Raw genomic sequence first — 56,013 nt, 5'->3', positions numbered from 1 at the left:
CACCGAAGCTGCTGCCGGGAGAGCTTGCAGCGGCGATTGAACGCTGGCGGATAGGCGCGATCATGATCAGTAGCGGCGAGGGCCTGGCAAACATGCTGGCGTTGCTAGACCGGCCGGAAACCTCTAACTTACAGTCTGTAACGCTGCTGCTGCCTTCTGCCCGTATTGCGGCGGCGGCGCGCGCCGCCGGCTTCCGTCATATCGTTGTGGCGGAAAACGCATCCGACGAAGCTATGCTGCACGCCCTTGAACAATGGTGCCCGAGTACCGGAGAAAAACTGTGAGCGACCAACAAGACCCCATAGATGACGCCGTGACTGATAAAGACGCCATGACTGACAAACAGGGGGCCGAAGAAGCGGTAGGGGCCGGGAAATCGCCGGGAGGAGGCTCCGCTGCGGTAGCCTGGCTGGCGCTCATACTGGTGCTCGCTATTGCCGCCGGTGGCGGATGGCTGGTATGGGAGGCGCAGCAACGGGAGGCGGCGGTGGTGCAGCGATTGGCGGCACTGGAGACCCGTGTTGAACCCGCTACCGACCAGGGCAGTGAATGGCGCTCTGCCATCGTGCAACTGGGCCGCGAATTTACCGGCACCCTGGAGCGCCGTCTGGAGAAGGTGCTACCCACCCTCGAGCAACAGGCAAGCCGGCTGCAGCAGCTGGAGTCCGGGATGCGGGAACAGCTTCAGCAACTGGAATCCCAGGTGCAGGAACAGCGGCAGGCACTGGCCAGGATCAGTGGCGGCGACAGCGATAGCTGGCTGCTGGCTGAAGTGGAATACCTACTGCGCCTTGCAAACCAGCGCCTGATAATGACGGGCGATACCGACTCCGCGCAGGCGTTGCTGAAAAGTGCCGACAATATTCTGCGGCAGCTGGACGACGCAACGTTGTACCCGGTGCGACGAGCCCTGGCGGTCGACCTGGCGGCATTGCGCGCAGTGCCCGATGTAGATACGGAAGGCTTGTATTTGCGCCTCTCTGCGCTTAGTGACCAGGTGGCCGACCTGGTGCTCTTTGAGTTGCCCGCCCGGGCAGAGCCGGAGGAGGATGTCGAGGATGAGTCCTGGCAGGCGCGGCTGCGACAGGGCTACGAAGAGGCTCTGCATAAGCTGTCCCGGTATGTGGTGGTACGCCGCCGCGAAGTGCCGGTAGAGGCCCTGGTTGATCCACAGTGGGAGGGCTTGCTGCGGCAAAACACGGTGATGTTGCTGGAACAGGCCCAGGTGGCATTACTGTCCGGTAACCAGCGACTCTACCGCGAGAGCCTGCAACGGGCGCGCCGCTGGGTGGACGAATTTTTTGTTGCCGACGAGAGGTCGGCCACTGCTATTGCCCGGGAACTTGATGCGCTGGTCAAGCAGGAGATAGAAGTCCCGTTTCCGGATGTTTCTCATTCCCTCGAGGTTCTTGAGCAGGCCGTTAGCCGTCGCTTGCAGCGGGTCGGGGACGAATAGGCCATGCGCAAACTACTGGTTCTCGTGTTATTGGCCCTGCTCCTGGGAGTAGGGGTGGTCGCCCTGGTTGAGACCAGCCCGGGCTACGTTCTCATTTCATATGGCGCCTACACTGTGGAGACCAGCCTGTGGGTTGGAATATTCCTGTTGGTCCTGCTGACCGTTGTACTCTATGGCAGTGTCGCCCTGCTTCGCAAACTGCTCGCCAGCCAGAGATCACTGGCGGGGTGGCTCGGTAGCCGCAAAGCTCGGCAAGCGGCACAGCTGACCAACCGCGGCCTGATTAGTTTCATTGAGGGTAACTGGGCGCGCGCCCGCCAACAGTTGCTGCGTGCTGCCCAGGGGAGCGAGGCGCCGCTGCTCAATTACCTGATGGCGGCCAGGGCCAGTTTCCAGCTGGGCGAGCCGGAGCGGATGCGGGAGTATCTCAGTGCCGCGGAACGCTCCGATGCCGAGGCCGATATTGCAGTGGACCTTACCCAGGCCGAACTCAAACTCAAGGCCCGGCAGTTTGAACAGGCGGTTGCCACCCTGGAGCGCGCCCGGAGCAACGCCGGCAAGCACCCGTATGTGCTTAAACTGCTGCGCAATGCCTATTTCGGCCTTTCTGACTGGCCGCAATTGCGGCAGCTTTTGCCCGAGTTGCGCAAGTACCGGGTAGTGCCCGATGCGGAACTGGAAGAGCTGGAGCGGACCGTACACACCCATCTTTTGCACGCGACTGCCGACCATGGCGGTGACGGCGATGCGCCTAAGCGTCTGCATCATTATTGGCAGGGCTTGTCCGCGGCGCAGCGTCGCGATCCCGCGCTGTTGCACACCTACACAGGGCTGCTGATTCACGAGGGTGACCACGAGGGTGCGGCTACGGTTATTCGCAAAGCGCTCAAGCAAGGCTGGGACAGTGACCTGGCGCGGCTGTTTGGATACGTGGAATTACCCGACCCTCGCCGCCAGCTGGCCCAGGGCGAAGCCTGGCTGGCAGAGCATCCGCAGGATCCCGAGTTACTGTTGTGCCTGGGGCGCCTCGCCTGTCGGCAACAGCTGTGGGGCAAGGCCCGGGAGTATTTCGAGAGTAGCAACAGGCAGCGGCGCAGCCCGGAAACCTTTGCCGAGCTGGGACGCCTGCTCACTGCCATGGGTGAGGACAAGGCCGCTGCCGCCGCTTTCCGCAAAGGCCTGTTGCTGCGGGAAAAGAGCCTGCCCCGGTTGCCCTTGCCGGAGCCTGCGCAACGCTGATTCCGAACCGGGCTGCTGTTCGTTTTCAGTCGCCGCCCGGGAGTTCTATGCCGAGCTCGCTCCACAGCATATCAATCCGTGCCTTGACATCATCGCTCATGGCGATGGGCCGGCCCCATTCGCGAGTGGATTCCCCCGGCCACTTATTGGTGGCATCAAAGCCCACCTTGGACCCCAGTCCCGCTGTAGGTGAGGCGAAATCCAGGTAGTCGATGGGCGTGTTGTCGATGAATACGCTATCCCGCTGCGGGTCCATGCGGGTGGTCATGGCCCAGATCACGTCTTTCCAGTCACGGGCGTTGACATCATCATCAGTGACAATCACAAACTTGGTGTACATGAACTGGCGCAGGAAGGACCACACGCCCAGCATGACCCGCTTGGCGTGGCCGGGGTATTCCTTGCGCATCGTAACGACCGCCAGCCGATAGGAGCAACCTTCTGGTGGCAAATAGAAATCAACAATCTCCGGAAATTGCTTGCGTAGAATCGGTACGAACACCTCATTCAGCGCCAGCCCCAGAATGGCGGGCTCATCCGGCGGCCGACCGGTATAGGTGCTGTGATAAATCGGGTTTTCCCGGTGGGTGATGGCTTCCACCGTGAACACCGGGAAGCGTTCCACTTCATTGTAATAGCCGGTGTGGTCGCCGAAGGGGCCTTCATCGGCCATTTCACCGGGCTCCAGGTAGCCTTCCAGAATATATTCCGCCGTGGCCGGCACCTGTAATCCATGGTCACGACAGCCCTGCGTATGGCATTCCGTCAGTTCGGTCTTGCTGCCACGCAACAGGGCGGCAAAGGCATATTCGGACAGGCTGTCGGGAACCGGGGTCACGGCGCCAAGGGTGGTTGCCGGGTCCGCGCCCAGGGCTACCGCCACCGGATAGCGCTTGCCCGGGTTCTGGATTTGCCAGTCGCGGTAATCCAGGGCACCGCCACGATGGGACAGCCAGCGCATGATCAGCTTGTTGCGCCCGATCAGCTGCATCCGGTAAATGCCCAGGTTGTGTCGGGATTTGTTGGGGCCGCGGGTGATCACCAGTGGCCAGGTCACCAGGGGGCCGGCGTCGCCGGGCCAGCAGGTCTGGATGGGCAGCTGGTACAGGTCTACGTCTTCACCCTCATGGGCGTGATACTGGCAGGGCGGGTTGCGTACCACTTTTGGCCCCATGTTCATCACCTGTTTGAGCAGGGGCGCCTTGTCCCAGGCGTCGCGCAGGCCCTTGGGCGGATCCGGCTGGCGTAGATAAGCCAGAATCTCACCGACTTCGCGCAGCGCGCTGATGGTCTCAACCCCCATTGCCAGGGCAACCCGCGTCTGGGTGCCGAAGAGGTTGGCGAGCACGGGTACCTTGTAGCCTTTGGCGTTTTCAAACAGCAGTGCAGGACCGCCGCCACGGAGGGTGCGGTCGGCAATTTCGGTCATTTCGAGGTTCGGGTCAACTTCCCGGGTGATACGCAGCAGTTCGCCGCGACGTTCCAGTTCGGTGATGAAAGCGCGAAGATCGGTATATTTCACTGTTTGCCCGCTGTCCGTTTAAAGGTCGGGGGACAGTATAACGTGTCGCGGGCCAGCGCAATGCGCTGCCCGCAACGGTGCGGCAGATCTTATTTACGTTTCATGGACATGAAGAATTCATCGTTGCTCTTGGTGTCCCTGAGCTTGTCGAGCAGGAATTCAATAGCGGGAGAATCGTCCATGCTGTGCAGCAGTTTGCGCAGAATCCACATGCGCTGCAGTTCCTCTTCGCCGGTAAGCAGTTCTTCGCGACGGGTCCCGGACCGCCTGATGTTGATGGCGGGGTAAACCCGCCTCTCGGCGATCTTGCGGTCCAGGTGCAGTTCCATGTTACCGGTGCCCTTGAACTCTTCGTAGATGACTTCATCCATCTTCGAGCCGGTATCAACCAGGGCGGTGGCGATAATGGACAGGCTGCCGCCTTCCTCGATGTTGCGTGCGGCACCGAAGAAACGCTTTGGGCGCTCCAGGGCGTGAGCATCAACACCACCGGTAAGTACCTTGCCGGAGCTGGGCACTACAGTGTTGTAGGCGCGGGCAAGACGGGTAATGGAGTCCAGCAGGATGATCACATCGCGCTTGTGCTCGACCAGGCGCTTGGCTTTTTCGATCACCATATCGGCAACCTGTACATGCCGCGAAGGTGGTTCGTCGAAGGTGGAGGCCACCACTTCGGCACCGCGAATACCTACCGAGCGCTGCATTTCGGTGACTTCTTCCGGGCGCTCATCAATCAGCAGGACGATGATGTAGCATTCCGGGTTGTTGCTGATGATCGCCTGGGCGATGCTCTGCATCATGATGGTCTTGCCGGCCTTGGGCGGCGCCACCAGCAGGCCTCGCTGGCCCTTGCCGATGGGAGCCACCAGATCAATAACGCGGCCGGTAAGGTCCTCGGTACTGCCATTACCCTTTTCCAGGGTCAGACGCTCGTCCGGGAACAGCGGGGTCAGGTTTTCAAAAAGAATTTTGTGCTTGGCGTTCTCGGGCTTGTTGAAATTGATCTCGCTGACCTTGAGCAGGGCGAAGTAGCGCTCGCTGTCCTTGGGGGGGCGGATCTTGCCGGAAATGGAATCGCCGGTGCGCAGGTTGAAGCGGCGAATCTGGCTGGGGGAGACGTAAATGTCGTCCGGGCCGGCGAGATAAGAGCTATCTGCGGAGCGCAGGAAGCCAAAGCCGTCCTGCAGTATTTCCAGAACACCGTCACCGTAAATATCCTCGCCACTTTTGGCGTGGCGCTTCAGGATCGCGAAAATAATGTCCTGTTTGCGGGATCGGGCCATGTTTTCCAGGCCGATCTCTTTGGCGATGTCGATGAGTTCCTGGGTGGACTTGGTCTTGAGGTCAGTTAGATTCATAGAGGGTGCTGAGTTGTTGTTCGAGGAAGAAAAACGAATGCAAACGCACGTAGCTGCCGGGAGTACCGATCAGTTATGATAAGAATGCAGCGTTAAATCGTTGAGTAGCAGAGTTATTATTGCGGCGCGGGACCGGGCAACGAGAGTGAATGTAGCACGCTGTGCAGGGGCCGTCTAGCGCTTTGTTGCGCTTTCAATGCGCACTGTGGCGTGTTGGCGGAGACCGTTGCGGGCTCCGCCGGTAACGGCGTCAGACCACTTCCTTGATAAAATCGACCAGCTGGGTTTTGGACAGGGCGCCGACCTTGGTGGCTTCGGCGCTGCCATTCTTGAACAGGATCAGGGTGGGAATACCGCGAATACCGAACTTGGGCGGAATGTCCGGGTTGGCGTCGACATCGACTTTACAGATCTTGAGCCGGCCACTGTATTCGGTGGCTATTTCATCCAGTACCGGGGCGATCATTTTGCAGGGGCCACACCACTCGGCCCAGAAATCGACGAGTACGGGAATATCGGAATTCAGAACTTCGGTATCAAAGCTGGCATCGTTTACGTGTACGATTTGTTCGCTCATTGTAGTCTCCAGTCGGTTGGGGGATGGATGGCCTCGCAGGCTGCCCCAAGTATAGAAGGCGCAATGATACCATTCACTGTTGCGGGCACAACCAGCGCCCGGGAGTTTTTGCCGATGTATGCGTACCCCACCGGTCGCCCGTTTCCATGACAGCCGCAACCGACGCAGTGCCGGGACAATGGTGCGTCTATCTGCTGCAGTGCGCCGACGGTAGCCTTTATACCGGTGTTACGGTGAACCTGCAGCGCCGGCTGGCGCAGCATAACGGTATTGTAGCTGGGGGGCCGCGCTATACCCGGGGGCGCAGGCCGGTGCAGCTGCTCTGGTGTGAGGAGGCATACGATCGGAGCGCAGCCCAGCGCCGGGAGGTGGCGGTCAAGCGCCTGCCCCGCCTGGCGAAGCTGGCGCTGCTCAGTTGAGTTGTTCCAGCGCCTGCTGCAACTCCAGCCAGCGCTCTTCAAGCTGCTCGGCGCGAATTTTCAGTTCGCCTTCTGATTTTAACAGCCGGGCCAGTTCCGGCTTGCCGTCATCAGCATACAGTGCCGGATCGGCAAGCTGTTCCTGCAGTGCCGCCATGCTTGCTTCGGCCGCAGCCATGGCCTTTTCTGTCGTGGTGATCTCGCGTTGCAGGGGGCGCTTTTTTTCACGCTCTGCTGCGGCCTGCTGGCGCTTCTCCTTGCGACTGGCCTCGGGCGCCGCTTCCGCTGGCGCGCTGCCTTGTTCCGGCTTGTCACTGCTTCGGTAGCTGCTCAGGATCCATTTTTCATAGGCGCGCAAATCGTCGTCATATTCTTCGACCACGCCGTCGTGCACCAGCAACAGTTCATCGGCTGTATTGCGCAGCAGGTGGCGGTCGTGACTGACCAGAATCAGTGCCCCCTGATAGCCCTGCAGCGCCACCTCCATGGCATTGCGCATGTCCAGGTCAAGGTGGTTGGTGGGCTCGTCCAGAACCAGCAGGTTGGGCCGCTGCCAGACCACCAGTGCAAGCGCCAGCCGGGCTTTTTCACCACCGGAGAATGGGGCTATGGCGCTGGTCGCGAAGTCCCCACGAAAATTGAAGCCTCCGAGAAAATTCATGATCTCCTGTTCCCGGGCATCCGGGCTCAGCCGCTGGATGTGCAGGGCCGCGCTGGCTGTCAGGTCCAGTGACTCCAGTTGCTGCTGGTCAAAATAGCCTATGCGGCAGTGCTCACCGGCCTGGCGCCTGCCATTGATCAGCGGCAGTTCACCAATGAGGCTTTTCAGCAGCGTGGATTTGCCTGCGCCGTTCTTGCCCAGCAAAGCGATGCGGGAACCCGGGCGCAGCATCAGGTCCACCCCGGACAGCACCGGTTGATCACCATAGCCGAGATCGGCCTCATCCAGTCGCAGCAGGGGGTCACTGCTCCTGCCGGCGGGCGGGAACACGAAATTGAAGGGTGAGTCCACGTGTGCGGGAGCCAGTTGCTGCATCCGCTCCAGCTCCTTGATCCGGCTCTGGGCCTGGCGAGCCTTGGTGGCCTGGTAGCGAAAGCGGCGCACGAAGTCTTCAATGTGAGCTATACGGACCTGTTGCTTCTCATAGCTAGCCTGCTGGTTGGCCAGCATCTCGGCGCGCATGCGCTCATAGTCGGAGTAATTGCCTTTCCAGGACTGCAGCTGGCCACCTTCTATGCTGAGAATACGTTCACAGGTGGCGTCGATGAAATCCCGGTCGTGGGAGATCATCAGCAAAGTGCCGGGGTAAGCCTGTAACCACTGTTCCAGCCACAGCGTGGCATCCAGGTCCAGGTGGTTGGTGGGTTCGTCCAGCAGCAGCATGTCCGAAGGTGTCATCAGTGCACGCGCCAGGTTCAGGCGAATCCGCCAGCCACCGGAAAAATCACTGACCGGGCGCTCGGCGGCGTTTGCCGGAAAGCCCAGCCCCTGCAGCAAGCGGTGTACCCGGCGCTCGGCACTGTAACCATCGGCTTCTTCCATGGCGCTGTGCAGGCTGGCGGCGCGCTGGAAATCCCCATCGGCTTCGGCCGCGGCAAGATCCTGCACCAGCGTGGCGAGTTCGGCGTCGCCCTGGAGAATGTAATTGGCGGCGGATTCCCGGGTAGCGGCAACCTCCTGCGCCATGTGAGCGAGGCGCAGCTTGCTCATGCCTTCAATACTGCCGGTATCGGGTTGCAGCTGCCTCAGCAGCATTGCGAACAGGCTGGATTTGCCACTGCCATTGGCACCGATCAGCGCCAGTTTCTGGCTGGGCTGCAAGGTGACGTTCGCGCCTTCGAGTAGCAACTTGCTGCCGCGGCGGAGTTCGATATCGCGTAATATGATCATCAGGGCGCGCATTCTACGCGCAGCTTCCATCGGTAACCAGCCGGAGACATGATGAATAATGCGCTATGGGCGTTTTCCCTGCACCGATACCAACAACCCGGTGTCGCCGAGGCTTGCCTCGAGGCGCAGGACTATTACGCGGCAGATGTAAACCTGTTGTTATACGCTGCCTGGCTTCAGGCGCAAGGGCAACGGCGCGATGCTGCGGAATGGAGCGCCCTTGGCCGGGCCCTGGCGCCCTGGCGGCAACGGGTCGTGGTGCCACTGCGGCAGCTGCGCCGTGACTGGCGTGGCCTGCCGGAGGCGCAATCATTGCGGGAGCGACTGAAGGTACTTGAGCTGGAAGCGGAGCGGGAACAGCAGGCGCAGATCTGGCGCTGGCATGGCCGGAATACTGCCTCGCCCGCAACCCCGGGTAGTCTGTTGCAGGCACTGGATGGCTTGCTGGATGCGGGAGGCGCGCCCCCCGCGCGAAGCCGGCAGGCCCTGGTGCAGCGCCTGCACGAGGTATTTCTGGCACCCTGACGGACGGTGATTCGGGATGGGGCTGGCGTAGTGCTATACTCGGGTAGTATGATTTCGCTTCTTTTGACGGGTAATGGAAAATATTTATGAAAAAATACGCACTCCCGCTCGCTTTGTTCGCCACGGTGACTCTGCAGGCCTGTAATCAGCAAGCCCCCGAAGACACGACAGAAGTGGTGCTGGAAGATTCAACCCAGCGCCTGAGTTATGGCATTGCGTTTGGTCTGGGCCAGCGTATGGCTGAAGACGGCGTACCCCTGGACGTGCCGGCATTCACCGCCGGTCTCGAGGATGCGCTTGAAGGTGCCGAGCCGCGCCTGACCGAGGAAGAGATCCAGGCCGAGATGCAGGCGTATCAGGAAAAGGCAGTTGCCGAACAGGAAGCACTGCTTGCCGCGGCCGGTGAAGTGAATGCCCAGGCAGCAGAGGCATTCCTGGCTGAAAATGCCGAGCGTGAGGAAGTGACGGTCACTGAATCAGGGCTGCAGTACGAAGTGGTTACCGCGGGCGAAGGCGCCAGCCCCGGCCCCGATGATACCGTGGAGGTGCATTATCGCGGCACACTGATCGATGGTACCGAGTTTGATTCGTCCTATGCGCGCGGTGAACCGGTAACCTTTGGTGTTGGCCAGGTCATTGCCGGCTGGACAGAAGCTTTGCAGCTGATGTCACCAGGCGCCAAGTGGAATCTTTATATTCCCTCGGACCTCGCATACGGCCCGGCCGGTGCGGGTAACCTGATAGGCCCGAATGCCGCCCTGATATTCGAAGTGGAGCTGCTCTCCATTCCGAGCCAGGAAGAAGACAGCGAGACTGAAGCGGAGAGCTGATCCAGGCCCGACTTAACCCGGCGTCGTTTGCAAGCGACGCCGGTGCTTGCCATGCAGGCTGGCGATAAGCTGGTCTTCCATCACGAAACGCGATTCCAGTATTTCCCCCAGCGCTGACAAGTCCCGTCTCAGGGTTTCGGGGTAGTGATCGCCGTTACCGTATTTTTCCTCGTAAGCCATGATAACTTCCGTTGTGTCGGCGATATCCGGCATTAATTCGGTACTCAGCGCCGTGTTGTCGTCACCGAAAATCTCAGCTTCCAACAGTAGTGCGGAAAATACCTCAAAATGGCCGGCTGAGACGTAATCCACCAGCAGCTCGCACAAGGCTCGCTGGCGGCGCGCCAAATGGCTATTCTCCGGGCTGTCGTCGGTGGCGACCGCGAGCGAGGTATAACGTGCAAGCAGGCTGCGGCGTTCCCGCAACCAGTCGGTTAGCATGCGCTCTACGGCTCGGAAGTGGTCGGCGGGGTCTTGTTTGCTTTGGCGCATCAGGCGGGTAACTCCAGTGAAAAATGATGGCGGCTGCTACTGGCGGCGCAGGGTTTGCCACAGTGCGGCCAGGAAAATGGCGATGAACAGGAGCAAAGTCTGCTCCGGGATCGAGAAACCCAGCAGGGTCCAGTGAGTTTCGGCACAGTTGCCATCGCCCATCAAAACCATGCTCAGGGTGTCCCGGAAAGGTAGCGTTTCGAGCATGTATTCGAGACTGGGCCCGCAGGCCGGCACCTGTTCCGGCGGCAGATGCTGGAGCCAGACATGGCGTGCCGCCACCGCGCCGCCCCCCGCCGCCACAGCTACACAGAGTGCGCCGTAAACACGTCGACCCCAAGCGCGGGGATTATGCAGGGCCGCGAGCAGGGCGATTACGCCACCGGTCACGACAAAGACGCGCTGGGTCATGCACAAGGGACAGGGGTTAAGGCCCACAATATGCTCCAGGTAAGCGGCAAACAGCATTGCCAGCAGAGCAACCAGGGCAAGGCCAAAAAAAACCAGGCGAGATGACAATGTGTGCAACAAGATACTATTCCTCGGTATGCGGAAAAGGCTGACCATTAACCGGCAGCCCTACGTTAGGCCCTTTGGCAGTGGCCCGCAAGCAGGTGCTACTGCCATGGGTCAGAGTTTCTGGTACTGGGCATAAAATTGCGCCAGGTAGTCTTCAAAACCAAGTTCATCGGCTGCTTCGACGGCTTGCTGAGCCGCCAGTGAGCTGGCGGTTTCCGCCGCAAAGCGTTGCGCTACTTCCGGGGGCAATGGTCGCTCGCGAAAATACTGCGCCCAACGTTCGCTGTAGCCCATAGCCAGGCGGAAGAACGGCACATCGCGCTCGCGCATTTCCCTCAGTACCCGGGCCGACGGTGTACGCTCGGGATCTGCCACCCGACTGCACTGTTCTTCCAGTGCGGCGCTGTAGAGCGTATTGTCATGGCAGTTATCAAGCAGTTCAGCGACCCCGCTCATCCCGCTCAGCAGGTCGTCAGCCAGCGCCGACAGCGGTCGACTGCCGCCATTGGCGAACAGCTCCAGGCCGGGCTCGCGGCCGCGGTTGACCACCGCATTGAGGTTCGCCGCCTGCCGTGACTGTTCGTCGCTGTCACAGGGGGGGCTTTCCTCCAGCAGGCAATACAGCAGGAATGTATCGAGAAAATGAATCTGCTGCGCATCCAGCCCCACCGGTGTGAAGGGGTTAATGTCCAGACAGCGGACCTCGATATATTCAATGCCGGCGCGGTGCAGCGCTTTTAGCGGTGCCTCACCCGGGCGAGTCACCCGTTTCGGGCGAATGGTGCTGTAAAATTCATTTTCTATTTGCAGCAGACTGTCATTGAGCTGCTGGTAATTACCATCCCGGCCGCTGGCAATGCCCTGGTAGTCCGGGTGTGGGTCCATGATGGCATCGCGCAGGGCCGAGATATAATTGTCCAGCGAGTTGTAGCAGACCTTCAAGCCTCGCTGGGCCGAGCTGTTATAGCCGAGGTCGCCCATGCGCAGAGCCGTGGCGTGGGGCATGTGAAGTGTTTTGCCCTGTTCGTCAAACGGTTGCAGGCCATGTTGGTCGCGGCCTCGTAAAAAGCTGGCGCATACCGCCGGCGAGGCGCCAAACAGGTAGATCAACAGCCAGGAATGGCGGTGAAAGTTGCGGATCAGGCCCAGGTAACGATTGCTGATGTAATCCTGTAAAGGCTCTGGCTTGCCGGCATCGTCCCAGGCGCGCTGCCAGTATTCCGCGGGCATTGAAAAGTTGTAGTGAATGCCGGCAATGGTCTGCATCAGGCGGCCATAGCGGTGACCCAGCCCATAGCGGTAGACGGTTTTCATGCGCGCGACGTTGGAATTGCCGTATTCCGCTACCGGAATACTGTCGTCGCCATTGACCACGCAGGGCATACTGGCGGCCCACAGCAGTTCATCCTCAAGCTGGGCGTAAACGAAGCTGTGCACATCCGCCAGGGTATCGAGGCTGTGCTCGATACTGGTGTCGACCGGGGTAATGAATTCCAGGAGTGCCTCGGAGTAATCCGTGGTGATAGAAGGGTGTGTCAGCGCCGAACCGAGGCTTGCCGGGTGCGGAGTTTGCGCCAATCTGCCCTCTGGTGTAATACGCAGGCTTTCCTTCTCAATTCCCCGCTGTATAGTATTGATAAGCTGTCGATACCCCGGGCTGGTCAGGGTTTGCAATTGGGCTTGCAGGTAAGGGGTCAAGCGGAACTCCTTGTAGTGGTCGCGGCAGTACCGGGAAACAGCTCCTGGTCGCAGCGGGGGCCAAGTTTATCTGCCTATTGTTAACGAGTACAGACTACAGTTAATTGTCAGGTCACTCCTCAGCGAGGCTATATTATCAGCATGATTTTTGCGCGCGCGTGTTCACTGTCTGGCCACTTCGGCTCGTGGGCCAGGCTATTGTTGCTTTATAGCTGCTGCCTGCTATCAGCGTCGGCTGCGGCTGCGGCCGAGCCGGCTGCAGAGTGCAGGAAAGTGGCTGCGCAGCCGCTATCCGAGAGCTTCCGTTTTCAACCGTCTCCAGCGCACTCGCAACTGCTGGAACATATTCCCGAGGATGCCCGCATTCGCAGTATCCGCCAGCAGCGCTTTGGGGTCTTTGATACGGCAGACCCGCGCGAAGATAAGGCACTGTACCGGTGGGCCAACGATGTACACAGTATTACCCGGGAGTGGGTGATAGCAGATCACTTGCTGATTGAGGAGGGTGAGACCTACAACCCGGCACGTCTCAGGGAGTCCGAGCGGATCCTGCGGCGGCTTAGTTTCATTTACGATGCATCAGTGCGCCCGTGGCGCGTATGCGGTGATGAAGTGGATATTGAGGTCATTACCCGGGATATCTGGACCTTTACACCAATGCTGTCGGTGGGTCGAAAAGGGGGCGAGAACTCCTTCGCAATCGGTTTTCGGGATGCCAATTTCCTGGGCACCGGCAAGCAGATTATTGTCCAGCACGATAGCGATGAAGAGCGCTCCGGTAATACCATTCGCTACGCTGATCCGGCGCTGGGGGGCTCGCGGTGGACCATGCGTGCTTCTCTGGCCGACAACGATGACGGCTATGAACACGGATTGCGCTTCGTGCGGCCCTTTTTCTCCATTTATGAGCGCTGGTCCGCGGGACTTGACCTGAATCGCACCAGGCTGGAGGAGGCACTCTGGTTCCGGGGCGATGAAGTGGCGGAGTTTGAACACCAGATTGAACGTGTGTCCGTATTTGGCGGTATCGCGCCCGCCATTCGGGAAGACCGACGCGTTGGTCGCTGGTTGTTTGGCTATACCTTTGAGAGTAACGGTTTCGGGTTCAGTGATTCTGCTATCCCACCCGCTGAACTGCCTGTAGATCGCGACTACAGTTACCCGTTTTTTGGTTACGAATCGATTGAGGATGAGTTTGTCGAACTGCATAACTTCAATTACCTGGGCCGTACTGAAGACGTTTATGTAGGCGAGCGCTATGACTGGACCCTGGGCTGGTCCGGCAAGAACCTGGGTGCCACCCGCGACCAGCTTGTTGTTCGGGGCAGTTATGCCAATACCCTGCTGGTCGATGACGACCGGTTGTGGCAATGGAACACGGCGGTTGAGGGCTTCTGGACGGTTGCCGACAGCCGCTTCGAGAACTTCTGGTGGACGACCGAAACCCGCTATTTGCATAAGCAGTCGCGGCAGTGGGCGGCATATGGCAGTTTACGGGTGGACTACACCGATGGCCTCACTGATGATCGGCAGCTCACCCTGGGCGGTGCCAGCGGTCTGCGCGGTTACGATCTCAATTACCAGGTGGGTGATCGCTCGGCCGTGTTCAACCTGGAGCAGCGTTATTATTCGGACTGGCACCCTTTCCGCCTGGTGCAGATCGGCCTGGCGGCTTTTGTGGATGTGGGCCGCGCCTGGTTTGAAGACGCGAGTAACGGCCCCAATGGTGGCGTGCTGGCCAATGCCGGTGTCGGTATTCGGCTCAACTCCAGTCGCGCCGAGAAGAGCAGCGTCATACACATTGATTTCGCCTTTCCCTTCGTGAAAGACGATGACGTAAGCTCCAGCCAGGTTCTGTTAACCGTCAAGAGTCGTTTTTAGGCATGCGGCTGAGATGCCGTTCCAGCAGTTTGCAGGTAAAATTCTCCTGTACATCTCCCTCCTGCCCCGTCGCCAACATGATGCGCGACATGATCAGGCAAAACCGCATGGCCGCAAACAGCAGATAATACTCGTAGTGCTCAGCGGTTCGGCCTGTGGCCTGCTGCCACTGCTCGACAGTATCCTCGTAAGAGGGCAGGCCGGGTAGTCGCGGCAGCTCCAGCCCTTCCGCAAACACCGAATCAATGTAATTGAACCAGGCCAGGTCCTGTACCGGGTTACCCAGGGTCGCCATTTCCCAGTCGAGTACGGCCGCTACGCTATCCAGTGTGGGGGTGAAAATCATGTTGCCTATCCGCGAATCCCCCCAGCACAACGCCACGGGTTCTTCATCAGGCTGGTTCGCCTGCAGCCAGTCCAGCGCGGCCTGTGCAATTGCATGGCCCTCACCCTCCATGGCCCAGCCGAGGTAATCCTGCCGTAGGCCAGCTGTGCCTGCAGCGGTGTGAGTTCACCCGTGTCCAGGTGGGGCAGTCCCAGGGCATGGTGGTCCAGCTGATGGAAACTGGCCATGGTTGTGACAGCGGCGCGCCAGAGCGCGGCCCGCTGGTCCTCGCTGGTCTCCTGCAGCATCCAGCCGTCCATGTTGTAAGGGGGCATGTCAGCCGGGATGCGTCCGGCAATATGGCCCATGATGTAAAACTGGACGCCGAGCAGGCTGGTATCCGTTTCAAGCCCGAGCAAGGGAGGGACTGGAATGGCGCTGTGTTGCTTCAGGGCCTCCATAACCCGGTATTGTGGTGCCAGGTCATAGCTGGGAAACACCGGTCTTGCGATATCCGGTTGCAGGCGACCCACGCAGGCTTCTTCCCGGGCAATACCCTGCTCCTGCCAGTGCAGGGTAAACAATAATGTCACATTGGACATCCCCGAGCCCTCGGGGACGGTCAGGCCAGAGAGTGATACCGGATACCCTCGCCGCTTCTGGAACCAGCGTTCCAGTGTCTTGCGGGTTCCTTCGAGATCTTCAACCAGCGGGGTGGGGCGTGCATTATCCACGGGTAGCTCCTGTTATTTTTGGTGGTAGCTCACAAGCATTGCCAGGCCAGTGTAAGGTAGCGCAACCGGCCTGACTACCATCCGTTAGTCGATTCCCCGACGTAGGTGTTGGGTTGCTATTCACACTTGCGGTGGCCGGGCCTTTATAATGCTGGCCGTTAACCGCGCGCTAATCCTGGTTGCAGACGTAGTCACCGGGGACCGCTTTTGCCCTGTGTCGGAGTCATATATGAAAAAAGTTCTTTCGCTGCTGGCCGTACTCGGTGTTGCCGGGTTAGCGGCCTGGTGGTTAGCCGGTCCGGTTGAACAGGAATCCGGCGCTGCGGCGCGCCCGCCAGTGCCGGTGACACTTTTCACCGTTGGTAAACAGTTGTTCAATGATGAACTACAGGCGCTGGGAACATTGCAGGCCTGGGAATCGGTGGTCATTGCCGCCAGTGTCTCGCAAATCATTACGTCGCTTGAGTTTGATGGCGGCGACAAGGTAGCCAGGGGCGACCTGTTGGCACTGCTCAGGCAGGATGCGGAACAGGCGACCCTGCGCGAGTTGCAGGTGACCCTGGCGGACGCCGAACGTGAACTGCGGCGACTGGAGAATCTTGCGCGCGAGGACCAGGTGGCCCGGAACGAACTGGACGCCGGACGGACTCTGGTAGAGGTCAGCCGCCACCGCATTGAACAGGTGCAGGCGCGAATTGGCGACCGGACTATCCGGGCGCCTTTTGCCGGCACCCTGGGCCTGCGCCTGGTGAGCGAGGGCGCACTGGTAGCGGCGGGGCAGCCACTTACCACCCTGGATGATCTTTCACGCATGCGGCTTGATTTCACTGTGCCCGAGAGCCGGCTGCAATTCCTCAGGCCGGGACAGAAAGTCAGCGCACGCACACCCGCCTTTTCCCGCGATTATATCGGTACTGTCACTGCTCTGGACAGTCGCGTAGACCCTGTTGCCCGAGCCATCACCGCTCGCGCGGAGCTTGCCAACCCCGGTGAGCGCTTGCGCCCCGGCATGTTGGTGGAAGTGGTGATCAGCGGCCCCCCGCGGCAGGTACTATTGGTCCCGGAGGAGAGCCTGCAGTCGCGCTCGACCGAGCATTTTGTCTGGCGCGTGGACGCCGCCGAAACCGGGGCACAGCGTGTTGAAGTGATTATCGGCGGTCGCAGGCCCGGTTGGGTGGAGATTGTGGACGGTCTGGAGGAGGGGGAACAAATCGTTCATGACGGCGTTGGCAGGCTCTCCGGTGAGCGTATGCAGATTACACCGGTGGACTTCTAGCCATGCTGCTGTCCGATATTTCGGTCCGTCGCCCGATCCTGGCTACTGTTGCCGCCGCGTTATTGCTGGCCTTTGGCATTCTCTCGTTTGATCGCCTGCCGCTGCGCGAGTATCCGGACATCGACCCGCCGGTCCTGCGCATCACTACGCCGTACCCGGGAGCGTCCGCGGCCGTGGTCGAGAATCGTATTACCGAGGTAATCGAGGATCGGCTGGCGGGCCTGGAAGGTATCCGCACCATGACCTCCACCAGTCAGGACGGCCGTTCCAACATTACCCTGGAATTCGAGCTGGATCGGGATATCGATAACGCCGCCAACGATGTTCGCGACCGGGTGTCGCGCATCCTGAATAACCTGCCCGAGGAGTCGGATCCCCCGGAGGTGCGCAAGAGTGCCAGCGACGATGAGGTCATTTTCTGGGCTCACCTGGTGGCTCCGGGCATGGATGCGCTGGAGCTTACTGACTATGCAACACGCTATCTGGTGGATCGTTTTTCCGTACTCGACGGTGTTGCCCGGGTGCGTATCACTGGGGAGCAGGTTTATGCCATGCGGATCTGGCTGGACCGCAATGCCCTGTCTGCCCGGGATCTTACCGCCGCTGATGTGGAGACTGCCATCCGGGCCCAGAACGTAGAGCTACCGGCGGGCACGCTTAACTCGCTGGAGCGGGATTTCGTGATTCGTGTTGATCGCGGCTACGAGACTGCGGCGGATTTCAGCCAGTTGGTGCTGCGGCGCAGTGATGACGGCTATCTGGTGCGTCTCGGCGATGTCGCGCGGGTGGAACTGGCCAGTGCCGAGCACCGCAGCCTGTTTCGCGGCAATGGTGAGTCGCAGGTAGGACTGGGCGTGGTCAAGCAAAGCACGGCCAACGCCCTCTCGGTCAGTGACCTGGTGCTGGAGGAGCTGGAGCGAATGAATCAGCAACTGCCCAACGGCATGCGGATCATTCCCAGTTATGACAACTCCCAGTTCGTGCGCGAGGCGATCAACGAGGTCTACATCACGCTGTTCATTGCCGCGGTGTTGGTGGTGCTGGTGATTTTCCTGTTTCTCGGTGACCCCCGCAGCCTGCTGGTGCCGGCGATAACCGTGCCGGTGTCCCTGGTGGCCGCTTTTGGCGCGCTGTGGGTGATGGATTACAGTATCAATCTGCTGACCCTGCTGGCACTGGTGCTGGCCATCGGCCTGGTGGTCGATGACAGCATCGTGGTGCTGGAGAACGTTCACCGCCGTCTGCTGGAGGGCGAAACACCACTGGTGGCGGCGTTCAGGGGCACCCGGCAGGTGGGTTTCGCGGTTGTTGCCACCACACTGGTTCTCGTATCCGTATTCGTACCCATTACTTTTCTTGAGGGCGATGTGGGTCGGCTGTTCGGGGAATTCGCCATTACCATGGCCATGGCGGTGATCTTTTCGAGTTTTATTGCCCTTACCCTGGCGCCGGCAATTTGCAGCAAGATATTGAGCCGGGAACACATATCCAATCGCATGGCGGATGCGGTGGAGGGCCTCAGTGCCCGCCTGGAAGGTGCCTACCAGCGCGTGCTGGGAGTGCTGTTGCCCCATCGCTGGCTGACCCTGCTGGTGCTGGTGGCGAGTCTGGCGGCGACCGCGGCCCTGTTTCAGGCGGTGCCCAGGGAGTACGTGCCGGACCAGGATCGGGGGATTCTGTTCATGGGGCTGAGTACGCCGGAAGGGTCCTCGTTCCATTACACGGTAACCCAGGTTGATGAGGTTGAACGGCGGCTGTTGCCTCTGGTAGAGAGCGGCGACATCCACCGGCTGTTGATCCGTGCGCCATCCTTTGGCGGCGGCGAGGCCTTTAACCAGGCTTTCGCACTGCTGGTGCTGTCGGACCCGGAGACGGGTCGTCGGTCCACCAGTGTGATTCAGGCCGATGCGCGCCGTCGCCTTGCGGATATCGCAGGTGCCCGCGTGTTCATACGCGGCGGTGGGGGGCTGGGCCGCGGCAGCGGTGACCCGGTTGAATTTGTGATTACCGGCGACAGTTACGAGGACCTGGCCGACTGGCAGGATCTGCTATTGCCGCGTATTGCGGAAAACCCTGGCCTGGTAGGGGTCGATACCGACCTGCGGCCCACCAAGCCACAGCTGCGTATCAGTATTGACCGCAACCGTGCGGGGGACCTGGGAGTCAGTCTGCTCGATGTCAGCCGCACCCTGGAAACCATGCTTGGGTCGCGTCGGGTTACGACCTTTATTCGCGGTGGTCGCGAATACGACGTGATTGTCGAGGGCGAGCGGGAAGGCCAGCGTACCCTGGGTGACCTGAACAGTCTGTACGTGCGCTCCGCCGGCACCGGGGACCTGGTGCCGCTGGCCAGCCTGATAACGGTGCGCGAACAGGCCGACGCCGGCAGCCTCAACCGCTATAACCGCGGTCGCGCCCTGACCATCACTGCCAGCCTCGGCGACGACTACAGTCTGGGAGAGGCGCTGCTTTACCTGGAGAACCTGGTGCGCACCGAGCTGCCCACCAGCGCCAACTTTGACTATAAGGGGGAGTCCCTGAACTACCAGGAGAGCAGCAACTCCGTGCTGCTGACGTTCCTGCTGGCGCTGCTGGTGGTGTACCTGGTGATGGCCGCCCAGTTTGAATCCTTTGTACACCCGGCTGTCATCCTGTTTACGGTGCCACTGGCCCTTGCCGGCGGTCTTGGCGGACTCTGGCTATTCGGCCAGACCCTCAACATTTACAGCCAGGTGGGGCTGGTGATGCTGGTCGGGTTGGCGACCAAGAACGGCATTCTCATCGTCGAGTTCATCAACCAGATGCGGGACTTCGGCCTGGAGTTCACGGCGGCGGTACAAAAGGGCGCCTCCCGTCGGCTGCGGCCGATCATCATGACGGCGTTTACCACGGTGGCGGGTGCGGTCCCGCTGGTAGTGTCCGGCGGTCCCGGCCACGAAGTGCGGACGGTGATCGGTGTTGTGGTGATGTGCGGGGTGACAGTTGCCACCCTGATCACCCTGTTCCTGATCCCGATGGCCTATACGCTGCTGGCCAGGGGCACCGGTTCGCCCCGGGCGGTGAGCCGGGAGCTTGAGCGGCAGTTGGCGCAAACACCCCCGGATTGATGTTTTTCACGGGTTTGTTGTTGTCCGCTGCCTACAGAATGCTAGAGTAAGCCCTGGCCGGGCAATGAGTGCCCGCGTCCGGCGGGCAGGAGCCCGGGCTACCAGAAGGGGACACTGTGCGCATTACCGAATGGCTGAAGACACTGGCGACAGAAAATGGATCTGACCTTTACCTGAGTACCGGCGCGCCGCCCTGTGCCAAGTTTCAGGGCCAGCTTAAACCGATCGGGCGCGAGACCCTCAAGCCCGGTGAAATCAGGGCTATCGCCTATGAACTGATGGATCCCACGCAACAGGCGGCGTTCGAGACTGACCTGGAAATGAATCTGGCGACCTCTTTGCCGGACTTTGGCCGTTTTCGGGTGAACATCTTCATGCAGCGCAACGAGGTCAGTATCGTTGCGCGCAACATTGTGGCGGAAATCCCCAAGTGGCAGGACCTGCGCCTGCCCTCGATCCTGACCGAAGTAATAATGCGCAAGCGCGGGCTGGTGCTGTTTGTGGGCGCTACAGGCTCGGGCAAATCGACCTCCCTGGCGGCGATGATCGATTACCGCAACAGCAACAGTGCCGGGCACATTGTGACCATTGAAGACCCGGTGGAATATGTGCACAGCCACAAGAAATCGATCGTTAACCAGCGCGAGGTGGGGGTGGATACCCGCAGTTGGCACAATGCGCTGAAGAACACCCTGCGCCAGGCCCCGGATGTGATCCTGATTGGCGAGATCCGCGACCGCGAGACCATGGAGCACGCGATTGCCTTTGCGGAAACCGGTCACCTGTGTATCTCCACCCTGCACGCCAACAATGCCAATCAGGCGCTGGACCGGATCATCAACTTTTTCCCGGAGGAGCGCCGCCCGCAGTTGCTGATGGATCTGTCCTTGAATACCCAGGCCTTCATTTCCCAGCGGCTTGTTCCCACCGTGGACGGCAAGCGTTGTGCCGCCATCGAGATCTTGCTGGGCACACCCATGATCGCGGACCTGATTCAGAAGGGCGATATCGACGGCATCAAGGAGGTCATGGCGAAGTCGGAAAATGCCGGTATGAAAACCTTCGATAGTGCTTTGTTTGATCTTTACCAGGAGGGTCTGATTTCCGAAGACGAGGCCCTGCGCAATTCGGATTCGCCGAATAATGTTCGCCTCAAGATCAAGTTTGCCAAGGAGGACAAGGCCCAGGGTGACGATGGCTCGATGGAGTTGAGCCTGGAGAGCCTGGACGATGGAGAGGCGCCTCCGAAGGGATTCTGAATCCCTTCAGTCAACCAGCTTGGCCAGCACAACACCGGCGAAGGTCGTCCAGAGCAGCACCAGCAGAACCAGTTGCAACCGCCTCGTCTTTGCCGGCGCTGCCGGCGCGGGCGCGGCGGTAACTGCGCGCATGTTGAAAGAACCGCAGGCGGGGCACGAGCCGCCGGCCATTAAACTGGATCCCTGATAAGTGCAGTCCCGGCAGCGGTAGCGCATCTGGTTCACCTGGTAAGCCTGAGGAGCTGGTCAACAACCCGCTCCAATTGGGCAAGATTGTTGCATTCCGCGGCAAAATGGCAGGCGGTCTTGTAGCGTAGCATCTCCGAGTCTCCCGTTCCCCATGCCCGACGCGACTCCGGGTTCAACCATATCACCCTGCGGCTGCGCTGGTAGATGCTGCGCATGATTTCAAGCTTCGGGTCGCCATTGTTATTGCGCGCATCGCCAAGGATGATCACGGTGGTGCTGCTGTTGATATCATCCAGAGCCAGTCTGGCAAAGTCCTGCAAACTGCTGCCATAGTCAGTGGCACCACCGTAGCGCCAGTTGACCAGCTCTATGGCCTTCTCCACCGGATAACGGGTGAACAGCTCGCTCACCTCCCCCAGGTGGCTGGAAAAGGCGAAGCTGCGTACCCGCGGCAATACGTCCTGCAGGTTGTACAGGAACAGCAGCAGGAACTTGGCATAGGCCGCCACCGAGCCGCTGACGTCGCATATTGCCACTATTTGCGGCTTGTCCTTGCGTGTCCGTCGCCAGTAGGTGTTGAACATGACACCGTCGCTGGCAATACCCCGGCGCAGTGTTTTCCCCATATCAAGGCGGCCCCGGCGAAACGTGCGGCGCTTGCGGGCGTGGCGCTCGGCGAGCTTGCGCGCCATTTTGCGCACCAGCACCTGTACCCGCTGGGCATAGCGCTGTTCCAGGTGGCTGAGCCGTGTGTGGCTGAGGATGTCGTCCATGAAGCGCGCATTGTGACCCTCGGCATGGAGCAGGTATTCACGCTGCACGTAGTCGCGCACCTGTTCCCGGAGGATGTCCCGATAGCGCCTTAATTCCTCCAGGGCCGGGCTCTGGCGCTCCTCGAGGCCAATGATGGCCTGGCGGATCTGTGCCTCGCCCATGGCATCCAGCATGCGCCGGGTGTACTGCCCTTTCTGGGTGAACATCTTGATCTGGCCCAGGCCCACCTGTTCCGCCGCCGTGCCCATGGCCAGGTTCAGGGCATTGCGGTCATTGTTCTGCAATTGCTGTAGCAGTGGGCTGTCCAGCAGGGCCTGTACCGCGTCATCATTTGCCGCGAGCTCCGCCAGTAATGAGTCGGAACCGGCGTCGGCTTCGTTCCCGCTATCTGCCGGCTGGCGCTCCGCGCCGCTCTCGTTCTGCTGTGGATCCCCAGACTCCTGTTCGCCCCGCTCCCGCTCCTCCCGGGTGTTGGAGAAATCTGCCATCTGCTGCCCAAAAAAGCGGTCAAAGCAGCTCTCTACGATGGCTTCTTCCGCCGGGGTCTTGGCCAGTGCCATGGCCAGGCCGTCCCGCAGGCGCTCGCGCTCGCCATAACCCAGGGTGGCTGCAACCGCCATGGCATCCAGGGTCTCCGCCGGCGATATCCTGACATCGTGGCTGCGCAGCAGCTGGATAAACGTGACCAGGCTGGCTTGCATGGCGGGCTACCGGCTCAGGCTCGCCGGGGGCTGCGCAATAGCTCCCCGAGTCCGGCGCTGGCGGTGTTGATGTCATCCTCGAATTTGAGCAGTACATTGAGGGTATTGTGAATAATTTCCTCGTCGAGCTGATGGGCGTGCAGCAACAACAGGCTGCGTGCCCAGTCGATGGTCTCGGAGATGGCGGGGGTTTTTTTCAGGTCCAGGTCGCGCAGTGAATGCACAAAAGCGACCAGTTGCCGACGCAGTACCTGGTCGATATCGGGCACCCGGCTGCGCACGATACGTTCTTCCAGCTCCACGCTAGGGAACGGGATGTACAGATGCAGGCAGCGACGCTTGAGCGCGTCACTGATGTCCCGGGTATTGTTGCTGGTGAGAAACACCATCGGCGATACCGATGCCTTTATCGTACCGATCTCCGGGATTGATACCTGGTAGTCCGACAGTATCTCCAGCAGCATGGATTCGAATTCATAGTCCGATTTGTCGACCTCGTCAATCAGCAGAATCGCGCCGCGCTCCTGCTGCATGGCCTTGAGCAGCGGCCGCGGCTCCAGGAACTCCTCGGAATAAAAAATATCACCGAACTGGTGTAAGCGCTCCACGGATTCCGCCAGTCCCTGGGCACCCTGCAGCAGATCCCCCAGTTTTTCCTTTAACACCTGGGTATACAACAGTTGTTTGCCGTATTTCCATTCGTACAGTGCTTTCGCCTCATCGAGGCCCTCGTAACACTGTAGCCGGATCAGTGGTACCTGCAGCAGCTCGGCGGCGGTTTTGGCGAGTTCGGTTTTGCCAACGCCCGGGGGGCCTTCCACCAGGATGGGTTTACGCAGCGCGAAGGCCAGGAATACCGCGGTGGCAATCTTGGTGCTGCAGATGTAACCGAGCGATTCAAAGCCTTGCTCGATGACCTCAATGGAGGCCAGCTGGGGGAAATCCTGGGTGTGCACGTTGTTTCCTCGTGAGGCCGCGGTCAGCCGCCGGTCATGTTCATGAAGCGCAGGATATCGGGTTCCCCGCTGTGGTCAAAATGGTGTTTCTCCGGCTTTAATGCCATGGCGGCAACAATAGCATGCTGCAGGGTGTCGCGAGTGCTGCCCGGCGCCCGCAGTACCTCGCGCAGGTCTACCGAGTGCTCGTTGCCCAGGCACAATAGCAGGCGCCCCTCTACTGTCACCCGTACCCGGTTGCACAGGTGGCAGAAATTATTACTGTGGGGCGAGATGAAACCGACACGGCCGGCATTACCTGGAATCCTGAAGTAGCGCGCAGGGCCATCACTGCCGGTGGGGTCGCCCAGCGGCAGCAATGGGTAGCGCTCCCCAATCTGTTGCTGCAACCCGGCGCTGCTGCAAAAACTGAGGGAACGACTGTGTTCGTCTATCTGCCCCAGGGGCATTTCTTCAATGAAAGCGATATCTATGCCCCGCTCCTGGGCGAAGGCCACCAGGTCGAGAACCTCATCGTCATTGCGGCCCCTGAGGATAACAGCATTGAGTTTGATGCGTTCAAAGCCGGCTGCTACCGCAACGTCGATGCCGGCGATAACCGCAGACAGGTCGCCAAAGCGGGTGATTTCGCGAAAGCGGTCGGGTTGCAGGCTGTCGATACTGATGTTGATCCGGCGCACCCCGGCGTCGCGCAGTGCGGGCGCCAACTGTGCCAGCCTGGAGCCGTTGGTGGTCAGCACCAGCTCATCGAGGCCCGGCAGCCGGCCCAATCGTTCAACCAGCGACATGATATTGTTGCGAATCAGTGGTTCGCCCCCGGTCAGCCGGATTTTGCTGACCCCAAGGCCGGTAAAGGCCTCGGCCACACGGTACAGTTCCTCCAGGGTCAGTACCTGTGGTTTGGGCACAAACTGCATGTCCTCGGCCATGCAATAAACACAGCGGAAGTCGCAGCGGTCGGTGACAGACAGCCGCAGATAACTGATCTGCCGCTGAAACGGATCGACCAGGGTGTGTGGAAACGTAGTTGCCATGCAATGAGTGTAATGCCTGACGGTCCTATCCTCTAGTGCCGCGATGCGAAGGGTCTTTACAGGCGCCGCTGGTCTGGGCAGGATAAGTCAGTTATTGCCGAGGAAAGATAATGAAAATAAAAGCCCTTTTTGTTCTGTCAGCCCTGAGCATATCTTTGCTGGGGGCGCTGCCGGTAGCCGCTGCCGCGGCTGATAGCGGTGAAAATTGCGCCACAGTGGATGGCATCAAGCCCATTTGCGGACTGGCCGCACCGGAAGACCTGGTGCCGGCCCCGAACAGCCGTGACCTCATATTCGGGCAAATGGCGGCACCCGGTGGCCTGTTTCTGCTTGATACCCGGGATGACAGCATACATCCGCTGTACCGCAGCCTGGTCGCCCCGCCGGACGGTGAACTCTGGGGTGACGCCGATTGTGTCCGGCCGCCTGCCTGGCTCGGCGCCCACGGCCTCGATATACGCAAACGGGGCGACGGGCGCTGGCAGTTGCTGGTGGTTAACCACACCGGCCGCGAATCGGTGGAATTTTTTGAATTGGCCAATGCCGCCGGTGACCGCCCTGAGGTCGTCTGGCGCGGTTGTGCTGTGGCCCCCGAAGAAGGCAATCTCAATGATGTGGCGGGCCTTGCCGATGGCAGCCTGCTGGTAACCCATATGGCCAATCGCAAGCGGCAGCTGTGGTCCGCATTACTGGCGGCACTGGGGTTTGATACCGGTTTTGTGTATCGCTGGTCCGCCGCGACCGGTTTTCAGCCGATACCGGGTACGGAAGGTGCGCATCCCAACGGGATTTTGCTGGCACCGGATGAGCAGAGCTTTTACCTCAATATCTATTTCGGCGGCAAGGTGCGCCGACATGCCCTGCCCGGTGCTGAACTATTGGCTGAGGTGGCGGTGGAAAAGCCGGATAACGCCAGTTGGTCCGCCAGCGGCACCTTGCTGGTCGCCTCGCACCAGGCATCGCTGTGGCAGCTGTTCCAGAGCCTGGAGCAGAGCCATGACAAGCCCTCGCTGCTGCCCTTCAGCATTGTTGAAATAGACCCTGACACCCTTGAGGCACAGCCCCTGCTAACGCTTGAAGGCCCGCCGATGGGCGCTGGTACCGTGGCCCTGCAGCGTGGCGACACTCTGTATATCGGCTCCTACGTGGGCGACCGTATTATCAGGCTGCCGCTGCCGAAGAGCGCCGGAAAAGTGTCTGCTGAATGAGCGTTGCCGGATGAACGCACTGCGGTCACTGGCGCTTTACGGTACGCCGCTGCTGGCGCTGTTCCTGGGGTTATCCCTGCAGATGGCCGGCGTCGATAGCGATATAGCCATTGTCTCCATGGTGGCCCTGTGGTGTGTGCTGTGGTGGGTGTTCGAGCCGGTGCCCATTCCGGTGACGTCGCTGCTGCCGATTGCGCTGTTACCGCTACTTGGGGTACTGACCCCGGCACAGGTCGGGCAGGCCTACGGCTCGCCATTAATACTGCTGTTGCTGGGCGGGTTCCTGCTGTCCAAGGCCATGGAGCACTCTGGCGCCCATCGCCGGATTGCCATTGGCATGGTGCGCCTGGTGGGCGCCAACAGCGGCCGCCGGCTGGTGCTGGGCTTTATGGCGGCCGCGGCAGTGCTCAGCATGTGGATCTCCAATACGGCGACCACGCTGATGCTGTTGCCGGTGGCGCTGGCAGTGCTTGAGGCTACCGACCAGCGTCGTGAACTGGCGGTGCCGTTGTTGCTCGGCATCGCCTATGCGGCGAGTGTGGGTGGCATAGGCACACCCATTGGCACGCCGCCCAACCTGATCTTCATGCAGGTGTATGAACAAACCACCGGCACGGCGATCAGCTTCAGCCGCTGGATGGGCTGGGCGCTGCCGGTAGTTGTAGTGATGATACCCCTGATGGCGCTGGTGCTGACCCGCAGCCTGCCCCGCTCGGTGACGGTGCAGTTGCCGGAAATCGGTTGCTGGCGCAGTGAAGAAAAGCGGGTTCTGGCAGTGTTCGGCTGTACCGCCCTGGCCTGGGTGACCCGCAGCGAACCGTTCGGGGGCTGGCAGGCCTGGCTGGGCCTGCCCCAGGCCAATGACGCCTCGGTCGCCTTGCTGGCTGTGGTGGTGATGTTCCTGGTACCCAATGGTAAAGGCGCGCGACTACTGGACTGGGAGCGCGCCAGCACAATCCCCTGGGGAGTGCTATTGCTGTTTTCCGGGGGGATCTGTCTGGCCAGTGGTTTTGTCGCGTCCGGCTTAAGTGATGTAATGGGAGGCTGGCTGTCGGGGATGACGGATATCCCTACCTGGTTGTTGCTGTTATTGGTATGCCTGATGGTGACATTCATGACCGAGACAACCTCCAACACGGCCAGTACCACCTTGCTGATGCCGGTGCTGGCTGCCGCCGCACTCGCCGCCGACCTGCCTCCGGAACTGATTATGGTGCCCGCCGCCATGAGTGCGAGTTGTGCTTTCATGCTGCCGGTCGCGACAGCGCCGAATTCGGTGGTGTATGGCAGTGGCCTGATCACCACGCGGCAAATGGCGAGGGAGGGGTTTGTGCTCAATCTTCTGGGCGCCATGGTAATCAGCGCCGTTTGCTACGTGATGCTCGCCTAGCCTGCAGTGTGTAATGGCGGCGGGGCATGGCCCCGCCGCAGAAGCACTCTAGAGTTGTGCCATCATGGTTTCTGCGGAGCTGACATCAACACCGCCACCGGGTTCCACATTCAGCTGGGTCACGGTGCCGTCTTCGACCAGCATCGCAAAACGCTGGCAGCGCTGGCCCAGGCCAAAACCGCTGGCATCCAGCTCCAGGCCGAGCTCATTGGTGAATTCCGCATTGCCATCGGCCAGCATCAGTATTTCCTCGGCATTCTGTGCCTCGCCCCAGGCGTCCATGACAAAAGCATCGTTAACCGACATGCACGCAATAGTGTCTACACCGAGTTGCTTTATCTTGTCGGCCTGGGCGACGTAGCCGGGCAGGTGCGCCTTGCTACAACCGGGGGTAAAGGCGCCGGGAACACCGAACAGCAGCACTTTCTTGCCGCTGAATATTTCATCGGTGGTAATGTCCACCGGGCCTTCTGCGCCCATGGTTTTAAGGGTCTTGGAGGGAATTTTGTCGCCAACCTGGATGCTCATTGTAATCTCCTTTGCCATTGAGGTTGCTGGTGGAGTGGGGATAATAGCAGATGGGTCGGCAAGATGTACGGTCCCTTCACCGGCTCTGCCAGGCCTCGCTATTGCAAGCTGCCGGGTAAAATGAATCAGCCCGCTGTTTCCTGGGTCAGCATGGCGGCGTAGATCTTCTGGCAGTCCCGGTAGAAGGTGAGTTGCGTTTCGCCAAGGTAAGGGGCCACCATGGTCAGCAGCTGCAGCACCCCCTGGTGGATTACAACCTGGGACGGCCTCTGTTCATGCAGCAGCTGGTGGTAGCTGAACCAGAATGTCAGGGCCAGGGTCATGTTATCCACCAGGCCCAGCAGCTGTTCTTCGGTGGTGACAATAACGGTCTGTTCCAGCAGGTTCTTGCAGATCGCAAACAACGCAGCTCGTTGCAGTTGTAGCAGGCGCCTGAAACCTCGGCGCACTGGCGGATAGCGGCTGAGAATGTCGTCGAGATTGTGGTAGAGGAAACGGTACTGCCACATTTCTTCCATCACCACGTACAGGTAATACCAGTTATCCTCCACGGTCGCCGGGTCCACACTCAGTGGCCGCTCAATCGGTGCGGTGAGTGTGCCGCTCAGGGCCAGTTCATACTGCTGGAACAGCTCACTGATAATCTGGTCTTTACCCTTGAAATGGTAATAGAGATTGCCCGGGCTGATATCGAGTTCGTTGGCGATATCAATCGTCGTAGTGTGAGCCTCGCCTTCTTCATTGAACAGCGCGAGGCTGGTCACCAGGATGCGATCGCGCGTTTTCAAGGGAAGACCGGCCGTTACCTATCCACTCAGGTAGGCTTGCGCGGACTGGTCTTGCGAGCGGGCGCGGGCTTACTCTTGCCGGTGGCCTTGCGAGTAGTGGCCTTCTTCCTCGCAGCGGGCTTGCGGGTGCGGCTACCCTGGACTGCAAGCGCCGAGCTGAGATCGTCCACCTTTTGCGACAGACGATCAATTTTTTCATGCAGTGCCAGCAAATCCTCACCCCGGGCCGGCAATTGCAACTGGAAACTCTCACGCACCCGGTGAATTCGCTCTTCCACGGAGGCCCTTGCACTTCTGCTGGAGGATAAGCCTCTTCGCGCCTCGTCCTCCAGCGCGGCGCCGGCCTTGACCAGGTCGCGGAATAATTTTGGGGTCTCAACCCCGGCTTTTTCCATGCGATCCTGGGCTTCGTCAACCGCACGACCATAGGCGCCGACGCCGGCCAGCCAGATATTGCGTGCTATTTCGCCGGCTTTGTCGGTGACCTTGTTTTTATCGACTTTGTCATCGCTCATCAGCTTGCTGCCTTTGTCCGGGATGGCAGCGGTCGCTGCCCCAAGCGGCCATTAAAGCAGATTTGGGGACAAAAAAAAGGGCCACTTCGCGGCCCCGATGACGCCCCCGCCAGAAGCGGGGACCAAACTGAGTTAGTCGTCTCAGGCGGCGGATTTCAGGCCGACGGATGACTTGAGCTCGTTAAAGCGTGCGCGGGCCTGGCCGAGCCTGGCTTCCAGCTTCTTGCGGTCAGTCAGGCTTTCCAGTTCCAGGCGCGGCAGCTCGATATCCCTGATCAGGCCTTTCGCATCCTTTTCTACCCGGGTGCCACGCTTGACGAGGTCAGCATAGGTCTTGTTGGCTACCTTGCGGCGTGATTCCAGTTGTCCCTGCAGGTTGGTAAACTGCTCCTGCACCTGGTCAAACGCTTTGCCATAAAAGCCGAGGCTGGCAAGAAATGCATTGCGACCGGCTTCCTGGGCGCGCGCGGCCAGGTCTGGAGTGGCCTTGCGACGGCCGCGTTTTGCGGTGGCTTTGCGCGGGGCGGCCTTTTTCCTGGTTGTTTTGACAGCCGATGCCTTGCCTCCAGGCGCTTTCGCGGTCGCTGTCTTGCGCGGGGTGCTCTTGCTCGCAGTGGTTTTGCTTGCAGTTGACTTGCGCGCAGCAGTCTTCGGCTTGGGTGCAGCCTTGCTTGCCGTTGTGGTTTCTGCGGGTGCTGCAGCGCTGGTTTCTGTTGCCGTTGCGGTGTTGGTTTCTTCAGCCATGTCTCTATTCCTCTGTGCAAAATTGCGGCAATACATGCCGAATGAGAGCAGGCTACGGCGAAAAATTAGAATGTTCCTACTAGAAGTGACTTTTTAACATTTCCGCCATCCACAGCCTGTCCGGCTGCGTAAAGTCTTTGAACACCGGTATGATCTTGCTGTCCAATGCGTCCGCGCAGCGGCGCAGACGACAACAGGGCTCACATCGGCAACGATGACGGGTCGTGGCGGCTAAATTCAAAAGGTTATTCGGGTGATGAAGGTCAAGATTCCAGGTACGTTAATGGCTGCAGCAGTGGTCATGGCAGTGGGTGTCGTGGTCGCTTATGTGCTGTTGGTGGCCAGGCCCGCGCCCGAACCGCAGGCACCGGCGACTGCAGCGTTGCCTCTGGTGGATGTAATGACGGTGGAGCCGGCCCCTCGCGAGCTGAGCGTTACCACCCAGGGCACGGTGCGGCCCGCGCGCGAGATTGACCTGGTCAGCCGGGTGGCGGGGCGGGTGCAATCCGTTGCGGCGGAATTTGCCGCAGGTGGATTCTTCCGCGCCACCGACGTGCTGGTGGATGTCGAGGACGTGGACTACCGGTTTGCTATCGCCCGCATGGAATCCCAGGTTGCCGCCGCCCGCCAGCGTCTTGCGGAAGAAGAGGGCCGGGCGCTGCAGGCCAGGCGGGAGTGGCGCGACCTGGGTAATGCCCAGGGCAATGCCCTGTTTTTGCGGGAGCCCCAGCTGGCGTCTGCCCGGGCGGCCCTGAAGGCCGCCGAAGCCGACCTCGACGCCGCGCAACTGGACCTCGAGCGCACCCGCATAGTGGCGCCCTTCAACGGCCGTATCAGTGAAAAATATGTCGATACCGGCCAGTACGTCACACCGGGCACCCGGGTTGCCAGGGTTTACGCGACCGATGTCGTTGAGGTGCGCTTGCCCCTCACCGATCGCCAGGTCGCCCTGCTGGACCTGCCCCTGCATTATCGTGCGCAGGAGGGCGCTGTCGCCCTGCCCGACGTCACCCTGCAAGCCACCTTCGGCAACCGCGATTGGCAGTGGCAGGGCCGTATTGTCCGTACCGATGCCAATATCGATGAAAACAGCCGGATGGTGTTTGCGGTTGCCGAAGTGACCGACCCTTTTGCCCGTGGCGCCGATGGCGTGCGGCCGCCACTGGCGCCGGGTATGTTTGTAAGCGCCACGATATCAGGCCGGTCAATGGACGCGGTGACGGGTTTGCCACGCTCGGCTATGCACAGTGACGGCACAGTCATGCTGGTGGACAGTCGCCAGCAACTGGTGAAGCGCAAAGTCGATGTGCTGCAAAGTGATACCGGGCAGGTCTGGGTGCAGGGATTATTGCGGGGCGACCGGGTGGTGGTGCGGCAATCGGCGGTCGCGATAGCCGGCATGGCGGTTGATGTGAACGAAGTGGACGGACTGGCCGGGGCGGGGCGCTGATCATGGGTGGTCCGGTTCGCTGGTTTATCCACAATCCGATTGCAGCCAATCTGCTGATGATATTCCTGTTGATTGGTGGCCTGCTGGGTGTTTCCGCGCTGGACAAACAGTTTTTCCCCGAATTCGAGATCAACCGGGTCAGTGTCGCCATGTCTTACCCCGGCGCTGGTCCGGGTGAGGTCGAAGAACAGATCTGTGTGCGTATCGAGGAGGCGATCCACGACCTCAGTGGCATCAAGGAGATCCGCTCCACCGCTCGTGAAGGTATGGGTACCGTCGTTGTAGAGGCCGAATCCGGATACGACATGCAGCGCCTGACCGCGGACATCAAGACCCGGGTGGACGCTATCAATACGTTTCCGGTGGATGCCGAGCGGCCGGTGGTCACCGAACTGGCCTTCCGTCACCATATGGCCGCGGTGTCCCTCGCCGGCAACCTGGATGAGCAGGACCTGAAGCGGCTGGGCGAGCAGTTGCGGGACGACCTGGCCTCCCAGCCGGAAGTGTCGGTGGTGGAGCTTGCCACCCCGCGGCCCTACGAAGTGTCGGTGGAGGTATCTGAATACACGCTGCGCCGCTATGGGCTGGGATTCACTGATGTGGTGACCGCGATCCGCAGTTCCTCCCTGAACCTGCCGGCGGGCGCAATCAAGGATGCCGGTGGCGACATTCGCCTGCAGACCCGGGGGCAAGCCTATGATCGCTACGAATTCGGCCAGATACCGGTAGTCACCCGCCGCGATGGTACCCAGATCCTGCTGCGCGATGTGGCGACGATTGTGGATGGCTTTGAAGACGTCGATGTCCGCACCCGCTTTAATGACAAGCCCTCCCACACCCTGCACGTATTTGTGACCTCCAACCCCAATACACTGGCTACCAGCGAGGTAGTGCACGCCTGGGTTGAGGAGACCCGCACGCGGCTGCCACCCGGGGTGGAGCTCGCGGTATGGCGAGACTCCTCTGTGCCCTTCAAGGCGCGGGTAGACACTTTGCTGAAGAACGGTATCGGCGGCCTGGCACTGGTCTTCCTGGTGCTGGTACTGTTCCTGCGCCCGCGCCTGGCCATGTGGGTGTGCACCGGCATCGGCGTGGCCTTTGTCGGCACCCTGTTTGTGCTGCAGTACACCGGGGTCAGCCTGAACATGATCTCCCTGTTCGCGTTCCTGCTGATCCTGGGGATCGTGGTGGATGACGCCATCATTGTGGGTGAGTCCATTCACTCCCAGCAGGCGGCGGGTCATCGCGGTGCTGCCGGTGCCCTGGCCGGTACCCAGGCAGTCATCAAGCCGGTCATGTACGCTGTCGTCAGCACGATGATCTTCTTTGTGCCCATGCTGTTTATGCCCGGCGATATGGCCCAGGCGGCGATGGCAATCCCCATTGTGGTCATCATCGCGCTGGCGTTGTCACTGGTGGAATGCCTGCTGATCCTGCCGCCGCACCTGGCGCATATGCCGCCGGTCAAACCCAGCCGTTTTGCGCTGTTGCGCAAGCTGGAAACTGTGCGCCTGCGCTTTGCGGATGGTATGACCCGCTTTGGCCGGGAACGTTATCGTCCGTTCCTGGCGCTATGTTTTCGGCACAGTTTGCTGGTCGTGGCGATATTCATGAGCATGCTGCTGATCAGCCTGGCGCTGTACGGTGGCGGCTGGTTGCGTACGGCATTTTTCCCTTCAATCAACTCCGATTACGTGATCGCCGAGATTGAACTGCCCGAGGGGGGCGCCTTTAGCGATACGCTCAGGGTACTGCAGCAGGTTGAAACCGCAGCCCTGCAGGTAAAGCGGGAGTACAACCAGGATCCACGATTCGTACAGCCTGGGCCGGCGGTTGGCCACATTGACTCCAGCGGTAACGGCAACGAGATCCGGGTGACTATTGAAACCGTCTCCGACGATATTGATACCCGTGAGCTGTCCGCACGCTGGAGGGAGGCGATCGGCGACCTGGGCACCGTGCAAGACTTCCAGATGGACTACACCATCAATGAGATGGGTAAGCCTATCCGGCTGGTTGCGGCGGCTGCCTCCATTGATGACCTGACCGCAGTGTCAGTTGAACTGCGCAAGTTGCTGGAAAGCTATAGCGGAGTGCATAACATCAACGACACCCTGCAGGCGCCGCGGGAAGAAATAATTCTCAGCTTGAAACCGGCGGCGGAAAACCTCGGTATCAGCCTGGCCGATCTGGCACGCCAGGTGCGGGAGGCTTTTTATGGCGCCGAGGCGCAGCGCATCCCCCGCACTCGTGAGGACGTAAGGGTGATGGTGCGGTATCCGGAGGCAGAGCGGCTGTCGGTTGATAACCTGAACGAAATGAGGGTGCGTACACCCGCCGGTGAGGAAGTGCCTTTTGCCACTGTCGCCAGTATCAGCTTTGAGCCGGGCTACCTGACCATCGACCGCATTGACCGCAAGCGCACGCTGGAGGTCACTGCGGAAGTTGTTCCGGGAAGTGCCGAGCCCAGGGCGATAGTGAGTGCCATCCTGAGTGACAAGCTACCGGAGTGGAAGCAGCGCTTCCCCGGCCTCACCCTGGCGCTGGATGGGGAGCTTGAGGAAGAGTCGGAATTCATGAGCGCCATGCTGAAATACCTGGCACTCGCCATGCTGGTGATTTACGCGCTGATGGCGATTCCCTTCCGCTCCTATGTCCAGCCGCTGCTGGTGCTAACGGCGGTACCCTTCGGACTGATGGGTGCCATCTTTGGCCACCTCATTCTCAACTGGCAGGTCAGCATGTTTTCGCTGCTTGGGGTGATCGCCTGTGCCGGGGTGGTGGTCAACGATAACCTGGTGTTGATCGACCGTATCAACCAGTTGCGGGCGTCGGGACAGCCGTTGCTGAAAGCCCTGCTGCAGGGCGGAGAGGACCGTTTCCGGCCGATCATCCTGACATCCCTGACGACCTTCGTCGGCCTGTTGCCGATCATGGCAGAAACCAGCGTGCAGGCCCAGTTCCTGATCCCGATGGTCACATCCCTGGCGTTCGGGGTACTCTTTGCCACCGGGGTGACGCTGTTACTGGTGCCCTGCCTGTACTTGCTGGGTTGCCAGTTGGGCGAGCGCCTGCCGGGCAGACGCCAGCCACTGGCTGGCGGTGTCGCGGAGGTTGCCGGCGGCTAGAGGGCCTCAGCTTTCGGTGGCGTGCGCCCGGGGGCCCGCTGCTACGATACTGTCCGAGACATCAAACCGGGTGATGTTGTCCTGAAACAGCTGCGCCAGCTTGCGAGCCTGGTCGTCATAGGCGGCGACATCGCCCCAGCTGTTGCGCGGGTTGGTGTACTTCGCGTCAACCCCGGGGATGGCGGTCGGAAAGGTCAGGTTGAGAATATCCAGCTGTTCCAGCGGTGCATTCAGCAGGGCCCCACTCTGGGCGGCCGCCACGATCGCTCGGGTAACCGGGATCGGGAAGCGCGCGCCGGTACCGCCGGGTGCACCGGAACCGCCGGTCCAGCCGGTGTTGATCAGGTATACCTGGCTGCCAAAATCCTCAATACGCTTCATCAACAACTCGGCGTAGTCACTGGCGGGGCGCGGCATGAATGGAGCCCCGAAGCAGGTGGAAAAGGTGGGATGAATGCCCGCCTCCGCGCCCAGCTCGGTAGAGCCGACCCGTGCGGTATAGCCACTGAGGAAGTGGAAGGCCGCGGCCTCCTTGGACAGGATGGAGACTGGCGGTAACACACCGGAGACATCGCAGGTGAGGAAAATCACGCACTTGGGCTCGCCGCCGGCGTTGGCTTCGGTGCGCTTGGCAACGTGTTCCAGCGGGTAGCAGCAACGACCATTTTCGCTAAGGCTGGTATCGCTGTAGTCGGCATGGCGTTGCTCGTCCAGCACCACGTTCTCGATGATGGCGCCAAAACGGATGGCGTCCCAGATAACCGGTTCGTTTTCCTGGCTGAGGTCGATGGTCTTGGCGTAGCAGCCGCCCTCGATATTGAATACGGAACCCTTGGCCCAGCCGTGCTCGTCATCACCTATAAGGTAGCGTTCCGGATCGGCCGACAGCGTGGTTTTGCCGGTGCCCGAGAGGCCGAAAAACAGCGTGGTGTCACCCTCTTCGCCAACGTTGGCGGAGCAGTGCATGGACATTACGTCCTTTTCCGGCAGCAGGAAGTTCTGCACCGAGAACATGGCCTTCTTCATTTCGCCGGCGTAGTGCATGCCGGCAATGAGTACCTTGCGGCGGGCAAAATTCAGGATGACCACAGCCTCGGAATTGGTGCCGTCCCGCTCCGGGTCACAGACAAAACCCGCGGCGTTGATGATGGTCCACTCGTGCTTGCGACCGACATTGAAATTCTTGGGGCGGATAAACATGTTACGGCCGAAAAGCCCTTGCCAGGCAGTTTCCGTTATCACCTTTACCGGCAGGTAGTGATCGTTGTGCTCGCCTACGTGCAGATGGGAAACAAAGCGGTCGCGTTCGTCGAGATGCGCTTCAACCCGGTCCCACAGCGCGTCGAAGTGTTCACTGTCGAAGGGCCGGTTGACGGGGCCCCATTCAATGCTGTCCTCGGTGCTGGGCTCGCGGACCACGAAGCGGTCGGCGGGAGAGCGGCCGGTGCGCGGGCCGGTAGTCACCAGCAGGGCGCCGGTGTCAGCGAGGATGCCTTCCTCGCGTTTCAGTGCTTCTTCAATCAACTGTGCTATACCCAGGTCGGTAAATTCCCTGGTGGTGCTGGTCTCAACGGTCATGGTGTGTCCTGTTTTTCTGCTGTCGCTCACTGCCCGCCATTCGTGGCAGAAGCCGCCTCTGAAGGTCTTTCGGGGGGCGCCATTATGTCAGAAACCGCCCATTATGCGAACCTGCGCCCCTAAAAAATCCCAGGCCGTGGCACTCGCAGGTCATCCGTTATCAGTTTAGTGCAAAATCGGCGCAGGGGGAGCTTCCAGAAGACTGGCAAGGTCCTCGCGTTCGAAGCGGTATTGTTGGTTGCAGAACTCGCAATCCACCGTGATACACCCCTGTTCCTGGAGAATTTCCTCGAGTTCGCTGGCCGCCACTGCCGATAGCGCGTTGCGACTGCGGGCGATGGAGCAGCTGCAGTGAAACTGCACTGTCTTTGGCGCAAACAGGCGCACCGGATCTTCGTGATAGAGCCGGTATAGTAATTCTTCCGGGTCCAGCTGCATCAATTCCTCTGCCCTGATAGTGGCACCCAGTGTGCAGGCGTGCTGCCACTGCGCGAGGCGTAGCTGTTCGTCACGCACCACCTGGGCAGGCAGTTGCTGCAGCAACATACCCGCGGCCCGATTGCCGTCGGCCGCCAGCCAGAAGCGAGTCTGCAATTGCTCGGACTGCTCAAAATAGGCGTCCAGGCTGCTCGCAAGGGAGTCCGTGGCCAGTGGCACAATACCCTGGTAGCGCTTGCCTTTTACCGGGTCAATGGTGATCGCCAGAGTGCCCGTGGCCAGCAGTTGGGCAAAGTCTTCAGAGGTCGCATGTTCGGCGCCGCGGGCGATGCCTCGCACCTGCAGGTCGCTGCTGCACTCGGCCATGAGCAGCGGCACCTGGCCATTGCTGCGGGCTTGCAGAATAAGCTTGCCTTCAAATTTGAGGGTGGTGCTGAGCAGGGTCGCCGCGGCCAGGAACTCGCCTAACAGGCGTTGTACCCCCGGGGCATATTGGTGCACCGTGAGGATATCCTGCAGCACGGTATCGAGTTGCACGATCTCACCGCGGATATCCGCCTGTTCAAACAGGAAGCGCCGGGTGCTGTCGCCTGCTTCGGCGCTCTCTTTGGGATGGGTGATGGCGGAAAAGTCTTCGGTCATGCCTGTAGTGTAACCTCTTTTTTAATGGCCCGTTGATCCCGGTGCGCTCGATACGCGTAGTTAACACCAGGCAGAGTTCAGTATTTGAGGCCATCGGCGGCTATTTTCAACACCCCGATGACCGCCACGGGCGGACGCGTTACAGTCACCTTTTTAGCCACAGCAGCTGGCCGCCGCGGCGGGCCACAGACAGGAGCACCACCATGAGATTCAGCTATCAGATCGGCATGTGCGAATCGAGCCATTATCTGCCACTGGCGCAGGCAGCGGAAGCCGCGGGCTACGACGGCCTTACCATCCCGGACAGTATTTGTTACCCGCAGGAAGCGAGTTCCAAATATCCGTACAACAAGGATGGCAGCCGCGAGTTCCTGGAAAGCGTGCCCTTTCTTGAAAGCCTGATCGCCACCGCGGCAATGGCTGCAGTTACCAGCAAAATCCGCTTTGCGACCTTCGTCTACAAGCTTGCCGTGCGCCAGGCGGCGGTGGTTGCCAAGCAGGTACAGAGTATCCAGGAGCTGTCCGGCAATCGTTTCGATTTTGGGGTTGGTATTAGTCCCTGGGAAGAGGATTTTGCCGTCTGTGACGTGCCCTGGGAAAAACGTGGCCTGCGTCTGGACGAGCAGATTGCCATTATTCGCGGCCTTGAAACCGGTGAATTCTTTGGTTACGAAGGAAAAATACACAATATGCCGGCGATAAAAATGTGTCCGGCGCCCTCGGCGCCCACGCCCATTCTCGTGGGAGGCCATGCCGAACCAGCCCTGCGCCGCGCGGCTGTTGTGGGTGATGGCTGGATGTGTGCAGGCGCCGATATGCAGCAGCTGGAGGGCTATATCCGCCGCCTGCACGAATTGCGCGATGAACACGGCACCAGTGACCGGCCCTTCCGCATCTTTACCACCGGCCAGGATGCCTTCACCGCGGAGGGTATTGCGCGCCTGGAGTCTATCGGGGTAACCGATGTGGTGATCGGCTTCCGCAATGTCTATGAAATGGAGCCGGACAAGCCCCTGGATGAGAAAATCGCCATGCTCAACTGGTACGCGGGAGAGTTTATTAACCGTTAGCGGCGACTGGCGCGTGCACAATGTCGCATAGGCCCGGGTAGGTAAATGCGATAGAGTGCACGGTTTGCGGCCAAGCCTGTACCCATGAACAATGTGTTGCTGTACCTGATCACCGTGGTGGTCTGGGGTTCTACCTGGATTGCCATCAAGTTCCAGCTCGGCACGGTGGAGCCCATCGTGTCCATCGCCCACCGCTCAATGCTGGCGGCGTCTCTGATCTTTCTGTACCTGATCCTCCGCCGGCGTCTGGCACCGCTAAGCCTGCGCAATCATGCCATGATCTTCATGCAGGGGTTGTGCCTGTTTAGCGGCAATTACCTGTTTATTTATCCTGCTACCGAGCACCTCGCCAGTGGTCTGGTGGCGGTCGTATTTTCCACCATGGTTATCCTGAACATGATCAACGGCGCAATTTTTCTGGGATTGCCGATCAGTCGTATGGTGCTGGTGGGCGGTCTTATAGGCCTGGTGGGGATGGTGGCGGTATTTTCGCCGCAGCTGTCCGATCTTGACCTGTCCGACAACAGTTTCCGGGCTCTGTTACTGTGTTTTGCCGGTACCTTCTGTGCCTCGCTGGGTAACATCTTTGCCGCGCGCAATAGCCTGGAGCGCCTCCCGGTGTTGGTGTGCAATGCCTGGGGCATGCTTTATGGTGCGCTGGCGCTGTATGGCGTTGCACTGTTGCTGGGGACGCCTATCACCGTGGACTGGGAGTTTTCTTATGTGGCTTCCCTGCTGTATCTGGCGGTATTTGGCTCGGTAGTCGCCTTCTGGGCTTATGTGACTCTAATCGGCAACATCGGTCCCGATCGTGCGGCCTATACCTCGCTGTTGTTCCCGGTGGTCGCGCTGCTGATCTCCACCGTGTTTGAGGGTTACCAGTGGTCGCTGCTGGGCCTGGCCGGATTTTGCCTGGTACTGATGGGCAACTGGCTGGTCATGCGCCGGGGTGCGGCGTAATCTATAAGGCCGGCAGACCCAAAAAGGCAAGCATACGTTTATGGCCTCATTCCGACTGACCAAACCCTATACCATGGCAAAGGATGATGTGCGGGCGGCTGCCCAGCGTCTGGCTGGGCGTCTCGAGCAACAGCATGCGGTTCACGCTCATTGGGAGGGTGATAGTGTGCGGATAAAGGGCTCGGGCATTGATGCAAAGCTGTCATTCCACGACAACCTGGTGGATATCTCGGTACATATGGGACTGATTGCCTCTGCGTTCCAGCGGCCCCTGAAGGCCGAAATACAACGCTACCTGGACGAGATGATCAGCTGAACACGGTAACCCCGCTGAGCGGATCCGGACCGTCTACCAGCGCGGCAAACTCCTCCGCCAGGGCCTGGCTGCGGTCAATGCAGCGCTGCCAGTAGGTAACCCGGTCGGCCATGGGCAAGCGTCTGAAGTCGCTGCGGTCAGGAATTTTCCCATGCGGCAGGGCGGCGATAAATTCCCTGCTCGGGCACAGCAATACCAGGTCATCAAAGCCGTGAATGCCTGCTTTGCGCCAGGGTAAAAATTTGTCAAACCAGCCGGGGATGATGTCATCACGAAAATGCGGATACAGCATCAGGCCGTGGCCGGCATACTGACTGAGGTTAAAATGATAGTCGATGATGCCGCCATCCCAGTACTGGCCCAACGGTGCTCCGCCGATATCGCGCTCCCCCTTGAGTACAAAGGGGATAGCGCCACTGGCATGCAGGACCGGCGCCACTGTCTCGCGGCGCAGTGCCGTATAGGTTGTATCAAAGTCGCTCAGGTTGAACCGGGTCGCCGCCGCATCGCCACTGTGAAACACCACACGCTGAAATCCCAGGTTAAGGCAGCGCCGGTGCACGGCATTGCCGATGGCAGCAGCACCCATGGTGGCACCCAGCACACCGGGCCGGGTTGCACCGGCAGGACCGCGGCCCCGGGCGGTCACAATATGGCTGCGAATCCGGGGATGGCCAGCCAGTATTGCGGCGCCGTCCTCCCCCAGTACCTGGGCCAGCATGGCCATACTGGCCGTACTGATTTCGGTTGCGGTGGGGCGTGCAGAATATTGTTGCTGCAGGTAAGCCTGTTCAAACCGGTCCAGCGCCGCGACCGGGTCCGGCATGGCCAGGCAGGCGTGGCGCCAGGCGCCGATGGATGAACCCAGCACCGACAGCTCACTCCCGCTCCGTTGCAGAAAATCCCCGAACAGGAAGCGGTCCAGTTGGCCCAGGATCAGCCATTTGGGGCCGCCGGAGGCTCCCAGCAACAGGCTGAACAGGTCCGGGTGCCAGCCCTGGTCTGCGATCAGCGACGCCGCCCGGCGCCCGAGATATACCGATAGCGCGCCTCCGCTCACCGGCGCAGCTCTCGCGGTGCCCGTCCGGTCCACTTCTGGTAAGCCCGGCGGAAGTTGGAGGCATCGTTAAAACCCACCAGATAAGCGATTGTCGTTAGTGGCAGGCGGGTATTCTGCAAATAGCGAGTGGCGTGCTCCGCGCGCACCTGATTCAGTAACTGCTGGTAAGCACAGCCTTCCTGTTCCAGCCGCCGGCGATAGGTGCGCGGGCTCAGGTTCAGCATTTGTGCCAGTTGTGGCATTTGCGGGTACTGTCCCTCCAGTTTGCGCAGCAGGCGCAGGGTCTGCTCGGCCACCTGATCCTGCCCCTCCAGGTCTGCCAGCAGCCGCGCGCACTCGTTTTCATACAGTGAACGCAATGCCGGATTGGACAGCGGCAGTGGCGTGGCCAGCAGCGTCCGGGGAAAGGAAATTCGGCCCAGTACCGCATCAAAATGAACATCCTCACCAAAGACCTGGTAATAAATGGCGGCATGTGCCGGAGCGGGGTAGGGCAGCTCCACCCTGAGCTGCAGATTGGGCAGGCCCAGCAGCCCACGCAAGGTGTTGAGCATGGCCGAGTACATCATCTCGGAGCCAAATTCGAGGGGGTTTTCCTGGGGGGCGCTTACGGTGGTGAGGACACAGCGGTCTTCCGTCACTTCATATTCCAGGTGCAGCGACGGCGAGGCCAGCAGATGGTAATACTTGATGAACAGTTCCATGACCTGGCCCAGGTCGCGGCAGGTCATGAAGGCCTGCCCGAGCACGGCGTGGGCGCTCAGGTTGAGGCGCAGACCCATGTGCAGGCCCAGCGCCGGGTCTCCGGTGAGTTTGAAGGCATTGCCGACCAGCCGGACAAAGTCTTCTTCCGCCACCCGGGCGCCGAGATCCGCTACACCGGTGCGGGCCAGTGAGGTCCCCGCCAGCAGTTCCTCGCGCGCATAGCCCTGGCTTTCGACCATGTCGATAAGGATAAGAATGTATTGCGCGGGCGCGCTTGTTCTGGGCATAGGTTCATTTGGCCACAAATGACCCTATTTTGACAAGACTTTACCTTGTTGGTATCGGTGTCATCTTCCATAGTAAGGTCACATAATCATCAGTAGCACTCAGGAGAGACCCCATGAAAGTAGAATGGACCGAAACCCCCCGCAAGATCCAGCGTTTTGCCGGTGCCGATTTTCCTCATGAAAACCCGGATCTTGAGGATTTGCTGACTGCTGAAGACGCGGATTATATTGCCGAAATCTTTGAGACGCCCCTCACCGGTTCCTATAACTGGGATTACAAAATCCAGGATGACCGCATCAAGCGCTTGTACGACCTTGGCAAGCAGCTGAACTGGGATCCGGAGATGGACATCGACTGGGATCGCCCATGGCCGACCGAAGAGCGTATGCCGGAGATGATGAACCTGCATACCTACCAGCCTTACCTGGATATGGACGAGGCTACGCAAAAAGAATTCTGGCTGCACATGAATGCCTGGAGCCTGAGCCAGTTCCTGCACGGTGAGCAGGGCGCCCTGCTGGTAGCGTCCCAGCTGTGTTCCTGCGCGCCCACGCTGAATGCCAAGTTATATGCGGCCTCGCAAACCTTTGATGAAGCCCGGCATGTGGAGGTCTTCAACAAGTACCTGCAAAAGCGTATTGGGCTGATGTACCCGATTAACACTCACCTCAAGTCCATTATTGACAAGATCCTCACTGACGCACGCTGGGACATGAAGTTCATCGGCATGCAGCTGGTTATTGAGGGCCTGGCGTTGTCGGCATTCAATACCACCCGGGAAACCACTCCGGACCCCGTGCTTAAGGACGTGGTATACCTGGTAACCCGGGACGAGGCACGGCACGTGACCTTCGGGGTCAACTACCTGGAAGAGTTCGTCAAGACCCTGACCGACGAAGAGCGCGAAGAGCGTGCCCAGTTTGCCTACGAGGCGTGTGTGGTAAGCCGTGAGCGTCTGGTCGCTACCGACGTGTTTGCCCATTTTGGCTGGGATGTTGAAGAGGCTCGCCTGCAGGTGCTGGATGGTTTCGTGATGTCCACATTCCGCAACCTCCTGTTCCAGCGTGTCATACCGAACCTGAAGCGCATCGGCCTGCTCACTGACAAGATCCGGCCGAAGTTCGAGGCGTTGGGTATTCTGGAGTTTGAAAACCTGACCACCGACGGCGACATTGACTGGGCTCTGCTGGAGCGGCCCCTGGATACCAGCGAAGCCCAGGGTTATGAGCAGAGCATGCTCTCCGAGTTCCAGAAACTGGCAGCGGAGCAGAGCGAGGAGGACACCCGGAAGGCCAGCTGAGGCAGAAAAACAGGACACAAAAAAGCCGGCGTTAGCCGGCTTTTTTGTGGAGCCAGACGCCTGGATTCAGGCGGCGAGGCTCTTGATTTTGGTGTTCAGGCGGCTCTTGTGGCGAGCGGCCTTGTTTTTGTGGATGATGCCTTTATCGGCCAGGCGATCGATAACGGGCATGGCGGCGTCATAGGCGGTTTTGGCCTGGGCTGCATCACCGGTGCCAATCGCGGCCAGAACTTTCTTGATCTGGGTGCGAACCAGCGAACGCATGCTGGAATTGTGTCCGCGACGCTTTTCTGCCTGGCGAGCGCGCTTTCGTGCTTGTGGGGAGTTTGCCACTGTAGAGTCCTCGTGGGATCGCAAAAATTTAAGAGGCGAGATTATTCACATTGGGGGGCTGATTGTCAACCGTTAGAGGCGTTTCCGCCTATTATTGCCCGGGAGAGAGCGCTTGCCCGAAAGTATGTCCTGTACTGTCGTCCAACAGGGTCGGCGTTAGCCCTGTGCGTCGATGATACCCTGTAAGCAGGGACTATAAGTGCGGGAAGCCCGGGACCCATTACTTGGTGAAAATAGTAACATTACCGATTTATACTCCTGCTAAAGTGGCTTATACACCCTGCTGGAGAAAAACATGTCTGATAGTAGTCGCTACTCTGGTATATCCACGATCAATCACTGGATTACCGCTTTACTCGTCGTAACGATGCTCGCACTGGGTTTGGCGGCAGGCGCCGCGCCCTCGGATGCGATTGAAGACTATGTTCTGGGTATCCATATATCACTGGGCTTTTTCGTGCTGATCTTTGTTATCTGGCGAGTGCTGTTCCGGTTATATGAAGGTTTCCCAGCAAATGTGGGTCGCACGGCTTATGAGCGCTGGGCCGCGTATTTTGTTCACAGGGCCATTCTGGTGCTACTTGTGGTTCAGGTGCTTACCGGACCTTTGTATTTATTTACCGAGGATGAATGTATCGGCGTGTTTGGATGGTTTTCGGTATGCCTGCCGCTGGCGTCCCTGTCCATCATCCACGAAGCTATGGAATCGATTCACGTATATAGCGGTGTTTATTTGCTGCCTGCCTTACTGATTCTGCATATTGCCGGAGGTATCGTGCACTACCTAATCGGTGCGCCCCGTCATACCCCAGCCGATATGTAGTGCCGGAGGTTGAGCCGGGGAGCCTGCCGAGTATTACTACACGGTGCCGCTGACGAAGCGACAGCTGGTAGATGTCGTCGGTGGCGACCAGGCAATCTGGAGACTGCGAGAGAGATATCTGTTATGAAATCGGAAAATCCACTGTCACAGCGCTTCATGCGCCGGGCGATTGAGCTCGGCCGCAAGGCAGCCGATACCGGAGAGGGCGGCCCTTTTGGGGCCGTCATTGTTCGCGAGGGTGAAATCATCGGTGAGGGTTGGAACCGGGTGATCGCAACCAGTGACCCGACCGCCCACGGCGAGGTAATCGCAATCCGCGATGCCTGCGCCCGGGCGGGCATTTTCAGCCTGGAAGGCTCCACTATCTATACCAGCGGGGAACCCTGCCCAATGTGCCTCGGAGCCATTTACTGGGCCCGTATTGAGCATGTCTTTTATGGTTTTTCCATTGATGCCGCAGCGACCTGCGGTTTTGACGACCAGCATTTCTACCGGGAACTGGCGCTGTCGCCGGATCAGCGGAAAATAGGGCAGACCCAGCTGTTGGGAGATGAGGCTCTGGAGACCCTGCAGTATTATCTTGGCAAGCCAGACCGGGTGTCTTACTGATAGGTATAGGCCATGCTGGCCGGGCACCACGCCTTCAGGTTTTAATGAGGGTCTATTCACCCAAGGAAACCGGAGCTCCCATGCCCGATCTGATTCTCCATCACTATGCCTTCTCGCCCTTCAGCCAGAAAATTCGCAGCATGCTGGGTTATACAGGTCTTGCCTGGCATTCCGCCATTACCCGGGAAATGCCTCCGCGGCCGGTTGTTGCGCAGTTGGCGGGAGGTTATCGTAAAATACCCGTCGCCCAAATCGGTGCCGATGTGTTTTGCGATAGCCGTACCATCGCCGCCGAAATTGCAGCGCTGGCGGGTATCCCTGAACTGGCTCTGGAGAATCTTGATGCGCAAGCGCGGGACTGGGCCAGCCGCGCGGACCTGGACCTGTTTTTCCCCTGTGTGATGGCAGGCGGCAGCAGGGCGCTCAACCGCAAGGTGCGCCAGACCATGTCCTGGCTGGATATCGGCCGCTTCATGCTGGACCGCATCAACATGAGCAGGAAAGCCGCCGTCAAGCCTGCCGGATTCAGGGAGGCCAGGCCGCTGGTCCTGGGGTATCTGGCGGAACTGGAGGCGCAGCTGCAGCAGGATTTCCTGTTCGGCGCGGCACCCAACCATGCGGACTTTTCCACCTATCACGGCCTCTGGTTTATGCACGACCTGGGTGAGTCGCCCATGATTGACGATTTCCCCAAAACCCTGGCGTGGATGGATCGTATCCGCGCCTTCGGTGACGGGCATCGCCATGAGATCAGTCCACAGCAGGCACTCGACGCCGCCGCCATGGCTCATCCTCGTGCGATACCCGAGGACCATCTCAGTGACTCCCGCATTGGCCAGAAGGTGACGATTGCGCCCGCTGACTACGGCCAGGTGCCCACTGCAGGCGTGCTGGTGGGGAGTGCCGCCCACAGCTGGATTCTCGCCCGCGAAGACGCCCGCCTCGGCACGTTGCACGTGCACTTCCCGCAAGCGGGATACAACCTGGAGGAGCTGTAGTGGTCGGCCCCCATATCTGTAAAGTCGGCAGGGAGGCAGCCGATGGTGACTGAAGATGGTGGCAAGCGCTCCGCCCGGGTGCGCGGCAGCAAGGCTTATGCGCTGGCGACTCGTCGCGCGAAGTCATACCTTGAGCAGCCGGCCAAGCTCAAATCCCTGGTTGCCGCAGCCGGTAGCAAGGCCGAGGCCCGCAGCGGGCCACTGGCTGCGATCATGGGCCCGGTGAAAGACGGGTTGCGACTGGTGCGCGCCTACGCCAACGGCTCCTACCGCGACATATCCTGGCAGTCGCTGCTGATGCTGGTGGCCGCCGTCGTGTACTTCGTGATGCCGGTAGACCTGGTGCCGGACTTCCTGCTCGGCTTCGGGCTGCTGGATGATGCGGCCATAATGGGCTGGACCCTGCGTACGCTGAGCCGGGACCTGGAAAGCTTTCGGGCCTGGGAGGCGGCCACAGCGCCGCCCCGGCCGGATGCCAGTGACGATGCCGTTACGCCCGAGGACCCTCCTGCAGCTCAATGAAGTCTTCCAGCACCTGATACAGGTACTGGCAATCCTCAAGAGTCATGGTCGGGTGGCAGGGCAGCATCAGGCCATGGCGCATGACCTGTGTTGCGTTGGGGTAGCCGGCCGGGTCAAGGCGGTAGTTGACCTCTTTCATCATTGGTTGCAACGCCACATGGCCCGAGAAAATCACCCGGGTAAAGATGCCCGCTTCCTCCAGGTGCACTTGCAGCTCGCGACGGCTCCAGCCCAAGTCCGGGCGTAACATGACCGGATAGCAAATCCAGGTGGTAAAGACGTCATCGGGTACCCGTGGCTTGATGAAATACTCACTGCGAGTGTCCATGTACTCGTCGTGCAGGCGAAAACGTTCCTGCCGCAAGCGGGTGAATTCGTCGAGCTTGTTGAGTTGCTCGTGGCCGAAGGCGGCACCGGCCTCGTTGGGGATGAAGCCGTAACCCAGCTCCTCGAAGATGAACATGCCGTCGTACTCGATATCCCCGAGGTCTTCCAGGAAACGGCCATCACTGTCTGCCTGGCGACTGCCGTACAGGTATTTTTCCGAAGAGCGACCCCAGGCGCGCAGCATGAGGGCGCGATCCCACAATGCCGGGTCATTGACCGCCACCAGGCCGCCGTTCCCCAGGCAGGTGATGATATGGAAGATGGAGAAACTGGTAATGCTGATATCACTGAGGGTACCTGCGGGAGTGCCGCGGAAGGTGCCGCCCAGGGTGTCGGCGCTGTCTTCAATAAGCTTGAGTCCGTGCTTGTCGGCGAGCGCGCGCAGGCGGTCCCAATCGGGCATGCCCCCCACCAGGTTGGGTACCAGCATGGCCCGGGTGTTTGGCGAAATCAGGGGCTCAATCCGGTCGATGTCGATCTGGTAGCTATCGGGTTCAACGTCCACCAGGACCGGGATATGGCCGCTGAGTACAATGCTCGAAATGTCGGTGCCAAAAGTCAGTGTGGGGGTGAGAATTTCGGAGCCGGGAGGGAGGTCGAGCAGGCGCACCGCCAACAGCAGGGCGGAGCTGCCGGAGTTGACCATGGCCCCATACTCCTTGCCGAGCAGTTTGGCGCAGCGGCTCTCAAAACTTTGCACCTGTTGCCCTACGACCATACTGGTCTGCATTACTTTTACGACTGCATCGATCTCTTTCTGGTCCAGCATGGCGCCGCCGTAGCGGATCTCTCTGTTCGGCATTCTCATGGTTATCGGCCCTTTCGCAGGTTAGGATGGGAGGCACACGTGCCATTGATCCAGTGTAGGAAAGTAGTCGGCACCGGGCGAGGACCAAACCCGGCAGTAGGGGGACATTGTTTTGCACAAGAAGAGTCAGTCGCCTCTGGCCGCAGCCAGCGCCGCCGCACCACGGGCAACGATTACGGCCGCCCCGGCACCGGTATTGCGAGAGTTTGTGGATGCCTTGCTGGCGGAATATGCAGCGGGTACTGGTAGTAGCCGGCAACTGCACGGAGGTGCACTTTCGACGGCGGCAGCCCAGCCCCTACCGGCAGGCAGTACTTACAGCGACTCATTAGCCCTTTACCAGGAGTGCATAACCGCCCTGTCCGAGCGTGCCAACCGTGAGGGCAACCTGCCTCCGATGCGCAAGGATGAGGTGGATATGCTGTGCTTTTGCGTGATCAGCTGTAGCACGCTGCGCGGCGTGATTGAGCGCGCAGGCCGCTTTTGCGCCATGCTGGGTGGGCGTGGCGCAGTGCTGTCCCTGCGGGTGCAGGCGGAGACGGCGCACTTTCACATGACTACGCAGCGCGTTAACACCAGTGTGAGTGCGCTGCTTACGGACCTGTTCGGGCTGGCCTTCTACCGACGGCTGTTTTCCTGGTTGATTGGCGAAAACATCCCGGTTAGTGGCTACCGTGTGCTGGAGACGGAAGTGATGGACCGGCAGTTACTGGAGCGCGTTTTCCAGCAGCCGATAGCGTTTGACCAGGGTGATAACAGTTTCAGTTTTCCCGCCCGCGTGCTGGACAGGCCAGTGGTGCGCGGGCCGGCCGCGCTGGAAGAGGTGCTGAGCGTATTACCCTTTGACCAGATGTTCGATCCGGGTGGTCACTGGCAATTCAGCGACACCGTGGCCAATATCATTGATACCCAGCTGGTGCGGAATGAGCGCATTCCCAGCCTGGAGCAGATCGCCGGTTTCTTCAATACCAGCCCCGCCACCTTCCATCGGCGCTTAACGCAGGAAGGTACCAGCTACGCTGCGATAAAACGGCTGCAGCGGCTGCGCCGGGCTACTGAATTACTGTGCCAGGAGGATGGCATAAAGATTGACGATATCGCCGGGCGGCTGGGTTTTAGCGACGCCCGTTCCTTCCGTCGCGCATTCGCCGACTGGACCGGGCTGACGCCCCAGGTGTGGCGAGACCGCAGACAACCGGCCCCGCCAGGGTCAGTTTAAAGCAGCGCCAGCAGCATTAGCGCCAGACCGAACACGCCTACGCCCCAGATCAGGCTGCGCACATAAGTGATACCGACAAGGTAGACCGGCAGGTAGACGATCCGGGCCCAGAAGAAGATCTGTGCGCCGAGCAGCACTTCTTCTCCCGCGCCGGCGGCATGCGCGACCAGTGCCAAGGGCACAAACAGCAAAAAACCTTCCCGGGTATTGGCGGCGGCACGTTCGGCGCGACCGCCCAGTGGCGTGGGTTCGGGCAAATTGTCGCGATTGCTGAGGCCGGCTTTCATACCCTCCGGCGTCCACTCCCGATTGCGCAGCACGGCACCGAGCATAATGGCGGCGAAGGTCAGCAGGGTCATGTAGATCACGAGATTCAGCAGAGGTGTCATGGTGTCATTCCTTGTTATTGTTGCTGCGGTTATGTTTTTGTCGTACCGATTTAAACAATACCGCGTTAGCCTTGTGTTACCAACCCCTCTGAGGACCGAACATGACGACAGCAACCGTGGATCTGCGCAGTGACACCGTGACCCGCCCGACACCGCAGATGCGCGAGGCAATGATGGCGGCACCCTTGGGCGACGATGTCTATGGCGACGATCCCAGTGTGAATGCCCTGCAGCAGCAACTGGCCCACATGCTGGGTTTTGAGGCGGCATTGTTTGTGCCAACAGGCACGCAGGGCAACCTGTGCGCGATACTCAGCCACTGCCAGCGAGGCGAAGAATATATTGTCGGGCAAATGGCTCATTGCTACCGCTGGGAGGGAGGCAATGCGGCGGTATTCGGCAGCGTCCAGCCGCAGCCGCTGGAGCATAGACCGGATGGCAGTTTTGCGCTCGACGATATCGAGGCCGCAATCAAGCCCGACGACCCCCATTTTGCTGTGACACGATTGCTGGCTCTGGAGAATACCTGGGGTGGCAAATTGCTACCCTTTGAATTCATCCAGCAGGCCACCGCGCTGGCGGCGTCCCGCGGCCTGTCACGGCATCTGGACGGAGCGCGCTTGTTTAATGCGGCGGTCCGGCAGGCACAGCTCAACGGCTCGGACGCCTATGTCGAGGCGCGGCGTATTGCCGACTGCTTTGATAGTGTCTCGGTCTGCCTGAGTAAGGGCCTCGGTGCGCCGGTGGGGTCCGTGCTGTGCGCCAGTCGTGCTGTGATAGATCGTGCCGTGCGCATACGTAAAATGGCCGGTGGTGGCATGCGTCAGGCCGGATTCCTCGCCGCCGCAGGCTCTTATGCGCTGGAGCATCATGTTAACCGCCTGGCTGAAGACCACGCATTGGCGCAGCGACTGGCCGAGGGCCTGGGCGGTATTTCCGGCGTGCAGGTGGAAGCGCCCCAGACCAACATTGTCTTCGTTGACCTGGTTGGGCCTGCCCGCGCGCGGGCCGCGGAGCTGATTCCTTACCTGAAGGCCCATGGTGTGCTGGCATCGGGCCTGTATCGCCTGCGTTTTGTGACGCACCTCGATGTCGATGCGGCGGGTGTGGATCATGCCGCTGAGGTGGTGAGAGCTTTTCTGGCGCAGTGACAGGATAAGCGCCATTCAGCATTCTTTCCCCTTGAGGTATACTGCCGTCTGAGTCTATTCCTACCCCATGGACCCCCCATTAATGTCCCTTCCCGCCCACCAAGCTACACCCGGCACTCCGCAACGTATTCTGGATGCGGCGGAAGACCTGTTTGCTGAAAAAGGCTACAAGGGTACGTCGCTGGGCGATGTGTCGGCGCGGGTCGGTATTCGTTCGCCCAGCCTTTACAACCACTTTCGTAACAAGGAGGCGCTGTATCGCGCGGTACTGGAGCGGTTGCTGGACGAGTTCGCGGCTCCCATGAATGAATTGCACCAGGCGCCGATAAGCGTCGAGCGCCTGCAGGTGTGGCTGGAGACCATCGTCCGCAAACACCATGCCAACCCCAATCTGGCGCGGCTGCTGCAACACGCCGCGCTATCGGGTGGCCCTGGCACCAATGATTTGATTGAACGTTTCTTCCAGCCCATGTTCCATACTGACGAGGGGTTGGCACAGCCCGGGTTGCGTGCACTGGAGCAGGCGGGCCTGCAGCCCTGGGCGGTGATGGCATTTAACAACCTGGTGATGTCCTATGTGACCATGGCGCCCATGTATCGTGACCTGCTGGGGCAGGACCCGTTCAGTGACGAGGCCCTGGAACGGCAGCTGGCCCTGGTCAAGACAGTATTACAGGCGGTACTGGCTCACGCCGGTGCCGCACCGTCCACACCATCTACGCTATAGAGAACCGAATATGCCCTTAATGACCGACGCCGTCCATATCTGGCGCGCCGCTGCAGGTGACTACCACGTTGAATGGGAAGCCAGCCATCCAGACACCAGGGTATCTGTCGAGCCGCTGGGCAGTGCGGGTGGTGTGAGTGCTCACTATGAGGAGACGGAAGCCAGGGCCCGCTTCATCGGTTTACCGGTGGGTAATCGCCACTATTTTCGTTTGAGTGACCAGCACGGCAACGAGGTGGTTGCCAGTGAGCGCAAACTGGGCATGCAGGGCACACCCAATTTCCGCGACTTTGGCGGATATCGCACTGCTGATGGCCGCCAGGTGAAATGGGGTTACCTGTATCGCTCGGGGCAGTTGTCGGGCCTGACCGAGCAGGACCTGGCGCTGCTTGCGAGCCTGGAGCTCGACCTGATCTGTGATTTCCGGCGCGAGGACGAGCAGCAGGCCAGCCCCAGCCGCCTGCCGGAGACCCGCCCGCCACAGGTGGTCAGTTTGCCTATTACGCCGGGCAGCAATCGGGCGGCACTGGCTCCCGGAGGTCTTAACCTCGGCGGTACACAGACCATGTTTGATTTCATGGTGGATATCAATCGTGATTTTGTCGAGTCCCAGACCGACACCTATGCGCGCATGTTCCGCGAAATCCTGGCAAAGCCTGATGCCCGCTTCCTGGTGCACTGTGCTGCAGGCAAGGACCGCACCGGTTTTGCCGCCGCGCTGATGTTGCTGGTGTTGGGGGTGCCGGTGGAGCAGGTCATGAAGGACTATATGCTGACCAGGCGTTTTTACCATCCACAGGATGAAGTGGCCCGGTTGCGGGTGAAGTACGGCCTGGAAGGTGTCGCCGAGGAAGCGGTATTACCGATGCTGGAAGTGCACGAGGCCTACCTGGCCAGGGCGCTTGCGGCTATAGAAGAGTATGGCGAAGTCGATCACTACCTGGCGGATAAGCTGGGGATCGGTAGCGCCGAACGCGAAGAACTGCGTCGGCGCTACCTGGCGTAAAGTCAGACTGCCTTGCAGGCTGCCTTGGCGGCCTTGATCTGCTTCCGTTCACACTGATCGTTGAGCTCGTCCCCGGTGCACCACTGGCGGCGGTTTTCCCAGGCGGTGAGCGGAGCGGTTTTGCCATTGGAACATTTCACCAGGTACTCGGTGAACGCGACACCGGAAGCGGATTCCTGTTCACCCTGGAAGACGATGCTGGTAGGTTTGGCGGCAAAGCTGCTTGCGGAGATGGCCAGCAGGATTGAAGCAGCTGCGATTTTGGCGATTTTCATGGGTCTTTCCTTATACGGCGATTAACTGGGTATGGGTAGAGCATGCTGAGGCATCTCTCCACGCGAGGTGATTCTACTCGGTGGTTACGCGTGTAGAACAGTTACGGATTGGTAAGAAACTGAGAATATAAGTAACAGGTTCCGCGAGCGGAAAAGACATGTTCTTTCTAACGCATTGATTTATAGCGATTTACAGGTTTCTTTGAGCGCTTAATGAAAAGGTCGGGGCAGGATTACAAATAGTTAATTTATGCCCGGGGCTGAAGTTGCGCCTCAAATCACCAGGGTCAGTCCCAAACTGATAATCGTGAACGAGCCGCAATTGACCATCTCGGTGGCCGGATTGAGCGGATGACGGCACAGGGGAATTTGGGTATCGTGTGCCGCTGCTGCTGTTGAGGACATTTTTTTTGAGCGATCCATTTGCCGATATCCGCCCTTATCGCGATGAAGAGGTGCCGGAAGTTCTGGCGCGACTGCTTGCAGACCGCGGGCTGCTGGACGCACTGGCGGGCCTGCGCCTGGGCAGAATAGCCAGGCTGGCTCCAGCGCTATGGCGTGCCCCGGTGCGTTGGTATCTTCGTCGCCAGTTGCGCGGCGTAGACAACGTCTATGGCATGCAGATGGTGATCAAACACTATCTCGAGCAGGTGATCGACAGAACGACCGAGGGCTTTACCGTATCCGGCCTGGACGCGCTGGACCCTTCGCGGGCCTACCTGTTCATCAGCAATCACCGGGATATTGTCATGGACCCGGCCCTGACCAATTATGCGCTGCACCGTGACGGTCATAAAACCGTGCGCATCGCCATTGGTGACAACCTCCTGACCCGGCCCTGGGTTTCTGACCTCATGCGCCTCAACAAGAGTTTCATTGTGCGGCGGTCGATGAGTCGACCCCGCGATTTGCTCACGGCATCGCGGCATCTCGCCAATTATATTCGCAGCTCACTGCAGCAGGAGCAGGCTTCAATCTGGATTGCGCAGCGCGAGGGCCGTGCCAAGAACGGTATTGACCGCACCGAACCCGCGGTCATCAAGATGCTGGGCATGAGCCTGGATAAACAGACGGAGACCCTGGCCGGGTTGATAAACGGCCTTAATATCGTGCCGGTGTCTATTTCCTACGAGCTTGATCCCTGCGATGAACTGAAGGCCAGGGAGGTATTCCTGCGCGAGACGACAGGCCACTACGCCAAGGCGGAGCAGGAGGATGTCGCCTCCATTGCCCGGGGCATTGACGGCGCCAAGGGTCGTGTTCACGTCTCTTTCGGAACCCCCATTGTGGGAGAGTTTGATACCGCCGCCGAGGTGGCAGCGGAACTGGATCGGCAGATTGTGTCTCTTTACTGCCTGCATCCTACCAATATTTATGCCTACAGGATGCTTAATGGGGATTCAGTGCCGGTGCCTGACTCCCTTTATCGGGAGCAGGGCAGCTGCTCGTTTGAGGCCTTCAGCGCCCGTATTCATGCCATGCCCGAGGCATACCGCCCCTACGCCCTCGCCATTTACGCCAACGCGGTCACCAGCAAACTTGCGCTGGTGACCGCGGGGGACATGTCGCCCCCTTGCTAAGCGACGACATTAAGGAACAGATCCGCCAGGCCTACGCAAAAATTATCGCGGCGAAGACCCTGAGCCCGCGTTGGGGACAGCGGCAGATGATTGCCGAGATCGCCAATACCCTGGGTCGGATTCCGTCCGCCACTGCCCGTGCAAAACCGGATGCCCCCGCCGTGTGTGTTATTGAGGCGGGTACCGGTACCGGCAAGACCATTGCCTATGCGGTTACCGCCATTCCCCTGGCGCAGGCCCTGGGCAAACGGCTGGTGGTGGCCACGGCGACCGTCGCTTTGCAGGAACAATTCGTTAACAAGGATTTGCCCGATATCCGTCATCACAGTGGCCTTGAGTTCAGTTACACCCTCGCCAAGGGCCGCCGTCGTTATGTCTGCCTCTCCAAACTGGACCGACTGCTGGCCGGCGCGGGTGGCGGCGATATCCTGCCGTTGTATCCCGATGAATTCCAGGCGCCCCAGGCCGCAGAGGCGCTGCCGGTCTACAGTTCCATGGTGGAAGCGTTGGCTCGTGGTGAGTGGGATGGCGATCGCGATCAGTGGCCGGGGCAGGTGCCGGAGGAGATTTGGGCTGGTGCCACCACTGACCATAGCCAGTGCAGCGGCAGGCGCTGCCCGAACATCGCCCAGTGCAGTTTTTTTCGTGCCCGGGATGAGCTGCAATACGCCGACGTCATTGTGGCCAATCACGACCTGGTACTCGCAGACCTCGCCCTGGGTGGCGGGGCCATTCTGTCCGCCCCGGAAGACAGCATCTATATTTTTGACGAGGGCCATCATCTGCCCGACAAGGCGCTGTCGCATTTCTCCAGCTTTTGTCGCCTGCATACTACGGGCCAGTGGCTGCAGGAGAGCCGTAAGCTGCTGGCCCAGGCGGCCCCGGCCCTGGCGCCGCTTACGGAGCTGCGGCGAACGCTGGAGTCCCTGCCCGGGATCATGGATGAAACCCAGGCAGCCCTGCAGGTAGCTGAGCAGGCGGTCGCCACCCTGTTTGCCGAACGACCACCGGGCAGCGGGCGGGGCGACGATCAGCAATTACGTTTTGCCCATGGTCTGGTGCCGCCGTCGCTGCAACCTTTGGCGACCGGCCTGGTAGCCCAGTTTCAGCAGTTGACCGGCGGGCTCGGACGGGTGGAGAAGCGGCTGGAAGAGGCACTGGAGGAAGACGATGTCGGCATTGACAAGAGTGAGCTGGAAACCTGGCACCTCACGTTAGGTGGTCTGCTGGGTCGCGCCGAGGCGACCCTGGCGCTATGGCTGGAGTATGCAGTCACCGGTGAAGGAGAAGTGCCGCCCAAGGCGCGCTGGATTACCCTCCTCGATGGCGGTGGCCAGTTCGGGTTTGACCTGCGCTGCAGCCCGATCCTGGCTGCGGATATCCTGCAGGAGTTTTTGTGGTCCCGGGCAGCAGGGGTGGTGATTACCTCGGCGACGGTAACCGCACTGAACTCCTTTGAGCGCTTCATCCTGCACTCCGGTGTACCCCGGGAGGCGAATTTCAAGGTTGTTACCAGTCCCTTTGATTATTCCCGGGCTACGCTGCAGGTGCCCGCGATGTCCTGTGACCCGGGTGACGCCGAGGCCCACACGGCGGAACTGGTAGCGCAGTTGCCGCAATTGCTGGACCACACTGAAGCCAGCCTGGTGCTGTTTTCCTCCCGGCGGCAAATGCAGGAGGTGTACCAGGGCCTGCGCGATGCCCTGGGTGAGCTAATCCTGATCCAGGGGGACGGCAGCAAGCAGGAAATTCTCCGCCAGCACCGCGAAGCAATTGACGCGGGCCGTGGTAGCATCATTTTTGGTCTCGCAAGCTTTGCCGAGGGCGTGGACCTGCCCGGTGATTACTGCCGCCATGTGGTCATCGCAAAGATACCGTTCGCAGTGCCCGACAGCCCGATTGAAGCGGGCCTGGCCGAGTGGGTTGAGTCCCAGGGACGCAATGCATTCATGGAGATCAGTGTTCCCGACGCCGCCCTGCGCCTGGTACAGGCCAGTGGGCGCCTGCTGCGTACCGAGCAGGATAGTGGCCGGGTAACCCTGATGGATCGCCGCATTGTTACCCGTCGCTACGGCCAGGCGATACTGGATTCCCTGCCGCCGTTCCAGCGGTTGCTGCCCCGGCAGGGTGGGAGCCGATGATCCGGCAAACTTAGAGTTGCAAGGACGGCAGCAGGGCAACTGGCTGATCACGCCGCGTGAGGAGCAGCTCGGGTAGCACTGTAATTGCGCGCTTTGAGCGGATCAGGAAAGCAGTGACCGGGCAGATCGTCCACAATCTATGGGGTCGAGGACAACCACTGCAGGAAGCCAGGAT

Annotated in this window: 55 protein-coding genes (2 of these 55 cut by a window edge); 28 read left to right on the top strand and 27 right to left on the bottom strand. The window is 60.1% G+C overall.

Features of this window, described 5'->3' with window-relative positions:
- The 3 genes in view from CWI75_RS02050 to CWI75_RS02040 are tightly spaced (at most 3 nt apart) and all read left to right on the top strand, a layout consistent with a single transcriptional unit that may run on beyond the window.
- Positions 1–284, top strand: partial view of a uroporphyrinogen-III synthase gene (locus tag CWI75_RS02050; RefSeq protein WP_101519789.1) — the final stretch only. Its footprint begins 493 nt before the window's first position; only the last 284 of its 777 coding nucleotides appear in the window; its start codon lies beyond the left edge, outside the window; its stop codon occupies positions 282–284.
- Positions 281–1,456 (top strand): uroporphyrinogen-III C-methyltransferase, encoded by a 1,176-nt coding sequence (locus CWI75_RS02045; protein ID WP_162299968.1) that lies wholly within the window; start codon positions 281–283, stop codon positions 1,454–1,456. Before CWI75_RS02050 ends, CWI75_RS02045 begins: the two co-directional genes overlap by 4 nt.
- A gap of 3 nt (positions 1,457–1,459) precedes the next feature.
- A complete protein-coding gene (locus tag CWI75_RS02040; RefSeq protein ID WP_101519787.1) occupies positions 1,460–2,695 on the top strand; it encodes a heme biosynthesis HemY N-terminal domain-containing protein in 1,236 nt (411 codons plus the stop codon).
- A gap of 25 nt (positions 2,696–2,720) precedes the next feature.
- On the opposite strand, the gene ubiD is transcribed toward CWI75_RS02040, so the two are convergent.
- The 3 genes from ubiD to trxA all read right to left on the bottom strand — a co-directional run bounded on the left by ubiD (position 2,721) and on the right by trxA (position 6,152).
- Positions 2,721–4,217 (bottom strand): 4-hydroxy-3-polyprenylbenzoate decarboxylase, encoded by a 1,497-nt coding sequence (gene ubiD / locus CWI75_RS02035; RefSeq protein WP_101519786.1) that lies wholly within the window; start codon positions 4,215–4,217, stop codon positions 2,721–2,723.
- Between the two features lie 89 nt (positions 4,218–4,306).
- Positions 4,307–5,575, bottom strand: coding sequence for a transcription termination factor Rho (gene rho / locus CWI75_RS02030; protein WP_101519785.1), 1,269 nt, complete (start codon positions 5,573–5,575; stop codon positions 4,307–4,309).
- Between the two features lie 250 nt (positions 5,576–5,825).
- Complete coding sequence (trxA, locus tag CWI75_RS02025) at positions 5,826–6,152, bottom strand: thioredoxin TrxA (RefSeq protein ID WP_101519784.1); 327 nt, start codon at positions 6,150–6,152, stop codon at positions 5,826–5,828.
- A 146-nt stretch (positions 6,153–6,298) separates the two neighbouring features.
- Here trxA and CWI75_RS02020 point away from each other — a divergent pair, with 146 nt between their 5' ends.
- A complete protein-coding gene (locus CWI75_RS02020; protein WP_101519783.1) occupies positions 6,299–6,571 on the top strand; it encodes a GIY-YIG nuclease family protein in 273 nt (90 codons plus the stop codon).
- Here CWI75_RS02020 and CWI75_RS02015 read toward each other — a convergent pair.
- Positions 6,564–8,462, bottom strand: coding sequence for an ABC-F family ATP-binding cassette domain-containing protein (locus CWI75_RS02015; RefSeq protein ID WP_101520092.1), 1,899 nt, complete (start codon positions 8,460–8,462; stop codon positions 6,564–6,566). The two genes, CWI75_RS02020 and CWI75_RS02015, sit on opposite strands and share 8 nt — an antisense overlap.
- Positions 8,463–8,510: 48 nt before the next feature.
- On the opposite strand from CWI75_RS02015, the gene CWI75_RS02010 reads away from it, so the two are divergent.
- Both CWI75_RS02010 and CWI75_RS02005 read left to right on the top strand, forming a co-directional pair.
- Positions 8,511–8,987: a TIGR02444 family protein gene (locus CWI75_RS02010; RefSeq protein WP_101519782.1), complete on the top strand. Its 477-nt coding sequence runs from the start codon at positions 8,511–8,513 to the stop codon at positions 8,985–8,987.
- 86 nt (positions 8,988–9,073) lie between these two features.
- On the top strand, positions 9,074–9,817 hold the full coding sequence (locus CWI75_RS02005) for a BamJ family beta-barrel-assembly machinery protein (protein WP_101519781.1): 744 nt from the start codon (positions 9,074–9,076) through the stop codon (positions 9,815–9,817).
- 12 nt (positions 9,818–9,829) lie between these two features.
- Here the strand turns inward: CWI75_RS02005 and CWI75_RS02000 are convergent, their stop codons facing one another.
- The 3 genes from CWI75_RS02000 to gshA form a co-directional block, all read right to left on the bottom strand.
- Positions 9,830–10,309: an Rsd/AlgQ family anti-sigma factor gene (locus tag CWI75_RS02000; protein ID WP_101519780.1), complete on the bottom strand. Its 480-nt coding sequence runs from the start codon at positions 10,307–10,309 to the stop codon at positions 9,830–9,832.
- Positions 10,310–10,345: 36 nt separating this feature from the next.
- Positions 10,346–10,840, bottom strand: a complete 495-nt coding sequence (locus CWI75_RS01995; protein ID WP_206604610.1) for a disulfide bond formation protein B — start codon at positions 10,838–10,840, stop codon at positions 10,346–10,348.
- A gap of 99 nt (positions 10,841–10,939) precedes the next feature.
- Positions 10,940–12,526, bottom strand: coding sequence for a glutamate--cysteine ligase (gene gshA, locus CWI75_RS01990; RefSeq protein ID WP_241521038.1), 1,587 nt, complete (start codon positions 12,524–12,526; stop codon positions 10,940–10,942).
- A gap of 273 nt (positions 12,527–12,799) precedes the next feature.
- Here gshA and CWI75_RS01985 point away from each other — a divergent pair, with 273 nt between their 5' ends.
- Entirely contained in the window at positions 12,800–14,407 is a 1,608-nt protein-coding gene (locus CWI75_RS01985) for a BamA/TamA family outer membrane protein (RefSeq protein WP_162299966.1), read from the top strand.
- Here the strand turns inward: CWI75_RS01985 and CWI75_RS18810 are convergent.
- The gene (locus CWI75_RS18810; protein WP_101519777.1) at positions 14,391–14,864 is read right to left on the bottom strand and encodes a phosphotransferase; all 474 of its coding nucleotides are present in this window, start codon (positions 14,862–14,864) and stop codon (positions 14,391–14,393) included. The genes CWI75_RS01985 and CWI75_RS18810 overlap by 17 nt on opposite strands.
- Positions 14,759–15,466, bottom strand: coding sequence for a phosphotransferase (locus tag CWI75_RS18805; RefSeq protein ID WP_146003527.1), 708 nt, complete (start codon positions 15,464–15,466; stop codon positions 14,759–14,761). Before CWI75_RS18805 ends, CWI75_RS18810 begins: the two co-directional genes overlap by 106 nt.
- 229 nt (positions 15,467–15,695) lie before the next feature.
- Here CWI75_RS18805 and CWI75_RS01970 point away from each other — a divergent pair, with 229 nt between their 5' ends.
- From CWI75_RS01970 to CWI75_RS01960, 3 genes are all read left to right on the top strand, one after another.
- Positions 15,696–16,742 (top strand): efflux RND transporter periplasmic adaptor subunit, encoded by a 1,047-nt coding sequence (locus tag CWI75_RS01970; protein WP_101520089.1) that lies wholly within the window; start codon positions 15,696–15,698, stop codon positions 16,740–16,742.
- 2 nt (positions 16,743–16,744) lie between these two features.
- The gene (locus tag CWI75_RS01965) at positions 16,745–19,849 is read left to right on the top strand and encodes an efflux RND transporter permease subunit (protein WP_101519776.1); all 3,105 of its coding nucleotides are present in this window, start codon (positions 16,745–16,747) and stop codon (positions 19,847–19,849) included.
- 116 nt (positions 19,850–19,965) lie between these two features.
- Entirely contained in the window at positions 19,966–21,108 is a 1,143-nt protein-coding gene (locus tag CWI75_RS01960; protein ID WP_101519775.1) for a PilT/PilU family type 4a pilus ATPase, read from the top strand.
- A 6-nt stretch (positions 21,109–21,114) separates the two neighbouring features.
- Here CWI75_RS01960 and CWI75_RS18800 read toward each other — a convergent pair whose 3' ends face one another.
- From CWI75_RS18800 to moaA, 4 genes are all read right to left on the bottom strand, one after another.
- Entirely contained in the window at positions 21,115–21,240 is a 126-nt protein-coding gene (locus CWI75_RS18800) for a hypothetical protein (protein WP_277621756.1), read from the bottom strand.
- 89 nt (positions 21,241–21,329) lie between these two features.
- Positions 21,330–22,772: a VWA domain-containing protein gene (locus CWI75_RS01950; protein WP_101519773.1), complete on the bottom strand. Its 1,443-nt coding sequence runs from the start codon at positions 22,770–22,772 to the stop codon at positions 21,330–21,332.
- A gap of 14 nt (positions 22,773–22,786) precedes the next feature.
- Complete coding sequence (locus CWI75_RS01945) at positions 22,787–23,728, bottom strand: AAA family ATPase (RefSeq protein ID WP_101519772.1); 942 nt, start codon at positions 23,726–23,728, stop codon at positions 22,787–22,789.
- A gap of 23 nt (positions 23,729–23,751) precedes the next feature.
- Positions 23,752–24,762, bottom strand: coding sequence for a GTP 3',8-cyclase MoaA (moaA, locus tag CWI75_RS01940; protein WP_101519771.1), 1,011 nt, complete (start codon positions 24,760–24,762; stop codon positions 23,752–23,754).
- A 110-nt stretch (positions 24,763–24,872) separates the two neighbouring features.
- Here moaA and CWI75_RS01935 point away from each other — a divergent pair, with 110 nt between their 5' ends.
- Both CWI75_RS01935 and CWI75_RS01930 read left to right on the top strand, forming a co-directional pair.
- Entirely contained in the window at positions 24,873–25,970 is a 1,098-nt protein-coding gene (locus tag CWI75_RS01935; RefSeq protein WP_101519770.1) for an SMP-30/gluconolactonase/LRE family protein, read from the top strand.
- 10 nt (positions 25,971–25,980) lie between these two features.
- Complete coding sequence (locus CWI75_RS01930; RefSeq protein ID WP_101519769.1) at positions 25,981–27,360, top strand: SLC13 family permease; 1,380 nt, start codon at positions 25,981–25,983, stop codon at positions 27,358–27,360.
- Between the two features lie 48 nt (positions 27,361–27,408).
- On the opposite strand, the gene CWI75_RS01925 is transcribed toward CWI75_RS01930, so the two are convergent.
- The 4 genes from CWI75_RS01925 to CWI75_RS01910 form a co-directional block, all read right to left on the bottom strand.
- Complete coding sequence (locus CWI75_RS01925) at positions 27,409–27,888, bottom strand: peroxiredoxin (RefSeq protein WP_101519768.1); 480 nt, start codon at positions 27,886–27,888, stop codon at positions 27,409–27,411.
- Between the two features lie 125 nt (positions 27,889–28,013).
- Positions 28,014–28,676 carry a TetR/AcrR family transcriptional regulator gene (locus CWI75_RS01920; protein WP_101519767.1) on the bottom strand — a complete coding sequence of 221 codons (663 nt, stop codon included), beginning with the start codon at positions 28,674–28,676 and terminating at the stop codon, positions 28,014–28,016.
- Positions 28,677–28,702: 26 nt separating this feature from the next.
- Positions 28,703–29,191 (bottom strand): phasin family protein, encoded by a 489-nt coding sequence (locus CWI75_RS01915; protein ID WP_101519766.1) that lies wholly within the window; start codon positions 29,189–29,191, stop codon positions 28,703–28,705.
- A 141-nt stretch (positions 29,192–29,332) separates the two neighbouring features.
- Positions 29,333–29,935 (bottom strand): hypothetical protein, encoded by a 603-nt coding sequence (locus CWI75_RS01910; RefSeq protein WP_175580181.1) that lies wholly within the window; start codon positions 29,933–29,935, stop codon positions 29,333–29,335.
- Positions 29,936–30,218: 283 nt separating this feature from the next.
- On the opposite strand from CWI75_RS01910, the gene CWI75_RS01905 reads away from it, so the two are divergent.
- Positions 30,219–31,385, top strand: coding sequence for an efflux RND transporter periplasmic adaptor subunit (locus CWI75_RS01905; RefSeq protein WP_206604609.1), 1,167 nt, complete (start codon positions 30,219–30,221; stop codon positions 31,383–31,385).
- A 2-nt stretch (positions 31,386–31,387) separates the two neighbouring features.
- The gene (locus CWI75_RS01900) at positions 31,388–34,513 is read left to right on the top strand and encodes an efflux RND transporter permease subunit (protein WP_101519764.1); all 3,126 of its coding nucleotides are present in this window, start codon (positions 31,388–31,390) and stop codon (positions 34,511–34,513) included.
- Positions 34,514–34,519: 6 nt separating this feature from the next.
- On the opposite strand, the gene CWI75_RS01895 is transcribed toward CWI75_RS01900, so the two are convergent.
- Together CWI75_RS01895 and hslO are read right to left on the bottom strand one after the other, a co-directional pair.
- Entirely contained in the window at positions 34,520–36,091 is a 1,572-nt protein-coding gene (locus CWI75_RS01895) for a phosphoenolpyruvate carboxykinase (protein ID WP_101519763.1), read from the bottom strand.
- A gap of 165 nt (positions 36,092–36,256) precedes the next feature.
- Positions 36,257–37,171: an Hsp33 family molecular chaperone HslO gene (gene hslO / locus CWI75_RS01890; RefSeq protein ID WP_101519762.1), complete on the bottom strand. Its 915-nt coding sequence runs from the start codon at positions 37,169–37,171 to the stop codon at positions 36,257–36,259.
- A gap of 203 nt (positions 37,172–37,374) precedes the next feature.
- On the opposite strand from hslO, the gene CWI75_RS01885 reads away from it, so the two are divergent.
- From CWI75_RS01885 to CWI75_RS01875, 3 genes are all read left to right on the top strand, one after another.
- Complete coding sequence (locus CWI75_RS01885) at positions 37,375–38,241, top strand: TIGR03619 family F420-dependent LLM class oxidoreductase (RefSeq protein WP_101519761.1); 867 nt, start codon at positions 37,375–37,377, stop codon at positions 38,239–38,241.
- An 84-nt stretch (positions 38,242–38,325) separates the two neighbouring features.
- Positions 38,326–39,201, top strand: coding sequence for a DMT family transporter (locus tag CWI75_RS01880; protein WP_101519760.1), 876 nt, complete (start codon positions 38,326–38,328; stop codon positions 39,199–39,201).
- Positions 39,202–39,241: 40 nt separating this feature from the next.
- The gene (locus CWI75_RS01875) at positions 39,242–39,517 is read left to right on the top strand and encodes a polyhydroxyalkanoic acid system family protein (protein ID WP_101519759.1); all 276 of its coding nucleotides are present in this window, start codon (positions 39,242–39,244) and stop codon (positions 39,515–39,517) included.
- On the opposite strand, the gene CWI75_RS01870 is transcribed toward CWI75_RS01875, so the two are convergent.
- Entirely contained in the window at positions 39,510–40,577 is a 1,068-nt protein-coding gene (locus tag CWI75_RS01870) for an alpha/beta hydrolase (protein WP_101519758.1), read from the bottom strand. The genes CWI75_RS01875 and CWI75_RS01870 overlap by 8 nt on opposite strands.
- Positions 40,574–41,569 (bottom strand): AraC family transcriptional regulator, encoded by a 996-nt coding sequence (locus tag CWI75_RS01865; RefSeq protein ID WP_101519757.1) that lies wholly within the window; start codon positions 41,567–41,569, stop codon positions 40,574–40,576. The genes CWI75_RS01870 and CWI75_RS01865 overlap by 4 nt, the downstream gene beginning before the upstream one ends.
- Before the next feature lie 113 nt (positions 41,570–41,682).
- Here CWI75_RS01865 and CWI75_RS01860 point away from each other — a divergent pair, with 113 nt between their 5' ends.
- Positions 41,683–42,870 (top strand): ferritin-like domain-containing protein, encoded by a 1,188-nt coding sequence (locus tag CWI75_RS01860; RefSeq protein WP_101519756.1) that lies wholly within the window; start codon positions 41,683–41,685, stop codon positions 42,868–42,870.
- A gap of 66 nt (positions 42,871–42,936) precedes the next feature.
- Here CWI75_RS01860 and rpsT read toward each other — a convergent pair whose 3' ends face one another.
- A complete protein-coding gene (rpsT, locus tag CWI75_RS01855; protein ID WP_101519755.1) occupies positions 42,937–43,203 on the bottom strand; it encodes a 30S ribosomal protein S20 in 267 nt (88 codons plus the stop codon).
- A gap of 295 nt (positions 43,204–43,498) precedes the next feature.
- Between rpsT and CWI75_RS01850 the strand changes: the two genes are divergently transcribed.
- From CWI75_RS01850 to CWI75_RS01835, 4 genes are all read left to right on the top strand, one after another.
- A complete protein-coding gene (locus CWI75_RS01850; protein ID WP_101519754.1) occupies positions 43,499–44,026 on the top strand; it encodes a cytochrome b in 528 nt (175 codons plus the stop codon).
- A gap of 123 nt (positions 44,027–44,149) precedes the next feature.
- The gene (locus CWI75_RS01845) at positions 44,150–44,635 is read left to right on the top strand and encodes a nucleoside deaminase (protein ID WP_206604608.1); all 486 of its coding nucleotides are present in this window, start codon (positions 44,150–44,152) and stop codon (positions 44,633–44,635) included.
- 80 nt (positions 44,636–44,715) lie between these two features.
- Complete coding sequence (locus CWI75_RS01840) at positions 44,716–45,633, top strand: glutathione S-transferase family protein (RefSeq protein WP_101519753.1); 918 nt, start codon at positions 44,716–44,718, stop codon at positions 45,631–45,633.
- A 42-nt stretch (positions 45,634–45,675) separates the two neighbouring features.
- Positions 45,676–46,155, top strand: coding sequence for a YkvA family protein (locus CWI75_RS01835; RefSeq protein ID WP_101519752.1), 480 nt, complete (start codon positions 45,676–45,678; stop codon positions 46,153–46,155).
- On the opposite strand, the gene CWI75_RS01830 is transcribed toward CWI75_RS01835, so the two are convergent.
- Positions 46,124–47,350, bottom strand: coding sequence for a DegT/DnrJ/EryC1/StrS family aminotransferase (locus tag CWI75_RS01830; protein WP_206604607.1), 1,227 nt, complete (start codon positions 47,348–47,350; stop codon positions 46,124–46,126). The genes CWI75_RS01835 and CWI75_RS01830 overlap by 32 nt on opposite strands.
- 112 nt (positions 47,351–47,462) lie before the next feature.
- On the opposite strand from CWI75_RS01830, the gene CWI75_RS01825 reads away from it, so the two are divergent.
- Positions 47,463–48,569 (top strand): AraC family transcriptional regulator, encoded by a 1,107-nt coding sequence (locus CWI75_RS01825; RefSeq protein ID WP_101519750.1) that lies wholly within the window; start codon positions 47,463–47,465, stop codon positions 48,567–48,569.
- Here the strand turns inward: CWI75_RS01825 and CWI75_RS01820 are convergent.
- On the bottom strand, positions 48,566–48,958 hold the full coding sequence (locus tag CWI75_RS01820; RefSeq protein ID WP_101519749.1) for an MAPEG family protein: 393 nt from the start codon (positions 48,956–48,958) through the stop codon (positions 48,566–48,568). The genes CWI75_RS01825 and CWI75_RS01820 overlap by 4 nt on opposite strands.
- Positions 48,959–49,059: 101 nt before the next feature.
- Here CWI75_RS01820 and ltaE point away from each other — a divergent pair, with 101 nt between their 5' ends.
- The 3 genes from ltaE (at position 49,060) to CWI75_RS01805 (ending at position 51,842) form a co-directional block, all read left to right on the top strand.
- Entirely contained in the window at positions 49,060–50,109 is a 1,050-nt protein-coding gene (gene ltaE / locus CWI75_RS01815) for a low-specificity L-threonine aldolase (protein WP_101519748.1), read from the top strand.
- An 82-nt stretch (positions 50,110–50,191) separates the two neighbouring features.
- Complete coding sequence (locus tag CWI75_RS18795; protein WP_162299965.1) at positions 50,192–50,836, top strand: TetR/AcrR family transcriptional regulator; 645 nt, start codon at positions 50,192–50,194, stop codon at positions 50,834–50,836.
- A gap of 10 nt (positions 50,837–50,846) precedes the next feature.
- A complete protein-coding gene (locus CWI75_RS01805; RefSeq protein WP_101519746.1) occupies positions 50,847–51,842 on the top strand; it encodes a tyrosine-protein phosphatase in 996 nt (331 codons plus the stop codon).
- Positions 51,843–51,844: 2 nt separating this feature from the next.
- On the opposite strand, the gene CWI75_RS01800 is transcribed toward CWI75_RS01805, so the two are convergent.
- On the bottom strand, positions 51,845–52,117 hold the full coding sequence (locus CWI75_RS01800) for a hypothetical protein (protein ID WP_101519745.1): 273 nt from the start codon (positions 52,115–52,117) through the stop codon (positions 51,845–51,847).
- Between the two features lie 273 nt (positions 52,118–52,390).
- The gene (locus CWI75_RS18790; protein WP_277621755.1) at positions 52,391–52,522 is read right to left on the bottom strand and encodes a hypothetical protein; all 132 of its coding nucleotides are present in this window, start codon (positions 52,520–52,522) and stop codon (positions 52,391–52,393) included.
- Between the two features lie 5 nt (positions 52,523–52,527).
- On the opposite strand from CWI75_RS18790, the gene CWI75_RS01795 reads away from it, so the two are divergent.
- Together CWI75_RS01795 and dinG are read left to right on the top strand one after the other, a co-directional pair.
- Positions 52,528–53,697 (top strand): 1-acyl-sn-glycerol-3-phosphate acyltransferase, encoded by a 1,170-nt coding sequence (locus tag CWI75_RS01795; RefSeq protein WP_101520087.1) that lies wholly within the window; start codon positions 52,528–52,530, stop codon positions 53,695–53,697.
- The gene (gene dinG / locus CWI75_RS01790) at positions 53,691–55,838 is read left to right on the top strand and encodes an ATP-dependent DNA helicase DinG (protein ID WP_101519744.1); all 2,148 of its coding nucleotides are present in this window, start codon (positions 53,691–53,693) and stop codon (positions 55,836–55,838) included. Before CWI75_RS01795 ends, dinG begins: the two co-directional genes overlap by 7 nt.
- 137 nt (positions 55,839–55,975) lie before the next feature.
- On the opposite strand, the gene CWI75_RS01785 is transcribed toward dinG, so the two are convergent.
- Positions 55,976–56,013, bottom strand: partial view of a GNAT family N-acyltransferase gene (locus tag CWI75_RS01785; protein WP_101519743.1) — the 3' end only. 601 nt of this gene lie beyond the right edge of the window; only the last 38 of its 639 coding nucleotides appear in the window; its start codon lies beyond the right edge, outside the window; its stop codon occupies positions 55,976–55,978.

Origin of the sequence: Kineobactrum sediminis (genome assembly GCF_002868715.1) — a bacterium.
GTDB lineage: Bacteria > Pseudomonadota > Gammaproteobacteria > Pseudomonadales > Halieaceae > Kineobactrum > Kineobactrum sediminis.
The sequence above is the reverse complement of the archived record's forward strand: the minus strand, read 5'-3'. Positions and strand labels throughout refer to the sequence as shown.

Excerpts from the sequence above, each read along its gene's own strand:
- CWI75_RS01830 (WP_206604607.1), bottom strand. The coding sequence starts at position 47,350 with ATGAGAATGCCGAACAGAGAGATCCGCTACGGCGGCGCCATGCTGGAC.
- CWI75_RS01900 (WP_101519764.1), top strand. The coding sequence starts at position 31,388 with ATGGGTGGTCCGGTTCGCTGGTTTATCCACAATCCGATTGCAGCCAAT.
- CWI75_RS01800 (WP_101519745.1), bottom strand. The coding sequence starts at position 52,117 with ATGAAAATCGCCAAAATCGCAGCTGCTTCAATCCTGCTGGCCATCTCC.
- CWI75_RS18790 (WP_277621755.1), bottom strand. The coding sequence starts at position 52,522 with ATGTCCTCAACAGCAGCAGCGGCACACGATACCCAAATTCCCCTGTGC.
- CWI75_RS01835 (WP_101519752.1), top strand. The coding sequence starts at position 45,676 with ATGGTGACTGAAGATGGTGGCAAGCGCTCCGCCCGGGTGCGCGGCAGC.
- CWI75_RS01965 (WP_101519776.1), top strand. The coding sequence starts at position 16,745 with ATGCTGCTGTCCGATATTTCGGTCCGTCGCCCGATCCTGGCTACTGTT.
- CWI75_RS02040 (WP_101519787.1), top strand. The coding sequence starts at position 1,460 with ATGCGCAAACTACTGGTTCTCGTGTTATTGGCCCTGCTCCTGGGAGTA.
- CWI75_RS01820 (WP_101519749.1), bottom strand. The coding sequence starts at position 48,958 with ATGACACCTCTGCTGAATCTCGTGATCTACATGACCCTGCTGACCTTC.
- CWI75_RS01925 (WP_101519768.1), bottom strand. The coding sequence starts at position 27,888 with ATGAGCATCCAGGTTGGCGACAAAATTCCCTCCAAGACCCTTAAAACC.
- CWI75_RS01935 (WP_101519770.1), top strand. The coding sequence starts at position 24,873 with ATGAAAATAAAAGCCCTTTTTGTTCTGTCAGCCCTGAGCATATCTTTG.
- CWI75_RS02005 (WP_101519781.1), top strand. The coding sequence starts at position 9,074 with ATGAAAAAATACGCACTCCCGCTCGCTTTGTTCGCCACGGTGACTCTG.
- CWI75_RS18795 (WP_162299965.1), top strand. The coding sequence starts at position 50,192 with ATGTCCCTTCCCGCCCACCAAGCTACACCCGGCACTCCGCAACGTATT.
- CWI75_RS02000 (WP_101519780.1), bottom strand. The coding sequence starts at position 10,309 with ATGCGCCAAAGCAAACAAGACCCCGCCGACCACTTCCGAGCCGTAGAG.
- CWI75_RS18810 (WP_101519777.1), bottom strand. The coding sequence starts at position 14,864 with ATGGAGGGTGAGGGCCATGCAATTGCACAGGCCGCGCTGGACTGGCTG.
- CWI75_RS02015 (WP_101520092.1), bottom strand. The coding sequence starts at position 8,462 with ATGATCATATTACGCGATATCGAACTCCGCCGCGGCAGCAAGTTGCTA.
- rho (WP_101519785.1), bottom strand. The coding sequence starts at position 5,575 with ATGAATCTAACTGACCTCAAGACCAAGTCCACCCAGGAACTCATCGAC.
- CWI75_RS01910 (WP_175580181.1), bottom strand. The coding sequence starts at position 29,935 with ATGGCTGAAGAAACCAACACCGCAACGGCAACAGAAACCAGCGCTGCA.
- CWI75_RS01895 (WP_101519763.1), bottom strand. The coding sequence starts at position 36,091 with ATGACCGTTGAGACCAGCACCACCAGGGAATTTACCGACCTGGGTATA.
- CWI75_RS01805 (WP_101519746.1), top strand. The coding sequence starts at position 50,847 with ATGCCCTTAATGACCGACGCCGTCCATATCTGGCGCGCCGCTGCAGGT.
- CWI75_RS01950 (WP_101519773.1), bottom strand. The coding sequence starts at position 22,772 with ATGCAAGCCAGCCTGGTCACGTTTATCCAGCTGCTGCGCAGCCACGAT.
- CWI75_RS01875 (WP_101519759.1), top strand. The coding sequence starts at position 39,242 with ATGGCCTCATTCCGACTGACCAAACCCTATACCATGGCAAAGGATGAT.
- CWI75_RS01880 (WP_101519760.1), top strand. The coding sequence starts at position 38,326 with ATGAACAATGTGTTGCTGTACCTGATCACCGTGGTGGTCTGGGGTTCT.
- moaA (WP_101519771.1), bottom strand. The coding sequence starts at position 24,762 with ATGGCAACTACGTTTCCACACACCCTGGTCGATCCGTTTCAGCGGCAG.
- CWI75_RS18800 (WP_277621756.1), bottom strand. The coding sequence starts at position 21,240 with ATGCGCGCAGTTACCGCCGCGCCCGCGCCGGCAGCGCCGGCAAAGACG.
- CWI75_RS01850 (WP_101519754.1), top strand. The coding sequence starts at position 43,499 with ATGTCTGATAGTAGTCGCTACTCTGGTATATCCACGATCAATCACTGG.
- CWI75_RS02010 (WP_101519782.1), top strand. The coding sequence starts at position 8,511 with ATGATGAATAATGCGCTATGGGCGTTTTCCCTGCACCGATACCAACAA.
- CWI75_RS01860 (WP_101519756.1), top strand. The coding sequence starts at position 41,683 with ATGAAAGTAGAATGGACCGAAACCCCCCGCAAGATCCAGCGTTTTGCC.
- CWI75_RS01905 (WP_206604609.1), top strand. The coding sequence starts at position 30,219 with ATGGCTGCAGCAGTGGTCATGGCAGTGGGTGTCGTGGTCGCTTATGTG.
- CWI75_RS02020 (WP_101519783.1), top strand. The coding sequence starts at position 6,299 with ATGACAGCCGCAACCGACGCAGTGCCGGGACAATGGTGCGTCTATCTG.
- hslO (WP_101519762.1), bottom strand. The coding sequence starts at position 37,171 with ATGACCGAAGACTTTTCCGCCATCACCCATCCCAAAGAGAGCGCCGAA.
- CWI75_RS01840 (WP_101519753.1), top strand. The coding sequence starts at position 44,716 with ATGCCCGATCTGATTCTCCATCACTATGCCTTCTCGCCCTTCAGCCAG.
- CWI75_RS01970 (WP_101520089.1), top strand. The coding sequence starts at position 15,696 with ATGAAAAAAGTTCTTTCGCTGCTGGCCGTACTCGGTGTTGCCGGGTTA.
- ltaE (WP_101519748.1), top strand. The coding sequence starts at position 49,060 with ATGACGACAGCAACCGTGGATCTGCGCAGTGACACCGTGACCCGCCCG.
- CWI75_RS01865 (WP_101519757.1), bottom strand. The coding sequence starts at position 41,569 with ATGCCCAGAACAAGCGCGCCCGCGCAATACATTCTTATCCTTATCGAC.
- CWI75_RS01885 (WP_101519761.1), top strand. The coding sequence starts at position 37,375 with ATGAGATTCAGCTATCAGATCGGCATGTGCGAATCGAGCCATTATCTG.
- CWI75_RS01930 (WP_101519769.1), top strand. The coding sequence starts at position 25,981 with ATGAACGCACTGCGGTCACTGGCGCTTTACGGTACGCCGCTGCTGGCG.
- CWI75_RS01845 (WP_206604608.1), top strand. The coding sequence starts at position 44,150 with ATGAAATCGGAAAATCCACTGTCACAGCGCTTCATGCGCCGGGCGATT.
- trxA (WP_101519784.1), bottom strand. The coding sequence starts at position 6,152 with ATGAGCGAACAAATCGTACACGTAAACGATGCCAGCTTTGATACCGAA.
- CWI75_RS01915 (WP_101519766.1), bottom strand. The coding sequence starts at position 29,191 with ATGAGCGATGACAAAGTCGATAAAAACAAGGTCACCGACAAAGCCGGC.